General features: G+C 65.1%; 42 protein-coding genes and 1 riboswitch (2 of these 43 running past the window's edge). Of the genes, 34 read left to right on the top strand and 8 right to left on the bottom strand.

The annotated features are described in order from the left end of the window. Together LKE06_RS30535 and LKE06_RS30530 are read left to right on the top strand one after the other, a co-directional pair. Positions 1–258, top strand: partial view of a type VII secretion target gene (locus LKE06_RS30535; RefSeq protein ID WP_228002913.1) — the end only. The gene continues 1650 nt to the left of window position 1, outside the view; 258 of the gene's 1908 nt are visible here — the last part of the coding sequence; its start codon lies off the left edge, out of view; the stop codon is at positions 256–258. Between the two features lie 91 nt (positions 259–349). Further along, entirely contained in the window at positions 350–2647 is a 2298-nt protein-coding gene (locus tag LKE06_RS30530; RefSeq protein WP_228002912.1) for an ELKS/Rab6-interacting/CAST family protein, read from the top strand. 67 nt (positions 2648–2714) lie between these two features. Here LKE06_RS30530 and LKE06_RS30525 read toward each other — a convergent pair whose 3' ends face one another. Beyond that, entirely contained in the window at positions 2715–3722 is a 1008-nt protein-coding gene (locus tag LKE06_RS30525) for a hypothetical protein (protein WP_228002911.1), read from the bottom strand. A 155-nt stretch (positions 3723–3877) separates the two neighbouring features. On the opposite strand from LKE06_RS30525, the gene LKE06_RS30520 reads away from it, so the two are divergent. Then, positions 3878–4819: a C40 family peptidase gene (locus LKE06_RS30520; protein WP_228002910.1), complete on the top strand. Its 942-nt coding sequence runs from the start codon at positions 3878–3880 to the stop codon at positions 4817–4819. Positions 4820–4844: 25 nt separating this feature from the next. Next, positions 4845–6605 (top strand): WXG100-like domain-containing protein, encoded by a 1761-nt coding sequence (locus tag LKE06_RS30515; RefSeq protein WP_228002909.1) that lies wholly within the window; start codon positions 4845–4847, stop codon positions 6603–6605. A 35-nt stretch (positions 6606–6640) separates the two neighbouring features. Here LKE06_RS30515 and LKE06_RS30510 read toward each other — a convergent pair whose 3' ends face one another. Then, a complete protein-coding gene (locus tag LKE06_RS30510; RefSeq protein ID WP_228002908.1) occupies positions 6641–6817 on the bottom strand; it encodes a hypothetical protein in 177 nt (58 codons plus the stop codon). Between the two features lie 621 nt (positions 6818–7438). On the opposite strand from LKE06_RS30510, the gene eccA reads away from it, so the two are divergent. From eccA to LKE06_RS30430, 16 genes are all read left to right on the top strand, one after another. Further along, positions 7439–9157 carry a type VII secretion AAA-ATPase EccA gene (gene eccA / locus LKE06_RS30505; protein ID WP_228002907.1) on the top strand — a complete coding sequence of 573 codons (1719 nt, stop codon included), beginning with the start codon at positions 7439–7441 and terminating at the stop codon, positions 9155–9157. Positions 9158–9835: 678 nt separating this feature from the next. Continuing rightward, positions 9836–11389, top strand: a complete 1554-nt coding sequence (gene eccB, locus LKE06_RS30500; RefSeq protein ID WP_228002906.1) for a type VII secretion protein EccB — start codon at positions 9836–9838, stop codon at positions 11387–11389. Next, positions 11386–15402 carry a type VII secretion protein EccCa gene (eccCa, locus tag LKE06_RS30495; protein ID WP_228002905.1) on the top strand — a complete coding sequence of 1339 codons (4017 nt, stop codon included), beginning with the start codon at positions 11386–11388 and terminating at the stop codon, positions 15400–15402. Before eccB ends, eccCa begins: the two co-directional genes overlap by 4 nt. Positions 15403–15512: 110 nt before the next feature. Then, positions 15513–15827: a PE domain-containing protein gene (locus tag LKE06_RS30490; protein WP_228002904.1), complete on the top strand. Its 315-nt coding sequence runs from the start codon at positions 15513–15515 to the stop codon at positions 15825–15827. Between the two features lie 33 nt (positions 15828–15860). Next, positions 15861–17153 carry a PPE domain-containing protein gene (locus LKE06_RS30485; protein ID WP_228002903.1) on the top strand — a complete coding sequence of 431 codons (1293 nt, stop codon included), beginning with the start codon at positions 15861–15863 and terminating at the stop codon, positions 17151–17153. A gap of 108 nt (positions 17154–17261) precedes the next feature. Continuing rightward, the gene (locus LKE06_RS30480) at positions 17262–17636 is read left to right on the top strand and encodes a WXG100 family type VII secretion target (RefSeq protein ID WP_228002902.1); all 375 of its coding nucleotides are present in this window, start codon (positions 17262–17264) and stop codon (positions 17634–17636) included. A 46-nt stretch (positions 17637–17682) separates the two neighbouring features. After that, on the top strand, positions 17683–17967 hold the full coding sequence (locus LKE06_RS30475) for a WXG100 family type VII secretion target (protein ID WP_228002901.1): 285 nt from the start codon (positions 17683–17685) through the stop codon (positions 17965–17967). Positions 17968–18049: 82 nt separating this feature from the next. Continuing rightward, a complete protein-coding gene (locus LKE06_RS30470; RefSeq protein ID WP_228002900.1) occupies positions 18050–18880 on the top strand; it encodes an ESX secretion-associated protein EspG in 831 nt (276 codons plus the stop codon). 34 nt (positions 18881–18914) lie between these two features. Next, complete coding sequence (locus tag LKE06_RS30465; protein WP_228002899.1) at positions 18915–20537, top strand: MinD/ParA family ATP-binding protein; 1623 nt, start codon at positions 18915–18917, stop codon at positions 20535–20537. Continuing rightward, the gene (gene eccD, locus LKE06_RS30460) at positions 20534–22057 is read left to right on the top strand and encodes a type VII secretion integral membrane protein EccD (RefSeq protein ID WP_228002898.1); all 1524 of its coding nucleotides are present in this window, start codon (positions 20534–20536) and stop codon (positions 22055–22057) included. Before LKE06_RS30465 ends, eccD begins: the two co-directional genes overlap by 4 nt. Further along, positions 22057–23412 (top strand): type VII secretion-associated serine protease mycosin, encoded by a 1356-nt coding sequence (mycP, locus tag LKE06_RS30455; RefSeq protein WP_228002897.1) that lies wholly within the window; start codon positions 22057–22059, stop codon positions 23410–23412. Before eccD ends, mycP begins: the two co-directional genes overlap by 1 nt. After that, positions 23409–25142 (top strand): type VII secretion protein EccE, encoded by a 1734-nt coding sequence (eccE, locus tag LKE06_RS30450; protein ID WP_228002896.1) that lies wholly within the window; start codon positions 23409–23411, stop codon positions 25140–25142. Before mycP ends, eccE begins: the two co-directional genes overlap by 4 nt. Before the next feature lie 153 nt (positions 25143–25295). Continuing rightward, positions 25296–25508 carry a helix-turn-helix domain-containing protein gene (locus LKE06_RS33015; RefSeq protein WP_228002895.1) on the top strand — a complete coding sequence of 71 codons (213 nt, stop codon included), beginning with the start codon at positions 25296–25298 and terminating at the stop codon, positions 25506–25508. 77 nt (positions 25509–25585) lie between these two features. Then, positions 25586–26611: a discoidin/SUN/FTP domain-containing protein gene (locus LKE06_RS30440; protein ID WP_228002894.1), complete on the top strand. Its 1026-nt coding sequence runs from the start codon at positions 25586–25588 to the stop codon at positions 26609–26611. After that, positions 26608–27318 carry a hypothetical protein gene (locus LKE06_RS30435; protein WP_228002893.1) on the top strand — a complete coding sequence of 237 codons (711 nt, stop codon included), beginning with the start codon at positions 26608–26610 and terminating at the stop codon, positions 27316–27318. The genes LKE06_RS30440 and LKE06_RS30435 overlap by 4 nt, the downstream gene beginning before the upstream one ends. Before the next feature lie 137 nt (positions 27319–27455). After that, the gene (locus LKE06_RS30430; RefSeq protein WP_228002892.1) at positions 27456–32402 is read left to right on the top strand and encodes an NAD-glutamate dehydrogenase; all 4947 of its coding nucleotides are present in this window, start codon (positions 27456–27458) and stop codon (positions 32400–32402) included. A 38-nt stretch (positions 32403–32440) separates the two neighbouring features. Here LKE06_RS30430 and LKE06_RS30425 read toward each other — a convergent pair whose 3' ends face one another. Further along, positions 32441–33511 (bottom strand): SPFH domain-containing protein, encoded by a 1071-nt coding sequence (locus tag LKE06_RS30425; RefSeq protein WP_228002891.1) that lies wholly within the window; start codon positions 33509–33511, stop codon positions 32441–32443. A gap of 208 nt (positions 33512–33719) precedes the next feature. Here LKE06_RS30425 and LKE06_RS30420 point away from each other — a divergent pair, with 208 nt between their 5' ends. Further along, positions 33720–35252, top strand: coding sequence for an amino acid permease (locus LKE06_RS30420; protein ID WP_228002890.1), 1533 nt, complete (start codon positions 33720–33722; stop codon positions 35250–35252). Positions 35253–35442: 190 nt separating this feature from the next. Next, positions 35443–37836, top strand: a complete 2394-nt coding sequence (locus LKE06_RS30415; protein WP_228002889.1) for a serine/threonine-protein kinase — start codon at positions 35443–35445, stop codon at positions 37834–37836. Here the strand turns inward: LKE06_RS30415 and LKE06_RS30410 are convergent. Then, on the bottom strand, positions 37833–38243 hold the full coding sequence (locus tag LKE06_RS30410; RefSeq protein WP_228002888.1) for a DUF1707 SHOCT-like domain-containing protein: 411 nt from the start codon (positions 38241–38243) through the stop codon (positions 37833–37835). The genes LKE06_RS30415 and LKE06_RS30410 overlap by 4 nt on opposite strands. A gap of 191 nt (positions 38244–38434) precedes the next feature. On the opposite strand from LKE06_RS30410, the gene LKE06_RS30405 reads away from it, so the two are divergent. The 4 genes from LKE06_RS30405 (at position 38435) to LKE06_RS30390 (ending at position 44311) form a co-directional block, all read left to right on the top strand. Then, entirely contained in the window at positions 38435–39181 is a 747-nt protein-coding gene (locus LKE06_RS30405; protein ID WP_228002887.1) for a MerR family transcriptional regulator, read from the top strand. A 212-nt stretch (positions 39182–39393) separates the two neighbouring features. After that, entirely contained in the window at positions 39394–39975 is a 582-nt protein-coding gene (locus LKE06_RS30400) for a dihydrofolate reductase family protein (protein WP_228002886.1), read from the top strand. A 59-nt stretch (positions 39976–40034) separates the two neighbouring features. Then, positions 40035–41654: a helix-turn-helix transcriptional regulator gene (locus LKE06_RS30395; protein WP_228002885.1), complete on the top strand. Its 1620-nt coding sequence runs from the start codon at positions 40035–40037 to the stop codon at positions 41652–41654. An 80-nt stretch (positions 41655–41734) separates the two neighbouring features. Continuing rightward, positions 41735–44311: an ATP-binding protein gene (locus LKE06_RS30390; RefSeq protein ID WP_228002884.1), complete on the top strand. Its 2577-nt coding sequence runs from the start codon at positions 41735–41737 to the stop codon at positions 44309–44311. Here LKE06_RS30390 and LKE06_RS30385 read toward each other — a convergent pair. From LKE06_RS30385 to metE, 3 genes are all read right to left on the bottom strand, one after another. Then, the gene (locus LKE06_RS30385) at positions 44290–44769 is read right to left on the bottom strand and encodes a hypothetical protein (RefSeq protein ID WP_228002883.1); all 480 of its coding nucleotides are present in this window, start codon (positions 44767–44769) and stop codon (positions 44290–44292) included. The genes LKE06_RS30390 and LKE06_RS30385 overlap by 22 nt on opposite strands. A 282-nt stretch (positions 44770–45051) precedes the next feature. Continuing rightward, positions 45052–45435 (bottom strand): hypothetical protein, encoded by a 384-nt coding sequence (locus LKE06_RS30380; protein WP_228002882.1) that lies wholly within the window; start codon positions 45433–45435, stop codon positions 45052–45054. Positions 45436–46094: 659 nt separating this feature from the next. Beyond that, positions 46095–48353 carry a 5-methyltetrahydropteroyltriglutamate--homocysteine S-methyltransferase gene (gene metE, locus LKE06_RS30375; protein WP_228002881.1) on the bottom strand — a complete coding sequence of 753 codons (2259 nt, stop codon included), beginning with the start codon at positions 48351–48353 and terminating at the stop codon, positions 46095–46097. Positions 48354–48503: 150 nt separating this feature from the next. Next, positions 48504–48744, bottom strand: a riboswitch (cobalamin riboswitch). A 199-nt stretch (positions 48745–48943) separates the two neighbouring features. On the opposite strand from metE, the gene LKE06_RS30370 reads away from it, so the two are divergent. Genes LKE06_RS30370 through coaD form a run of 3 tightly spaced genes read left to right on the top strand, consistent with a single transcriptional unit; the run spans position 48944 to position 53445 of the window. After that, positions 48944–52348, top strand: a complete 3405-nt coding sequence (locus LKE06_RS30370) for a pyruvate carboxylase (RefSeq protein ID WP_228002880.1) — start codon at positions 48944–48946, stop codon at positions 52346–52348. Next, on the top strand, positions 52345–52908 hold the full coding sequence (gene rsmD, locus LKE06_RS30365; RefSeq protein ID WP_228002879.1) for a 16S rRNA (guanine(966)-N(2))-methyltransferase RsmD: 564 nt from the start codon (positions 52345–52347) through the stop codon (positions 52906–52908). The genes LKE06_RS30370 and rsmD overlap by 4 nt, the downstream gene beginning before the upstream one ends. A 51-nt stretch (positions 52909–52959) precedes the next feature. Then, positions 52960–53445 carry a pantetheine-phosphate adenylyltransferase gene (gene coaD, locus LKE06_RS30360; RefSeq protein WP_228002878.1) on the top strand — a complete coding sequence of 162 codons (486 nt, stop codon included), beginning with the start codon at positions 52960–52962 and terminating at the stop codon, positions 53443–53445. A 67-nt stretch (positions 53446–53512) separates the two neighbouring features. Here coaD and LKE06_RS30355 read toward each other — a convergent pair whose 3' ends face one another. After that, complete coding sequence (locus LKE06_RS30355) at positions 53513–54022, bottom strand: GtrA family protein (RefSeq protein WP_228002877.1); 510 nt, start codon at positions 54020–54022, stop codon at positions 53513–53515. A 361-nt stretch (positions 54023–54383) separates the two neighbouring features. Between LKE06_RS30355 and LKE06_RS30350 the strand changes: the two genes are divergently transcribed. The 5 genes from LKE06_RS30350 to mutM form a co-directional block, all read left to right on the top strand. Next, positions 54384–55130: a DivIVA domain-containing protein gene (locus LKE06_RS30350; RefSeq protein ID WP_228002876.1), complete on the top strand. Its 747-nt coding sequence runs from the start codon at positions 54384–54386 to the stop codon at positions 55128–55130. Positions 55131–55249: 119 nt separating this feature from the next. Beyond that, a complete protein-coding gene (locus LKE06_RS30345; protein WP_228003275.1) occupies positions 55250–55879 on the top strand; it encodes a YceD family protein in 630 nt (209 codons plus the stop codon). A 63-nt stretch (positions 55880–55942) separates the two neighbouring features. Continuing rightward, a complete protein-coding gene (gene rpmF / locus LKE06_RS30340; protein ID WP_014987105.1) occupies positions 55943–56125 on the top strand; it encodes a 50S ribosomal protein L32 in 183 nt (60 codons plus the stop codon). A 22-nt stretch (positions 56126–56147) separates the two neighbouring features. Then, positions 56148–56870, top strand: coding sequence for a ribonuclease III (gene rnc, locus LKE06_RS30335; protein WP_228002875.1), 723 nt, complete (start codon positions 56148–56150; stop codon positions 56868–56870). A gap of 1 nt (position 56871) precedes the next feature. Then, positions 56872–57671, top strand: the 5' portion of a protein-coding gene (gene mutM / locus LKE06_RS30330; RefSeq protein ID WP_228002874.1) for a bifunctional DNA-formamidopyrimidine glycosylase/DNA-(apurinic or apyrimidinic site) lyase. It continues 67 nt past the right edge of the window; 800 of the gene's 867 nt are visible here — the first part of the coding sequence; its start codon is at positions 56872–56874; its stop codon lies off the right edge, out of view.

Raw genomic sequence — 57671 nt, 5'->3', positions numbered from 1 at the left:
GAACTGGTGTTGCTGCTGGCGCAGGAATCGGATCGGCAAAGCCTGCGTGACGCGGTGTACGCCCATGAGCAGATCGTGGAGCACCCGCAGTTCGTCGCGGCACCGTCGGCAGTGACAACCGCCGCGCCCGAGCGCGTCGATCGTCCGGCGGTATCCACGGTCTCGGCCCCGGATATTGCCGGGCCGCCCGCGGGTGCGATGGTCGCGCCGACCTCGCCACCAGGTGCAGGGCCCGATGTGACGCCGAACCGTTCGTGAAGCTCTACTACGAAATGCGAGGTCAGACGATGCGCGGTGGCAGCCGTCTGCGGACTGACGGGGATTTGGTAGCTGGCGAGGCGGTGAACTGATGGCGGACCCGGACGCGAACGGCGGCGGGACGCCACCGAATTTGCTGGCGCCCCCCAACGGCATACTCCCACCTGGTCAGAAACAGCAATTCCATTTCCTGGATCAGGATAAGGGAAAGCCGTCGCCTCTTCTGAACGATGCCGCGGAGGCGGCCAAGCCGAAGGATTACGGCTACCATTTCGAGACCAATAAGGACGGCAAACTCACATACGTTCCTGATAAAGACAAGTACGCCGACAAATCGCCGAACGGCACGGATATGATCCACGCCGGTCAAGTTCTACGACCGGGGGAGGGGATTCATAAAGGTGACTATGATCTGCTGGTCGAAAAAGACAAACTGATATTCACCGGTCCGGACGGCGAGGAATGGACTCGCAATGTAGACGGCATAGATAGTGTCCGAGTCGGCGAAAATGGTCTGGAGATAATGGTCCCCGCGCCACATGCGGGGAACTCCGACATTATGGCGGGATGGTCGACCGACGGCCTGAAATTGTCCGATGTCAAAGGGCTCAAGATCATCGACGGCCGACTGGTCTTCGTGGATGCTAAAGGTAAAGAACTTGCGGTCTTAGCCAAAGATGACAAGAAGAAGCATTTCTTACTCGCTGAACTCCATCCGGTACGTGGCGAGTCGCGCAAGCTGACGATTTACCGCGAAGCAATGTCGAAATTATTGCAGAACTCGATCGATCTCATGGGGGCCGGGCAGACGTCGAAAATCACGGATCTTTCGGGATTCCTTAACGATAACGACATTCCCGATGACATGACTTCCAACGGCAAGAAAGCGGAGGGGGCGATGGTAGACCGCTACCTTGAAAATATCTCCGCTTTCAAGCATTTGAAAAATGAGTTGAACGCCGTCGATAGTGATGTGAAATACATACCGGCGAAGCCACTGAAAGAGACTCTGCAAAAAGCGAAATCGGATATAGCGAAGCATATCGACGAGCTCAACGAAAAGTTGGATGCCGCTTTGATCGTGCCCATTGAAAAAGATGATGGGAAGGTCGATAAATCCACGACGAAGGATTTCCAGGAGCGGCCCCTGTTCGCCGCGATCAGGCACACGGTTGTGGACGTCGAGAGGAAAATCGACCAGGTATCGAAAGCCGTGGAAGATTGGGAAAACCAGATCAAACGTAAGCGGCCGAAAGACGGCGGTGGAGGCAAGAAGACCGGCGGCGGCGGGGGTGGCGGTGCTCGCAGGGGTGGCGGCGGCGATGGCGGTGGCCGTCGTGGTGGGGGTGGTGGTGGCGGAGGTGGCGGCGGCGGAACGCCGAGTGGCGGCGGCGGGACGCCGCCCAACACCAATCCCGCACCGGCTGAGACCGACTATAAGAACCTATATAAAGACCTGATCACCGGTGACCCCAAGGACGCAGCCGCGGCCGCAGCGGCCGGCGCGGCCGCCAGTGGCGCCAATCCCAATGCCGCTGCCTTGGACAAGATCAATAAGAAGTTCGATGAGATTGTGGCCGACCCGAAATCCAGGTCCGGTGCGAATGGCTCCGTTGGGCAGGCCGCCGGCGCTGCGGGTGCTGCCGGCGCGAGTGCGGCGAACCCGATGGCGCAGATGGCGCTCCCGATGATCCTGTCGAGCATAATGCAGAACGCGAACGGCAATGGTGGTGACCAGTCGCGGGTCAACGAGCTGGAGCGCAAGCTCGACGACGAAAAGCGACGGGTGCGCGAACTCGAACGGGGTGGTGCGGGCCAGCCCGCCGACGCGAACGCGGTGCCCGCGGCCTATTCTCAGCCCGCGGAGTCCGCAGCACCGGGTGCGGCGGTCGCCGCCACTCCGACCACCCTGCCGCCGCCGGCGAATACCTCGCAGTCGATGGTGGATTTGAAGATCAAAGACCTGCCGTCGCAGCAGGTTTCCTCGGCCGTGGCGGAGGCCGTGCAGCGAGAGCTCAACAATCCGAATGGTAGCGATGGGCGTGCCGCCTATACGGGGACGCTGGGACAGTCGACGCCGGGCAACCCGTGGACGCAGGTCTATTCCGCCGGCGGCGATTTGTCGGCCGTGCATACCGGCGACGTCGCGCAGTGGGATGATCGCACGGCACTGGTCGTCCGCCCCGGCGACGGTAGTGTCCAGATCATCGTCAATGGACAGCTGGAGACGATGGATCCAAACCTGATGCCGCCCATTTACCATCCCAGCGGCGTCGATCTCGCTGGTTCTTCGCAAATGACGACCCCGGCCCCGCCGCCACCCGTCGCGGTCGTCGCGCCACCGAAACTTCCCGCACCCCCGGAGGTCGAAGCTCCGCGGCCGGTGTAATAAGAATCATGTGCCAGAGTCGACTGCCTATCGGATATGCGCGAACGGCAGTCGTTTCTCGGCGTGACTAGCCCTGTGCTTCAGGCGTATTCGACTCGGGCTTATCCGATTCCGGCCGGTCGGGCTCGGCGTTGTTGTTCGCTGGGGGTGCCGGCTGGCCTTGGTCGGGCGCGGTCGCACCTGCCGGTGGTGCATTCGGATCGGCGGGCGCGGGAGTAGCGCCGGCATGCGCCTTTTTATCGTCGGCCTTCTCGTCGTCGTGCTCTTTGTCCGCTGCGTCATCGTGCTTCAGTAGCTCAGGTAGTTGCTGCACGAGGGGCATCGCCATAGCGGGCAACATCGCCGCAAGCATCGGAAGGGACTGCATTATGGACGATAGGCCGTCCCCACCGCCACCACCGGCATTGCCGCCTCCAGCATTGCCGCCGCCTGAACTACCGCCCCCGGATTTGTCGCCGCCGGATTTGTCTTTACCGCCATCGTTTTTGCCACCGCCGTCTTTGCCGCCGCCATTGGCCAGATCATCGTTGTTCTTCGCAACTATGGTGACCTTGTGGTACACCACTTCGATGGCGGATGCGAGGAGGTCCATCACCGCCGTATCCTCGTGGGGCTTCAGTTTGGCCGTCCCGAAAGCTTTCAATTTGCGCTGAACGTCTTCCACGATACCGATGATGAATCGTAGTGCCCGATTCTGCTCATCGGCCACGACACCGGAGGTCTCGAGTACCTTCTTGTCCATTTCCTGTAATGAAGTCTGCTTGGCTTCGACCTTGTCGACGGCTTCCTTGTATTTTTCGGCTGTCGCACCTGCGCCGAGGTTTTTGTAGAAGGATGGTTTCAGCAGGGCGTCGACTGCGGGCGGCGGTTGCGTCGTGCCGCGGCCGAGGAGGTCGACCGCGTTTTGTATCGCGATCTCCGCGAGTTCGACGAAGAGTTTGGGACCGGCGGACGCGCCGGGCGGTGCAACCAATTTGACGGGGTAGTAGTGTTTTCCGACGGGGACGGCAGGCGTGGAGGTGGCCGCGATCGGCAGCACTTTCCGGGCATCGTTGCTCGCCGTTTTCGCTACCATGCCGTGGCACCCGCCTCTCCGAAGTCCGTCTCATTGTCCTGGGTTCCCATGCTTGGGGAGTGCCGCATAGTTGAATGACAAACCTCCCCACCGGGTGTGAGGACGCCAGCAGGTTAGGAAAGGCGGTTGGTGATGCGCGACGGTGAGCCAGACGAATGGTGCAGGCACTGACGGACGACCTGCATGGTGTGCTGCAGTCACTGCTCGGGCTCTACGGCGAGGGGCAGCCCGACCCAGGCCATGCAGCGGGCGTCCATACACTTACCGCTGATCTGCGCGCACACACGGGAGCGGGTGCGGCCGGGTACACCGATGCGCGTGGCGTGCATATGTCGGTCGCCGAATCACACGCGAGCAAAGACGGTAACGTGCGCACGGCCGTCGCGGAATCGGGCGAGGGAACGCTCAACGGCCGCAGCCGTTTGACCGATCAGATCGCGGATTTCCAAGCGCGGGCGCGCGCGATCGCCTCGGTGGCCGATACCAGGTTCAGCGGGTCGGCGATGCTCGATGCCGCGCAGTCCACAATCGCCAACGCCACCAAGAGGGTTCACGCCGACATGGCCGAAGCGCAGCGCACAGCGTCGCGAATCGCGCCCCCCACCACACCGGTTCGCCGGGCCAGCCGGCGCTCGGTGCCCGCCCGCCGGCGTCGGCGCACCCGATCGGGTTCACCGTCGCGATTACAGCGCCGCACCATGAAACCCTCGGACGGCACCACCGGGGGCAATGCGGTCAGTGCCGCGAGTCAGTGGCTCGGCACCCCCTACATCTGGGGTGGCGGCGGCGCGGGCGGTCCGAGTGGCGGCGGCTTCGACTGTTCCGGCCTGACCCAGTACGCGATCGCGCAGGCATCGCACGGTGAGGTGGTGCTGCCGCGCACGACCTACGAGCAGATCTACAGCGGAGTCCGGGTGCATTCCAGTGACGTTCGGCCCGGTGATCTGGTGTTCCCCGGCGGCTCGTTCAGCGCTCGTGGACCTGAGCACGTTCAGCTCGCCGCGGGCAACGGCATGGTCATCGAGGCGCCCTACTCGGGCTCGACGGTCAAATGGTCGCGAATGCCCAGTGACGCGATCGTTGTCCGGGTGCTCTGAGTAGCAGCGGGGAAGGAGGTCAACCGTGGCGATAGAACTACCGCACGAGGTCGCGTTCTTCCTCAACATGGTCGGCATTCCGTACCCGGATATCAACGAGGACGACGTGCGAGCCCTCGGCGAACATGTCAGCACGTTCGCGACGAATATCCAGAACACACACGAGTCCGCGACCGGTGCGATCAACGATATGAGCTCGGTCTACTCCGGGTATTCCTACAGTGCGCTGGTCTCGTCGTGGGCGCAGATGAGTGCCACTCATATGGCCGCACTCGACAATGCCTGCAAAATGGTGGCGAAGGCACTGGATATCGCGGCCGAGGTGATTGCCGTGGTGAAGGTGGCGGTGCTGGCCGAGCTCGCCGCACTGGCGGCGGCCTACGCGATGGTGCTGGTGACGCCCGCACTCGCTCCGATGCTGCCAACGGTTAGCCAGGCCGCGCGCTACATCTTGAATCAAATGGCGCAGATGCTGGTGGGCTATATCGTGGCGGAGGTGATCGGTAAGGCGATCGAACCGCTCGAAACCACTATCGACGACATGATCAAAGGTGTTGTCTACAACGCGGCACAGCATGCGCTCGGGGTGCCCGATCCCAGTAGTTCAGCGGAGACGTTGCACATCGAACCCGATGAGGTGCTGCGCTACGCCAGGCTCCTCGACCAGCACGCCGACGACATTATGAAACACGCCGCGACCTTCGCCGAAAATGTCGCGCCGTTGGATTTCACCACCACGAACCGCTTCGACGAGACCCAAAGCCCCGGCGGCCTGTTCCCCGAATCGGGGACGTCGCCGGATCCGCGACAGCTGCTCGGCCCGTCCGGTGCGATCGGACCGTACCCGACCGACGGACCGAACACCGGTGTGGATGGTCCGCGAACCGCCGCCGCCGCCGCCGACGACGACGACGGCGGCCAAGGACCACACTCCGGCAATTCGGGACATTCGCTCGATGAGTCGGGCCGATCCGACCCCCGCCCGGCGCACGCGACTCCCGGGCAGGGTGAATCCGGCGGCGTACCGGCCCAATCCGGTGGCGGGCCAGGTCAACCGGCTGGTGGGATGGGACGGCCCGGCGGTATGCCGGGCGAGTTCACCGGCGCGCCAGGCCAATCCGATATCGCGCCGGGGCAACGCGATGACGCCCGTAGGTTCACCGGGGGTGAAATGGATCCGGCCGCCCGTTCGAACGGCGCCGGGCAAAATCCGGTGACCAGCAACGACAACGGCCCAATAGCCGCACCGCACCCGACCGTTTCCGCCGTGCCCGAAAGTTACGCGGGGTCGAGTCCATCGGGTGTCGCCGAACCTGTGGGCTCCGGTCTCGGTGACCGTGCCCAGTCACTCATCGGTCCCGATGCCTCCCGACCGGTATTGCCGTCCGACCCGTCCACTCCGGCTGCCATGCCACCGGCCGGGCGTGGCGGGTCGGCGGGTCCGGCCACGCCGTGGGCGCGCGCAAAGCCCTCGAAATCGACGAAACCCAAGTCGTCGAAATCCTCCAGGCCGTCGAAATCTTCCGCTGCCAAGGCTATTTCACCCTCGGGCAGTCACGCGGCCAATGACCGAGCGCCCGGCGAAACACCATGGTCCAGAGCTTCTCGCTCCCCGGAGGTCGCAGCCTCGGTCTTCGCGCCTGCCGATACGCGCCCGGGTCCGCAGCCCGCGCCCGAGCAGGTCGCCGATCGCCCGCGCCCCGAAGCCGCCGCCGATCCACCGCGGGTGATCGCGCCCGCGACGGCGGACCCGGCTGCCGATGATTCGCACCGCAAGCCCGGCTGAGTTCGAGCGCCCTTGTGACAGCGGCGAACTCGCCGCTACATGTAGTAGGGGATCGAGCGGGCCAGCTGCAAATCCGTCAGCCGCCTGAGGGTCAGGTCTGTTGCCGAAACCCAATCCGCTCGCGCCCGGGCGAACCTATCGGCCGCCTCGGCGGTACGTCGCGCCGCGTGTTCGGCGGCACGCCACGCATCGTCGGCAAAGTATGCGGCCATCAGTGTTGTCGACCATCCCGATCATTGTCTCCGTGATGGTTCGTACGGATCGAAGATCACTCACGACCGAGCGCCTGGCGCACATTTCTCATGAACCGGGAGCGTCGATACTCAGCTAGCTCGGATCAGAGAAGATTCGCAGTGACCGGTGGCGTGCCGGCGCAACCGGTCACTGCTTATCTAGGTCAGATCGCCGGGATGAGGGACCGTCGATCTGTTCATTACAGTACCCAACTCTGTTGAGACGTTCAATAGCGTGCACTCAATTAGTGGCAAGAATTTTAGCGATGTCGATGGGGCCTGTGGGTGTCGAGTGCCGGCCCGGCGATCCGGATCGCGGCCGCCAGCCGCTGCTGGCCTGCGTCGATATCGTAGGGCTTTCCAGCTGTTGAGTCGCGATCGCACCGTCATGTGACGGCACGTTAATTGCTGGCGTATCGCTCTGGGGGTGACCCGGTCTCACTCGGGAGCCCGACGAGCCGCAAACTTCCCGGCACTGGGAATGATTTCCGGGGGAGTGGTGGCGGTGGCGGCCACTATCGTTGCGGCAAGCGAGATCGGCGGAAGGGAAGCCCGAAATTGTCAGCGGCCGAGGACGCGTTCTACACAGGGGTTCAAAGTTTGGCGTTGGTCGTTGGCGGTGTGCGCAACGACCAGCAAGCAGTGGCGGCGTTCCGGGCGGCCACCGACCTCGATCCCGATATGTGCGATGCCTGGCTCGGGCGCGCGATGGCGGGCGAGGTTACCGAAGAGGTGATCTACGGCGCCTACCGGTCGGTGCACAATCTTTATCGTGACCAGCAACGAGCCGGTCTTGTCGATCGCGCGCTGTGGTGCCAGGTCGAGATCGGGATGTATGGGTTGCGCATCGCCATGGCCGACCGTGACCAGATCTCGGTCGCGCAGGCTTGCGCCTATGCCCAGGGTGGTGAATGGCAGGAAGCCATCAACATCCTCCAGGAAGTACCGAGCGACGATGTCTCCGACTTCGTACGCATGTCGCTGTACTTCCGCACCAAGCGCTGGCCGGATGTGCTGGCTGCCAGAAACAAGCGGGCGACGCTCGAAGACGGCCTGCTCGATATCGCGGCCGAGTTGATGACGGCGCAATCGCTGGCGCATCTGGGACGTCTGGGTGAGGCGCTGCCCCGTGCGCAGCGCATCGTCGAGGACAGCGCATCAGGCAGTCTGTCCTACATCTGGGCCGATGCGCACTTCCTACTCGGAATGTTGTTGCGGCACAACGGGGATCACGATGCCGCCGAGAAGATCCTCAACGGCCTCCAGGGCTCGGGGCTGTGGCAGGACCGCCCGGAATGGCAGCGCGCGGTCAAGGACAAGTCCTTCCGGCTCGAGGTCGCCTCGGCGGAACTCATCGCCTCCCGCACCAACCAGTGGGATCCGAAGTCCGGCGACGATCCGGCCGAGGCGGCTGCGTCGGCGGCCAAGCAGGAGCGCGATTCCCGGCTCACGGAGGCATCCGACCTGTTGCGGGCGCAGATCGGAATGGACTCGGTCAAAGAGCAGGTCGACCGGCTCAAGTCCGGTGTGCTGATGGATCAGGTGCGCGCCAAACGCGGGCTGGCCGTGGAGTCGCGGTCGCAGCACCTGATCTTCTCCGGCCCCCCCGGTACCGGTAAAACCACCATTGCCCGCGTGATCGCCAAAATCTTCGCCGGGCTCGGTGTCGTCGAGAATGCCGACGTGATCGAGGTGTCGCGAAACGATATGGTCGGCACCCATCTCGGGCATACCGCGCCGAAGACCAACGCGCTCATTGATTCCGCGCTCGGCGGGGTGCTGTTCATCGACGAGGCGTACACGCTTGTGCAAGAAGGTTTGTCCGGTGGCGACGCGTTCGGCAAGGAAGCGGTCGACACCTTGCTGGCGCGCATGGAGAACGATCGCGACAAGCTGGTCGTGATCATCGCCGGCTACGAGGACCAGATCGACCGATTCCTCGCATCCAATGACGGTCTCGCCTCCCGCTTCACCAAGCGGATCCGGTTCTCCAGCTACGAGGCCGACGAACTGGTGCAAATCGCCGAACATATTGCGCGCAACAAGGATTCGATTCTCTCCGAGGACGCGCGTGAGGTGCTCCAGGCCCGCTGCGCCGAATTGGCCGGGCAAACCCGCAACGGCAGGCGGTTGATCGATCTGGCCGGTAATGGGCGTTTCGTGCGCAATGTCGTCGAGGCGGCCGAGGCCGAGCGCGACTACCGCTTCACGCGCGACAATGTGGACATCATGTCGATGACCGATCAGGAACTGATGATGATCGACGCCCTCGACATCGCCGCCGCACTGGATAGTTTGGCGCCCTCCGCCCGGGTGTGACGGAAACGAGCGGCCGGCTCCCGCTGGGCCATCAGGTCCTGTGGGAGTCGGCCGAGTCGCCAACCTTCCCCAGAACTCGTCCGCCTTATACATCAGACGACCGCCCACTGCGGTGCCTTGCCATACCGGCATCACATGCAGCACATCCAGATAGCCGGTTCCACTCTGGAGTGTTGGGTGGGCGAATCCGACGACGTTGCCATCCGCGGCGCGGGCCACGTGGAGGCTGTGGTTTTCCTCCTGCATGACCTTGCGTCAGTCCGGCGGCTTGCGGGTGCCGAGGTCGAGGGCGAACTCGGAGAGCGGTTCGGCGCCTGGTGGCTTTTGTATGACTGCATCGCAGCCAGTACATGCACCCTCGCGACTTCCGCCGTGCCCCTCCCGATGGTTACCGCCGCAAGATCGTATGTGTTGTCACCATGCTGGGGTCGGGCGAAGTCCAGCGCGTAATGGCCGGTGCCGCGGTTAGGCGCGACCGGGATCAGTCGCTCGCCGAGCTCGGTGTCGGGAATCCTGAACTCGTGATCGAGTACTACTGCGCCGTTGGTTGTTTCCGTTCATACGCCGATGTCTACTCCGACCGACCGGCTTGATTCCCAGTGGTGGGAAGTCTTCGTGTGGCCGGTCGATGACCCGCCAGTAGGGTTTGGCGGCAGGTCGGCGGAAGGATGAGAACCGGTGGCACGCTTCCGGGTGGTGACCAAACACCAGATATCTGGTTGGCGGTTCCTGCTGCGCCGAATCGAGCATGCCCTGGTGCGCCGGGACGCGTCGATGATCGACGATCCACAACGCGGCCGTTCCACCGCGCTATCGATAGGTATCGCGATCGTCTGTGTGGTCATCGCCGGCTCGGCGGTGCTGGCGTTCTTCAAACCCGCCAAGAAAGTCTCCGACGCGAAGATCGTCTCGGAGAAGGACAGTGGTGCGCTGTTCGTGCATCTGGGTCCACGGTTGTACCCGGCCTTGAATCTCACCTCCGCGCGGCTGATCATCGGGGCCGCCGAAAAGCCGGTGCCGGTCTCGCGCGAGGAACTGTCGAAGTATCCGCGCGGGCCGCTGGTCGGCATTCCGGGTGCGCCCGGAACCATTTTCGATAACGCCGAGAAGGATTCGTCGTGGACGGTGTGTGACACCGCGAAGTCGGGTGCTTCCGCGCCGGTGGACCGGGCGACCGGCCTGCCTACCCTCAATCAATCGGCGGTGCGTTCCACCGTTATCGGCGGTCCACTGTCGGTCGACGGTGACGCCGCACGCCCGTTGACCGATAACGAGGCACGATTGATGCGCGACGACAACACCACCTGGTTGGTGTACGTCGACGGTGATAGAGGCGTCGTGCGCGCGGCCATCGATCTCACCAATTCCGCGGTGGCACTCGCCCTCGGCATCGATGCGACAGCGCCGGTCCTGGCGGCCACCAAGGGTTTGATCGACGCGATCCCGGAGGTGCCGCCACTGCGGGTGCCCGAGGTGCCCGGCGCGGGTGAGTCGATGACCTTCAGCAACGGGCTGAGTGTGTTGGTCGGCTCGGTGCTGACAGTGAACACCCCGGATCAGCCCCCGGCTTACTACCTGGTGTCGCAGAACGGTGTCGTACGCGTCACCGGGGTGCTGGCATCGATGATCCGCAATGCCGATTCACACGGCGCGGCGTCCACCAGAATGGTCGGCCCGGACGTGATCGCCGCCAACCTGCGCCCCGGCTCGTGGCCGGGAACCGCTACCTACCCGACGCGGCCGATCGAGATCATCGATCCGCAACGCTCGGAGGTGACCTGCTATCACTGGTCGCGTACCGGCACCGATCCGAATGCCGTCAGTGAGCTGCTGGTGGGAAGGCAACTACCGCTGGCGGCCGAAGAGCAAAGCAGGACAGTCGATTTGGTGACCGCCGCGCCCTCGGGAGGCCGCACCGCCGATGCCGCGTACATGCCGCGCGACACCGGTCGCTTCGTGCAGGTGACCGGTGCGGAACCGGCATCGCCGCTGCGTGAATCGCTCTACTGGATTTCCGACAGCGGCGTGCGCTATGGCATCGACGCTCCGCAAATCGCGAGCGGCTCCGATCCGACCCTCACCGCGCTGGCGCTGCGCACACCGGTGCAGGCGCCGTGGTCGATCGTCACCTTGTTCGCGGTAGGCCCGACGCTGTCGCAGGCCGATGCCAAGCTTGCCCACGACGGCATCGCGCCCGACCAGGTCGTCGCCGGGTTGGGAGGTCCGTCGTGACCAGTACGCGTCGATTCGTGCGCCCGGCCCGCACGGTCCGTGGTCCCAAAGCGCCCGCCGTGACCGAACTGCGGCTCCAGCCCCCTACCGAACTGCCGAAACCGGTACCGCCGTCACGCCTCAAAATGATCATGCCCGTCGTCATGGTCGCGGCCATGGGCGGCATGATGGTGATGATGTTCCGCGGCGGCGGTTTACAGACCATGTCGCCGATGATGATGATGTTCCCGGTCATGATGCTGGTGTCGATGTTCGGCATGATGGGCGGTTCGGCCGCGGGTGGTGGCGGCGGTGGTTCCGCCGGCCTCAACGAGGAACGCAAGGACTACCTGCGCAGCATCACCGACAACCGCAAGACGGTGCACGCGGCCGAAATCGAGCTCTATGGCTTTCTGCGCTACACCCATCCCGGTCCAGAGGAGATCACCCGGCTGGTCGGTGGCAAGCGCATGTGGGAGGTGCAGGTCGCGAGCCCGCAGTTCCTGCGGGTACGAGTCGGCCGTGGCCGGATCGCCAACCAGGTACGCGTGATCGTGCCGGAGGCCGCGCCGACCACCGACCTGGATCCGGTCGGCGTCGTCGAACTCACCCGCTTCGCGAAGGCGTATTCCACCGTCGGTGGTATGCCGGTTGCCATCAACCTGCTCTCGGCGCCGCAGATCGGCATCGGCGGTGACGCCGAGGCGATGGGGGATCTGGTGCGCGCGATGGTCGCCGAGGTGGTGGTTCTGCACGGTCCGGACCAGGTAGCGGTGGCCGCGGTGCTGTCGAATCCCGATGCGCCGGAATGGGCCTGGCTGAAGTGGCTGCCCCATACTCAGCATCCCGAGGAGACCGACGCGATCGGTTCGAGCCGCATGGTGTACCGCACGGTCGCGGAGATGCGGGCCAAGGTGCTGGCGGGTCTCAATCGAGGCCCGTTTTCCGCGAACTCCCAGCCGACGCTGGATCGCAAACATTATCTGCTGATCGTCGATGTCGGCGGGTCTTCGAACGAACGCGATATCTCGGGCATCGACGGCTGCACCTGGCTGCGGCTGGGTACCTCGGAGCAGAGTCTGCCGCGAGCGATGGCTTTCACGGTCAACGAGGATCGTTCGCTCAACGAGGTCACCGTCCGCGGATTGCGGCGTGTCGGTGTGGCCGACGCGCTTTCGTCGCCCGCGATGACGGCATTGGCGCGCAACATTTCGCCCTACCGGTTGTCCACGGTCGTAGAAGCGGTGGCCGCCGAGCAGGCCAGTGGCGGCACCTCATGGGAAGAACTGGTCGCCATCACCGACCCCGGCGACATCCGGGTGCAACGACAGTGGCCGACGCGTCGCGACAGCGACCGGGCGCGCCTGAATATCCCGTTCGGTTACGACCCGGCCGGTGGCGCCGTTTACGTCGATATCAAGGAATCCGCCGAGGAGGGTATGGGCCCGCACGGAATGTGCATCGGCGCGACCGGCTCGGGAAAGTCGGAATTCCTTCGCACCCTTGTGCTCTCGGCGGTCGCCACGCATTCCTCGGATGTCTTGAACCTGCTGCTCGTCGACTTCAAGGGCGGCGCCACCTTCCTCGGCTTCGATCGGTTGTCGCATGTGACAGCGGTGGTGACCAATATGGAAGAAGAGGCCGATCTGGTCACCCGTATGGAAGACGTCATCAACGGCGAAATGAGCAGGCGGCAACGGATTCTGCGTGATGCGGGCAATTTCGCGAATGTCGCGGACTATGAACGGGCGCGCGAGCAAGGCGCGGAGCTGGCTCCGCTGCCGACGCTACTGATCATCCTCGACGAGTTCGCCGAGCTACTCGAACAGCACCCGAGTTTCACGAAACTGTTCGTCGCCATCGGTCGCCTCGGTCGCTCGCTACGCATTCACCTGCTGCTCGCCTCGCAGAAGGTTCCCGCCAGCCGGATGGGTGAACTCGAAGCGCACCTGTCCTATCGAATTGCCCTGCGTACCAACCAGACCAGCGACTCCCGTGACGCGATCGGCACCGCCGACGCCTATCACCTGCCGAAGAAGCCCGGCGCCGGCTATCTGCGGGTCGGTTCGGGCGACCTACAGCGATTCCAGGCCGCCTATGTCGGCTCACCATATGTGCCGCCGGTGCAGACCGCGGCGGCCTCCGCGCACCGTGCGCGCCGGGCGGGCGGAAGTTACCGGCCGCCGCAACGGTTTACCGCCGCGCAGGTCATCGACGTGCGGCCCGCGCCGCCCGTGGAGGTGGAAGCCGTTCCCGTGGAACCGGATATCGCCGAGGGCGATCCGGTGACCGTGATGGAGACGGTGCTACAGCAGTTCGCGGGCCATGGCCGTCAGGCGCACGCGATGTGGCTGCCGCCGCTGACCGTGTCACCCACCCTTGACCAGCTCACCCGCGGTGCGACCGCGGGAATGTTGCGGCTGCCGCTGGCGATTGTGGACAAGCCGCGTCAGCAGAGCCAGGACGTCTGGACGGTGGATCTGTCCGGTGCCGGTGGACACGCGGCCGTCGTCGGTGGCCCACAGTCCGGTAAATCAACCGCACTACAGACACTGATCCTGTCGGCGGCACTGACCCACACCCCGGAACAGGTGCAGTTCTACTGCCTCGACTTCTCCGGTGGCCTATCGGGGCTGCGTGACCTACCGCATGTCGGCTCGGTCGCGACGGCTCGCGATGTCGACCGTGTCCGGCGTACGTTCGCGTTGATCGCCAACCTCATCGCGAGCAGGCAGACACTATTCAGTGACCTCGGCATCGATGGCATGCAGGAGTTCCGGCGGCGTCGAACCGTGCCGGGCGAATCGGCCGAACTGACCGCCCGTGGTGATATTCACGGAGACGTCTTCGTTGTCATCGACGGCTGGGATATCGGCTTCTCAGTCTCCGGCCCATACAACGACGAGTATCTGTCGTCGGTGGAAGCGATTGCGCTGCAAGGTCTCAACTACGGCATCCACCTGGTGATCAGTAGTTCGCGGTGGGCGGCGATCCGTCCCGCCATCAAGGATCTGATGCAGACCCGATGGGAAATGCGCCTCGGCGATCTCACAGACACGGTGTTTTCCGCACATCGCAATATCGTCAATGCGATTCCGCCCAACCGTCCGGGACGTTGCATCTCCACCGAGGCATTGCATATGTTGACCGCGCTGCCGCGCGTCGATGGTGTGGGCGAATCCGACTCGGCGCGTGCGGGACTCACGGCGGCTGTCGAGCAATTGAACCGTCTCTACGCCGGTCGTAAGGCGCCGGAGGTCAAACTGCTGCCTGCCCAGGTCCGGCTGGACGAGCTGCACGCGCAGCTGCCGGCGCCGATGAATATGGCGCAACGGCTGGTTGTGCCGATCGGGGTGCGTGAGTCCGATTTGGGCCCTGCCAGTATCGATTTCGGTGTGACGAGCCACTTCATCGTGCTCGGCTCATCGGGGTCGGGGAAATCCACGGTGCTCAAGGCGCTGCTGGAATCAATTCGGCGGCAATTCAATCGAGACCAGGCCCGAGTGCTCCTGGTCGACTATCGCCGCCAGCACATGGACGCCATCCCGAAGGAGCAGCAGGTCGGCTATCTGACCAGCGAGCGGGATCTGATCGAGGGTCTGCCCGGATTCGCCGCGAAGATGCGTACGCGTCGCGCTCCCGACGACGTCACTTCACAGCAGCTCAAAGAGCGTTCCTGGTGGAGCGGGCCGGAGATATTCGTCGTCGTCGATGACTATCACATGGTCGCGCAGCGTGGTGCGTTGAATCCGCTCGAGACGTTGAAAGACCTTATTGTCGATGGCCGGGACACGGGGCTGCATCTCGTGGTCGCACGAGCCATCGCGCAGGCCGATTCGGCGATGTACGACAACGTGCTCGGGCAAATGCGAAACCTGAACTCTTCGGGCATCGTGCTGGATGGTTCGAAACTTGATGGCGTTCTTATCGGCGATGTGAAGGCCACGAAGCAACCGGTGGGTCGCGGAATTCTTGTCGAACCACTGCTCTCGCGGAGGGAACTCGTCCAGACCGCGTGGCTGCCGGAGGAATGAAGCGCCAGGTCGTAGGGCCTGTGCAATGCGTCATTCCCAAGGGTGGGGATGCCTTAGCGTTCTAGGTGTATCGCGTGAGACGCGAAACCCCCCTCGTTAGGAGTTTTCCTATGGCTCTCAACATTTCACCAGAGCAACTGTCGGTCGTCAGCGCGCAGCTATTCCAAACCGGTGCCGTACTTGCCTCGGCTGTCGGTTCTTGGGCCCCGGCTGCCGTCCCGATGCCTGCGGCGATCGACGATGTCAGCGTGTGGGCGGCCACCCAAAGGGCCGAGAAGTCCATTCGGTTCGCGGACTTGTCGGTGCCGGGGTTCGAGGAGGTCACGAATGCGGCCACAGCGCTCCCGAAGGTTGCCGCTACCTACCTGGGTACCGACGGCGCCGGTGGGGCGAGTGTCGATGCCCAAGCCGCGAATTTCGTGTAGCGGGCCCAGCGGGACTACCAGGAGTTTGCTGCCATGCCGCTGCCCTTCACGTTCATCGCATTACCGCCAGAGATAAACCTCATGCGACTGACAACAGGTGGTTCAGGCCCGGCCGGGATGGCCGCGGCCGCGGCCGCCGATGTGCAGTTTGCCGCCGCGATGAATGCGGCGGCGGCCGCAGACCACGGGTCCACCGGCGTGCTGGCGGCGGGCTGGCAGGGCTCGTCCTCCGATATCGCGCAGACGGCCTTCGCCAAGCATACGGCCTGGCTGGCCGATCAGGCTGCCGTGGCAAGTGCGACCGCCGCAGCGACGGCCGCGATCGCGAACGCGTATGCCGGTGCGGTGGTCGCCATGCCATCGGCGGTCGAGCTCGCCGCGGTGCACATCAATCGAGTCACTTTCTCCATGACGCACAACGCGCCGGCGCTGGCGGCGAATGAGGCGTATTACCAAGTGCTTTGGGGCCGGGCCGCCGCGACGATGGGCGTGTATGCGGGGTTGGCGGCTACCGCGGTCGCGAGTATGCCACCGCCATTGACGCCGCCGATGATCGTCACGGGTGGCCAGCTCGGTGGTGACATCGGAGGTGGCGGCCCGCAGCACCCGGTGGTGTCATCGATGATCGACAAACATGACCAGATAACGGCGCAGGGGAAATCCGCACCCGGCGGCGGTACCGCGCTACACGACACTCATTCAAGTCCTGGGCCGACTTCACCGACGAACACTTCCCACGGCACCGGTGGCGACCCCACCCCCCACACCGGTACCGATCCGGCGCACGCCACACCGAACCCGGCCGACACAACGCCGACCGCACCCAACGCCGAGCAGGCTTTGCCGGATATGAGCCAGGCCGCGCCATCGCTGACCGACACACCGGCGGACGGCACTACTTCGATGGAGCAGCCCGGGTTTTCCGGCACATCGCCGTATTCACCGACCTTGGCCGGACTGAACGGTGGTGCCGGGAGTCTGGTCAGCTTGGGAATGTTCCGTGGCGGACTCGGAACGATGCCGGGCGCATCGACAGGTTTCCGGATGCCGTCGAACTGGTCGCTGGGCCAGGGTACGGCTTTCGGCGCGACGCCCAACACCACGCCCACCGCCGGACCCGCATCGCGCAGCACCCCGCCGCGCGGCGCGACGGCACCCAAGGCTCAGTTGCGGCGGCGTCGGGACGAGGACCGTGGCACCTCGACGGTGTTCGTACCCGGTGAACCCCAGGATGTGCCCGTTCTGGAGCAACCTCCGGCTATCGGCGTTATCGAGTACGACGATAACGACGGTCCGGGCGATCAGGCCGACGATGACGCGGCCTGATCGGTGCGATCGAGCGTGCCGATGATGATTCGGCATTACTCCTCGCGGAACGTCCTCGGTTATGTACGCCGCGGCAGATGTCAATACCCCACGTGAAAGGAACACAATATGGCGATCACAGGATTGAACGCGGATTCGGCCAATTTGAAATCGGTGTCGGGCAGTATGGCAGACAACCACGGTACACTCGAATATCAACTCGCGAGCTTGGCGTCAATGAGTGACGAGTTGAAAGCCGCGCTCGAGGGGCAGGCTGGTATGGCTGCTCAGAGTGTATTCGCTGACGCCCACGCCAGGGGTAAGAAGCTTAACGTAACCTTGAACCACCTTATTGAACTTTTGACTCAGGCCGGTGTCAAGATTGATGCCGACGACTTGGATGGCAAGCAGCGGCTTCTTCGCCTTGCGGGCACCGACGGGGTAAACGAAGATGGAGCTAAATACTCCTCCGACATACATTCCAAGGTCGACAACAGTTTCTGATCGGAATATTCTCGGACGATTAATCGGAGCGAAAGGCTAAAAACTCATGAAATACGATTACACTCGGATCTACGAGCACGGAACTAATTTGGGGAGTCTGCTCTCGAAGATGTCGACAAATCTCGAGGAATTGGAAAATTTGCGACTGAAATTACTGGCTGAGTTCACGGGCCAGGGTGCTGCGGGATATAAAGAAACCACAGACCAGCTGAAGATCGATCTGGACAGTTTCCGGGCAGGTTTGCAGAAGACAAACTCTGTTGTTCAGGAGAATACTGATTTGATGAACACCACCGACCGCGGGCTTGGTAACGGGTTCAAGCTCGTCTAGCGGTGTTGTGGCGTTATCCGCCACAACAATTCCGCAGTGGCGCGGCTTGACCGCACTCGATGACTACGTGTTTGGTGAAGGTGTGGAAACTGACCCGATAGTGGTCGACCTGAATGTCGATGCCGCCCTCTTGTTGAAAGACATGGTCGGCATCGACTCATATCCCCTGGTGCTGGCCTTGATGCCCAACGTCTATCGGGTCGAGGATCAGGAACGGGTACATGCGGTCGTCGCGAAACAGCTCGCCGACGCGGGCATTATCGACGACGGCAACGTGCACCCGACGGTCGAACACTGGCTGCAATGTCTATACCGGCCCGATATGGAATTAGTCGCCCGGATCGTGGACGTCGGTCCCGGGGGCGAATTCGAAGCCGTGCTGCGACTGTCGCTCGTGCGTTCCGGCGAGACGCATGTTCTCGCCGTGCGCTGTGATGACAATGTCGTGATCCAGTCGGTATTCCAAGAACAACGAGATCTGGAGAATATGGCCGCGGCGTTGATCGCGGCGTTGGGCGAGAATCAGATACTGCGCTTCAAGCCGATGACCGCGACACTCGAGGACCTCTCCGAGGTGCCGTCGGATCAGAGTGAACGGCGCAGGGCGCTTTTGGAACTCGGCGCGAATCCGCACACCGCCGGAGTGCTCAGCAGAGTGCTCGACGAGGTGCGGCGCAGCGCCGAGGTGGTGATGATCGAGCATCGCGACGGCGGCTCGACACAGACGGAAGTCTGTGTGAGCGTGCTGGATACGTTGTCGGGGCGGATTGTCGTTACACCGAGTAAGGCCGCAGACGGTACGGTCTGGTCGACGTACGCACCGGGTGATGACTCCGCTGTCGCGGCGGGCATCGGCGCACTCCTCGAGTTGCTACCCGGTCGAAGTTGGTTCGATACCAGCCGAATTGGCTGACTATCGTGCCATTGTTGTCGAGAGGACTACGGAAATGAGCCGAGCACCGAGCACCAACGGTCATTCGACGGAGTCCGCCCGCGCCCGCGGCGGCTACGACGCTTTCTTCGCGCCGACCGGCGAACCCGGCGAGGCATCGGTCGCGCCGACGCCGACCCCGGTAGCACCGGAGATCGGCGCGCGCGCGGATCTGTCGCCGAACCGCACCGCCGGTGACCCGGTGATCGGTGCACCACCGCCGCAGCCGCAGGAGACAGCCGCGCAGGCATCCGCCGATCGCTCCGTGCCCCAGGGGGCGGCTACCGCGCCATCGGGTGCGACTCCGCAGACCGGCACGGCTACGCCGCCCTCCAACACGGGTGCACCGCAGCCGGGTGCGAGCGGGCCGCAGCCGCAGCCGATCCCGCACGCCGCGTCGCAACACACCCCCCACGCCGCGTCGCAACCGACCACGTCGGCCCACCCCACGTCGCAGGCGTGGGGTGACGGTGCGGTGGCGTCGCAGCCGCCGCAGTCCGGAACCTATTCGGAGGCGGCACCATTGGGCACGACGTCGCCGGGCTGGGCGTCGCACGGTTCGCCGCCCGTCGCCGGAAGTCCCACGGCCGAACGGCAATACGCCGTTCCGGCGACGCAGTGGGTTCCCGATCGCGTCGACCACTCGGCCTATGAGCAGACACCTCGAATCGAGGTGCTGCCCGCCACCCTCACCTCCATCGACCTGCTTGCCGATATCGCGGCGGCTCGACGCGCCCAGCTGCGCTCCAACTCGGGTATGCGCGGTGCCCTGAACAAGGTTGGTTTCAACCTCGGGTTGTCCCCGGCCGAACAGCGTGCCGAAGATCGGCGTTCGCGTATCCGCAGACAACTCACCTCGACCTACCAGATCGCGGTGGTGAGCGTGAAGGGCGGCGTCGGCCGCACCACCACCGCCGCCACGCTCGGTTCGACCTTCGCCAGCCTGCGACCGGATCGGGTGGTCGCCATCGACGCCAACCCGGATTTCGGCGATCTCGCGACTCGAACCAACCGTCACCCCTATGGCCTCACCCTGCGCGATCTCGCACAGGCGACGAATCTCGACGCGTTCTCCGCGGTGCAGTCGTTCACCTCGATCAACACCGCGGACCTCGCCGTCATCGCCTCCCCGTGGACGACGGAGGCCAATGAGGCGCTCTCGGGACGGGAGTACGCCACCGCCGTCGAGGTGCTGCGCCGGCACTACAACCTGTTGCTCGTCGATTGCGGCACCGGCGTTCTCGACTCCGCGACCGCCACTGTGTTGCAGACCAGTGACGCCGTCGTGGTCGTCACCCCGGCCACCGTCGGCGGTGTCACCGGTGCGGTGGCGACCCTCAATTGGTTTGCCTCGCACGGACTGCATCACCTGATCGCCAAGTCGATCGTGTCGATCGTGCACCACCAGCCCGCCAAGCCGACGGTCGATGTCGAGGCCATCGAGAAGCTGTTCGCGACCGCGCAGCGGCCGACGTGTGTGGTGCCCTACGACGAGCACCTTGCCGAGGGTGGCGAGATCGATCTGCGGCTGCTCGACAAGGACACCGGTGTGGCTTTCGAGGAGCTCGCGGCGCATCTCTCCGATAGCTTTCCCGGCTATGCGACCGGCGACACCGGCAACAATGGAGGGATGCGATGAGCACTGCGATCGCGCCCGCGCCTGCCGCGGCGCAGCCGACTGCCGAGGTCGCGCGCGCCAGGATCGCGGTAATGGTGTCCACCTATCAGGTCGATGTGGTGGTGCCGACCAAGTTCACCATCGAAACGTTCATCGACGATCTACTGGTCGTGCTCGCCAGTGCCATCGACGACGAGAGCGTCGATTTCACTCCGCCACAAGGCCAATGGAGCCTGGGCCGGCCGGGGGAGCCGCCGATACCGCGCTGGCGCAGCCTCGGTGACCACGAGATAACCGACGGTGCCGTGCTGATGCTCTCGGTGGTCGAATCGGCCGAGGAATTCACGCCGGTCGTCGAGGACATCACCGACGCTCTCGCCCTGATCAACCAGCGTGAGTTCGCCGAATTCGATGGGGGCACCGCGGCGATTGTCGGTTTGGCCGCTTTGGGCGCCGGGACCACCTCGATCGCCGCGATGTTGGCGTGGTCGTGGACCGAGACCGGTTCGGCCGGGTGGTGTGCGCTGCCCGCGCTGCTGATCGGTGTGTGTTGCTGGATCGCGGCCATGATGGCGCGGCGGCGCGGCGCGGCACCCGCTGTCTGCCTCGGGCTGGCCTTGTCGGCGACGCCGTTGCTGTTCGCCGGCAGCGCGATGCTGGTCCCGCCCGCATACGACCAGCCTGGACCGTTCACCGCAGCCAACCTCGCCGCGGGATCGGTGGTCGCCGCGGTCGCCGCCGCCACCATGATGCGGCTGACCGGTATGGGCATCGCGACGCTGATGGCGGTGACGGCACTCGGCGCGACGGTAACTCTGGTCGCCCTGCCGTTGACGTATATGGACCTCTCTGTCGGACAGGCGTCCGCGGGCGCGGTCTTCGTCGGCCTCGTCCTGCTCACCGCCGCACCACGAATCGCTGTGGTGATCGCGCGGATCCGGCCGCCGGACCTACCCGACCCGGGCAATGAGGTATCGCCGACCACCCTCACCGATATCTTCGATGCCGAGACCGCGCGCGAGGGCGACGAGCATACCGAGAGCAGCGAACAACAACGTCACAATTCCGCCATCGGTATCGAGAGCCGGGCCCGGTTGGCCGTGACCAGCCTGCGCGGCCTCATCGCGGCGGTATCGGTGCTGTTGTCGATCGGCACGGTTGTCACCTCGGTGGTCAGCCCCGGCGGTATTCGGGAGATCGTGATGGCCGCGGCGGTGGCCGGTGTGCTGGCGATGCGGGCACGCTGGTACCCGGACCGGGTCCAGGCGATCGCGCTGATCGCGGCGTCCGCGGTCACGGTGGCCGGGGTCGGTTTCGGTTTGGTCGTTGCGTACGAGACGCCGGCGCCGCGCGTGGCGGTCGTGTTTATTGTCGCGCTGATCGCGGCTGCCGGATGCGTCGCGGCGTTGCGGTTGCCTGGTAAGCGGCTGTCGCCGGTGACTCGCCGGGTGATCGACCTGATCGAGTACCTGCTCATCCTCGTGGTCCCGGTGATCGCCTTCTGGATCATGGGTGTCTATACCGCCATGCGAGCTATCTGATGAAACTCGGCAAGGCCGCTGCCGCGGTACTGGCCGCAGTGGTGCTCGCCATCACGGCGGCGCCGGCGACGGCGATACAGCCGCCGCAGGTGCTGGTAGGGGCACCGCCGCCCGATGACACGCCAGGACCCGAGCTGCCGACCAAACAGGACAAGGGGTGTTTGGCGACCGGTGTCCTGCGCGATAGCGATCTATCCCGCACGCCCGCACCGGAACTGGCGCTCGACCTGAGCCGGGCCCGCTCGCTCAGCCAGGGTGAAGGTGTCACGGTCGCCGTCATCGACACGGGGGTCAGTCCTCATCCGCGCCTGCCGAATCTGGTCGGTGGCGGCGACTACATGACAGCCGGCGGCGACGGCCTATCCGATTGCGATGCCCACGGCACCCTTATCGCCGGGATCATCGGCGCGGCGTCCGATCCCGCCGACGGTTTCACCGGTGTCGCGCCGGGCGCCAGAATCATCTCGATCCGCAACCAGTCCGGCGCTATTTCCTTCGAACACCAGAATTCCGATATGGTGCAGCAACTTTCGGTCCAGATCCGTACCCTGGCCCGAGCTATCACCCATGCGGCGAACCAGGGGGCCGGAGTTATCACGGTCTCGCTGCCGATCTGTCTGTCGACCGAGCTGCGCGTGGACCAGTCGGTACTGTCGGCGGCCATCGGTTACGCCGTGCATGTCAGGGGTGCGCTGATCGTCGCGGGCGCCGGGAATACCAGCGGGACGGGCTGTTCGGAGAATCCCGGGATTGACCCGACCCGACCCGGCGACCCGAGGAATTGGCGGGACGTCAAAACGATCTCAACCCCGGGCTGGTTCGCGCCCGATGTGCTGACCGTTGGATTTACCGCTCCGACCGGTGCGCCCATGTCGGAATCGCTGACCGGGCCCTGGGTTTCGGTCGCTGCGCCCGGTGCGGGTATCGAATCGCTCGGTCCCGGCGGTGGCGGCCTGATCAACGGCGTAGGTGAACCCGACAAGTTGGTGCCGGTCGGCGGATCGTCGTTCGCCGCCGCCTATGTCAGCGGGGTAGCCGCGCTGCTGCGGTCGCGATTCCCCAACGAGACACCGGGTGAGATCGGTGCGCGCCTGCAAGCGAGCGCGCACGCGCCGGCGCGCGGTATCGACAACACCGTCGGTGCCGGCGTGATCGACCCGCTCGTCGCGCTCGGCTATCGCACGCCGCCGAAGCCGCCCGCCGGGCTGTTCGGGTCGGCACCGCTGGCCATCCCATCGCCGCCCCGTGCCAAGGATGCGCGGCCCGCGATCACCGCGACCGTCGTCATCGTCGCGGCGGCCGTGCTCGGTGTGGCCGTCACCTATGCGAATTCGGCAAGCCGGAGGCGGCGGTGAGCTTTCCGAGTGTTCGGGGCGGCAGCGTCGAGCGCGGTCCCTTCGCCGCGTTCGTGATCGTCGGCAGTCCGCCGCTGGTCGCCATGTCCGCCCACACGCCATGGTGGGTCGGTGCTTCGGTGGTGACCGTGCTGTTCGTGACGGTCACGGTTCGGGTCAACAACCGCACGACGGTCAGATGGCTGCTCGACTGGGCCGCATACCGGGTCGGCCGTTCGGCGCGAGCGCGAGAGCGGGCCGAGCCGGGCCGGATTCGTGACGTGGAGGTCGCGTCCGGGGTGTGCGGTATCTCGGAGGCGGACACGACACTGGTCGCGATGATCCAGCTCGCACCCAATCTGGATCTGCCCACTGTCATCGCCGAACGGTCCCTCTACACCGAGGACACGATGGCGGTCGAGGTGCTGTTGCCGATGCTCGAGCAATTCGGCATCTCCGTCGACATCGATATCGTGACGACCGGCCAGCGGGTCCGGTCGACCGGCAGCTACAGCATGCTCTACGACCAGCTCATCGGCTCCCACCCGGTGGTGGGTGATCGCCTGACCTGGCTGGTCGTTCGGTTGGATCAGGAACGCAATCTGGCCGCGCTGGCACGGCGTGGTCCGTGCGCGGTCGCGGCACCGAAAGCGCTGGCAGGCGCGGTACATCGCATTGCGGGTCGGTTGCGTGAGCGAGGTATCGAAGCCAGGCCGCTGCCCGCATCGGCATTGCGGGACGCGACCCGCCTGCTGCACGGCGGAGTCGAGTTGAACGATCTCAGGGAAACCTGGAGTTGCCTCGAATCCTCGGCGCCGGGCCGCTGTGTGACGAGCTACCTGATCGACTGGACCCGGCTCGACGGCGCCGGATTGGGCGATTGCTGGTCGTGGAACCGGGGTCGCACCACCCTGGTCGTCAGCCTGACCGAGGACGTGGCGGCGCCCCGTGCGCTGGTGCGGTTCGTCGGTCCGGCCGTGACCAACAAGCCGCCGGACTACCTGAGGTTGCTTACCGGTCGCCAGTCGGTGGCGCTGATGGCGTCACTACCCACCGCCACCTCGGTGCGTGCCGTGCCAACCGACGAATCCGGCGCCGATGTCGCCCCCGAGGAGATCGCCGCCGAACTCGCGATCCCGATCGGTCCCAACGGCCAGATCCTCGGGTCGCTCAGCGGGCAACCGCGTCATACCCTCGCGCTGCCACTGTTCGATCCGGCCCGCTACAACCCGCGTCGCCGCACCATCGACGTGCACGCGAAGTTGCCGGTCGCGCAGCAGATCGTCTTGCGGGCCATGGTCGTCGGCGCGGATGTGGAGGTGCACTCGGCCCGGCCGCAGAGTTGGCAACAACTCGTCGCCGCGGTTGGAGACTCCCGTTCGTTGCGTCTGGTCGAGGCACAGGGCGGGACCGGAGGGAGTACAGGGACGGATTCCGACACGAATGCTCCAGCAACAATCGCCGTATTCGATCAGCTGTCGCCGAGAGCGTCGACGGCACAAACCACTGTCACCATCAACGAGCCCGGCGCTCCCCGTAGGCGGGCCGTCGATCTCACCATTAATCAGGTCGGTGCGACCACGGTGGATGTCAGTATTCCGATGCGCACTGTGCGCGTCGATTTGATCGAACCGAGAGGGGAGACCCGTTATTTCGATTCCGCCGAGGGGCCGGCCGCGATCAGTGCCGCGCCGCACGGATCCGAAGTTCCTGCGACCGCGCAGCAACCCGGTGGTCGTCGCGTCAGCTGAGCGAGGTCGGTAATGTCTATCACCGTGGTAGTGGATTCTCCTTCCGATGGCGGCGACCTTCCTCATCAGGACGGTGGAGACTCGCTATCTCCCAGACAGGCGGCGGCGGCCATTTTCTCGAGCCGATTGTCGGGACTCATCGCTGAGTCGGTGGTGTCGACCGAGGACGGCTCCACGCGGTCGCTGACGCTGTATTCGCTTGCGCAGCATCTGGAGTTGGCCTATCCGGACGTGCCGGTGTCGCAGTCGGGTCTGTACCGCCTGATCCACGGTGACGCCATCCCGCGACTGGATCTGGTCATTGCCCTGGCCAGGGTGTTCGATGTGCCGCCGGAGTATTTCGTGACCGAGGACCAGCGGCGCTGAACGCACCTGGCGGCTGTTCTCGCCAGCGGGAATAGCCTCGATCCGGATGTGATGCTGCGGCCGATACGATCCGCACCATGCCCGACGAGGATCCGGGAGATATTTTTCTCCGTCATCGAGGTGCGGTTCTCGACACACTTCTGTCGGATCCGTCGTTCGGGCCCGCCGGGATTGATTCCTATGAGCGCGCGAGCGCGGGCGCCGCATCGGTCGGCCTTTTGGAGGCCGAATCAAATTGGTCGGAGCCCGTCGATCGGCCACGTGCGAGTGGTGGACCCAAGGCGAGTGAGCGGATTCTCGCGCTGCTCAATGGCCAAGCGGAGCCGGATTCGACCGCGGCCTACACGCAGGAGTTCCGCCAGCCCGCCGCGGTGATGCCCGCGGAGGCGGAGGCCGAAGATCCGCCTCGCACTCCGGCGGCCGAACCGGCCGCGGCGTCGTCGTCGAACCGGTTCGGGCCTGCCGACCAGGTCGCACGCGACACGCTCACGCAGTTGCGAAAGCCGAAGGTGGCGCTCGCGATCGGCGCGGTCGTCGCGGTACTCGTAGTGCTGCTGCTCGTGACGACAGGCGGAAAGAAGCAGGAGTCCGATCAGGTACTCGTGGTTACCGCGCCGCCGACAACTGCCGCGCCGTCAACCACTGGTCCGCCCGCCGTGGCCAGCGGGGTTATCCCGATCAAATCGGCTCAGGCGAAGTGTCCGCCCGGAAGTACCTCGGCAATGGATGCGTTCGGCGGCGAGACCGGTAAGGCGTGGGCGTGTGTGCGTGCCTACAAGGTGGACGGTCAGGTAATGACCATCGACTTGGGGAAGAGCTATCAGATCGATTCGATCGGCGTTATCCCCGGCTGGGACCATGTCAGTGCCGACGGCACCGACCAGTGGGACAAGTACCGCACGGCCAGCCGTATCCACTACGAGTTGGATAACGCCGACGCGAGTGGCTACACCCAGGCGACGCTGGACCAGCGCACCCTCGTCGTCACAAAAATTGAGCCCCCGGTGAGCGCGACCCGTATTACCTTGACGATTCTGGAATCGAAGGGTGATCGCTCGATCAACACAACCGCCATCTCCTCGATTGTGATCACCGGACATTGAACGCCGTATCCGAACTGATCTGCCAGTACTGTTCGCACCGCCATGTCGGCCAGGCGCTCTCCAGCTGTGCGCACTGCGGTGCGCCGTTGCGCGCTGCCGTCCGCACGGTCACGGCAACCGCGGGGGCCGGGGTGTCCGGGGTGGCCGCGGTGGGGGCCGGTGTCGCCGAGAAGGTCACCGGGAAGACGGGAGACGTTGCCCGGAAGGAGCTTCCGCGCTGGCTGCGGATGGCCGCCGGTGCCGTCATCGCTGCTATTGCGCTGGTCGGTGTGCTGGCGGTGCGCTCGTGTGGGCCGGGTCTGCCGGAGATGCCGAAACTGAACGGTGCCGACCAATCGAATGCCGTCAGTGCTTTGCCCGCACTGATCCGTTCCGGTTCGTCGTGTGAACGACTCGATGCCGGCGAAGTGACCGATAAATGTGTCATGAGTGCAGGCCATCTGTTGCTGTCCGGCGGTATTGCCGGTGGCAAGGACCTGACCTTCTATGCGGAGCTGGCGTCGTCCGAACGGCTGAAGGAAACAGTCAGCCGATGGCGGGCGGCCGGCGCGACAGTCGTGGCCGACGGCCCCGTATTCGCGGCGATCGGGCCTTCGGCAACCGTGTGGTACGCCGACACGCGGACCGGTCTGCGTCTGGAGACCGGCACGTTCACCGGCCGTGCGGCCGCACAGACTTTCCTCAACCGGGCCGGCTTGACCCGTTGAACTGAACCATTCAACAGGTAACTACCTGATCAGCGTTATGCCGTTAGTCAATGTGCCGCTATGCAGCGGTACGTTATTCAGGTAACGTGTGGGAAGCGCACGTTACGAAATTCAGCCCACTGGAAGGCAACAGGTCGATGGTGGCAACCACACAGCAGACGATCACTACGAAGCGGTTCCGCGATGATCCGACCGACCTGGAGGCGGCGTACTTCCGCTGGATCCAACCGGACCCGTCGGCCTCCGCGATCACCGATCGCGCGCAGCGAATCTTCCGGCAGCACCTCGAGCTGGCCGCAGTCCGTCAGCCCGGCTCGGCGACAACCCGGGTGTACCGGCCCGACGACAGCACCGGACTCGGCGCCGCGGTTCAGATCGTCAACGACGACATGCCGCTGCTCGTCGATTCGGTGACCGCCGCGCTGCGCAGGCTCGGCGCTACCGCGACCGAGGTCATCCATCCCGTCTTCGATGTCACCCGCGACACCGAGGGCAGGCTCCAGGGCATCGTGGCGCACGACGGCGAGACCGATCTCGGGTCGGCGGGCGATGGCCGCACGCTGCCCGAATCGTGGATCCACGTGCAGTTCGCCACCGGACTCTCCGACGCGCTTGTCGACCGAATCGAACAGGCGCTCGAGTCGCTGCTGAACGATCTGCGTGGCGTGGCCGACGACACCGCGACCATGGTCGATTCGATGAACTCCCTCGCCGACAGCCTCGACGTTGCCGCGCAGTGGGCGGGCGATCCTGAAATCCCCGAGTGCGCGGAGCTTTTGCGCTGGCTGGCCGACGGCCACTTCACCGCGCTCGGCTACGGCTACTACCACTTCCGGCGCAGCGCGCCGCTGCCCGACGCCCCCTTCGAGCCGTGGCAGCTGCCCGGCACCGGCCTCGGTGTGCTGCGTGGCGGTTCCGTCGCCGACGTCAGTGTTCCGGTGCACGGGGCGAAGCGGCCGGTGTTGCGGCTGGCCAATGGCTCGGTCGATTCGCTGCTGCCGGGCTCCCGCGATCTCTATTTCGTCAGCGTCGCCGACTACGGCACCGGTGATCCGAGCGGAAGCGGACCCACCGGTGACACCGTCGCGATGGTGAAGGGCGAGCACGTATTCGTCGGGACGTTCACCGTGACCGGTCTGCACGAGAACATCCTCGACATTCCGGTCATCTCGCGTCGCGTGCTACAGGTGATCGACTGGTCCGGATTCGAGCTGAATTCGTTCTCCGGCCAGGCGATGCTGGAGATGCTCCAGTCCTTCCCGCGCGTCGAGTTGTTCTCCACCGATGCGCGTCGCCTGTTCGAAACCGTCTCCAGCGTCATGGATTTGGGTCTGCGACGGCAGGTTCGGCTGTTCATCCGCCGCGACGCGCGCAGCGGTGCGGTCTACTGCCTGGTCTACATGCCTCGTGACCGATATTCGACCGAGGTCCGGCTGCGCATGGGGGAGATACTGCGCACCGAGTTCGACGCCGAGCAGATCGCGTATTCGGCCCGTGCCACCGAATCCGAGCTGGCCGTCGTCTATTTCACGGTGCACCGCAAGCCCGACGCGCAGCCCGCCGATATCACCGAATCCAATCGGGAGCGCATTCAGGAACTGTTGCTGAGCACCACCTGGACCTGGGCCGACGGGCTGGCGGCCGAGGCGGCCGGCGCGTCGGACGTATCGCTGGCGCTCGCCCAGGATTACGCGGCGGCCTTCCCCTCCAGTTACCAGCAGGAGCACGGGCCGGTCCGCGCACTGGCCGATCTGCGGCGGCTGGAACGCCTGTCCGATGGCGAGATCGATACCAATCTGTACCGCAACGCCGAATTGCCGTCGGGGGAATGGCGATTCACCCTCTACGTCGCCGGTGCGGGTGTATCGCTGAGCCGGGTGCTGCCGGTGGTGCACAGTCTCGGTGTGGAGGTCCTCGACGAGCAGCCCTACCGCATTACGCTGCGCGACGGTTCGCAGCGCTGGATCTACGATTTCGGGCTGCGAGTTCCCGCCGCATTGCTGCGCGGCGCACTCGACAGCGATATCGAAGCCGATCTGGCGGCCTCGGTCGACGTCGACTCCCTGCCGGAAACCAGTGTGCGCAAACGCTTCCCGGCTGCGGTCGCCGCGATGTGGTTCGGTCACGCCGAGGTCGACGGGCTCAATGAACTGGTACTGCGGGCCGGGCTGCACTGGCGGCAGGTCGCGATGCTGCGGGCCTATGCGAAATACCTACAGCAGGCCGGTTTCGCCTACACGCTCGGCAATATCACGCGAGTGCTGCTGACCCATCCCGCGACCGCGCGGTCGTGCACCGAATTGTTCGGCGCCTACTTCGATCCGGACGTTGTGGGCCCGGAGGCCGAGTCCAGGGCGGCCGATATCGCGCAGCGGGTGCAGTCGGAGATCGAGGCCGTGCTCAGCTTGGACACCGACCGGATTCTGCGGGCCGTACTCGGCTTGATCTCGGCGACCCTGCGTACCAACTACTTCCGCCGCGACGCCGAGGGCAACCCGCTGGAGTACCTGTCGTTCAAACTGAATCCGCACGCTATCGCCGAATTGCCGCAACCACGGCCGCAGTTCGAGATTTTCGTGTACTCGCCCCGGGTCGAGGGCGTGCACCTGCGCTTCGGTGCGGTGGCGCGTGGTGGATTGCGCTGGTCGGATCGTCTGGAGGATTTCCGCACCGAAGTTCTGGGGCTGGTCAAGGCCCAGGCCGTGAAGAACGCGGTCATCGTTCCGGTCGGCGCCAAGGGCGGTTTCGTAGTGAAGCAGCCGCCCGCGTCGACCGGGGATGCCGGGGTGGACCGGCAGGCGTTCGGGGCGGAGGGTGTGGCGTGCTACCGAACGTTCATTTCCGGCCTGCTGGATGTCACCGACAATGTCGACCACGCCACCGGTGTCGTGCTCGCGCCGGAGCGGGTGGTGCGCCGTGACGAGGACGACACCTATTTGGTGGTTGCCGCGGACAAGGGCACCGCGGCGTTCTCCGATATCGCCAATGATGTTGCCAAGCAGTATGGTTTCTGGCTCGGTGACGCCTTCGCTTCGGGCGGGTCCGCGGGATATGACCACAAGGCCATGGGTATTACCGCGAGGGGCGCGTGGGAAAGCGTCAAGCGTCATTTCGCCGAGATGGATATCGACACGCAGACAGACGATTTCACCGTCGTCGGTGTCGGTGACATGAGTGGTGATGTGTTCGGCAACGGCATGTTGCTCTCGGAGCACATTCGCCTGGTCGCGGCGTTCGACCATCGGCACATCTTCCTCGACCCGATTCCGGACGCGGCCCGCTCGTTCGTCGAGCGGCGGCGGATGTTCGCGCTGCCGCGCTCGTCCTGGGCCGAGTACGACCCCTCGGTGATCAGCGCCGGTGGCGGCGTATACGACCGTTCCGCCAAGGCCGTCCCCGTCACTCCCGAGGTCAGGGCGGCACTCGATCTGGGCCCGGATGTGACCACGCTGTCACCGCCGGAGATGATCAAGGCCATCCTCCAGGCCCCGGTCGACCTGCTGTGGAACGGTGGTATCGGCACCTACATCAAGGCAAGTACCGAAACCAATGCCGAGGTCGGCGATAAGTCGAATGACGCGGTGCGGGTCAGCGCGAATCAGCTGCGCACCAAGGTGATCGGTGAGGGCGGCAATCTCGGTGCCACTGCGCTCGGCCGCATCGAGTTCTGCCGCAACGGCGGCCGGATGAACACCGACGCACTGGACAATTCGGCGGGCGTGGACTGCTCCGACCACGAGGTCAATATCAAGGTCTTGCTCGACGCGGTCGTCTCCGGCGGCGATCTCACGGTGGCAGATCGCAATCCGCTGCTCGCGTCCATGACCGACGAGGTCTCCGAACTCGTGCTGCGCGACAATATCTCGCAGAACTTTCGCATGGGGATGTCGCGCGCGGACGCGGTGGCGATGTCGGGTGTGCACCGGCGTCTGCTTGCCGATCTCGAGACCCGCCGTGGTCTGGACCGGCGGCTGGAGGCGTTGCCGACCGACGCCGAGCTCGAGCAGCGCGCCGCCGAGGGGCGGGGTCTGACCTCGCCGGAGCTGGCGAATCTCATGGCGCACGTGAAGCTTTCGCTCAAGGCCGATCTGCTGGCAGGCGAGCTTCCCGACAGCGCGGCCTTCGCCGACGTGCTCCCCGCCTACTTCCCGGCACCGCTGCGGGAACGTTTCGCCACCGCCATTCACCGGCATCCGCTGCGCCGCGAGATCGTGGCGACCGTGGTGATCAATGACGTGGTCGACTACGGCGGGATCACCTATGCGTTCCGGCTCGCCGAGGAGGCCGGTGCCACCACCGACGACGCGGTTCGCGCCTTCAGCGCCGCGGTCGAGATATTCGACATGCACACGCTCTGGCGGCGGATTCGGACCGCGCCGGTGACCACCGCGGTGCGCAACGAACTCGAGCTCGAGACCAAGCGCACCCTCGATCGGGTATCGCGGTGGCTGCTGGCCAACCGGCCCCAGCCGATCGCGATCGGCGCGGACATCGCCAGGTATCGCGACGGTGTGCATGCCCTCGCCGGACAGGTTTCCGGCTGGCTCACCGGATACCTCGCTGAGGACCTCGAGGCGCGTTCGCGTGGTGCGATCGAGCGTGGCGCACCACGAGAATTGGCGGAGGAGGCATTTGGGCTCATTCACCTGTTCCCGCTGCTGGATGTCATCGACATCGCCGATATCGCCGAACGTGACTCCGTGGAGGTCGGGGAGCTGCACATAGCGCTCAACGACCACTTCGATATCGAACGGTTGCTGACCGAGGTGGGCAAGCTCGAGCGCGGTGACCGCTGGCGCACGCTGGCCCGGCTCGCGGTCCGCGATGATCTCTACGATTCGCTGCGCTCGCTGACCCTCGACGTCCTCAGTGCGACCGATTCCGACGAGAACGCGGCCGAGAAGATCGCGTACTGGGAATCGACCAACAAATCGCGGCTGGCCAGGGCCGGTGTGTCGCTCGGGCAGATCTTCGCCGCAGGCAGCTACGACCTGGCCACGCTTTCAGTGGCGGCGCGACAGGTGCGCAGCATGGTCAGCAGTGGTGGTGAGTCCAGCGCCGTCGTTTCGACGGTGACAGGCTGAGGTTGCACGGTCTCAGCGGGGCCCGGAGGCCGACGTGGTCAGCCTCCGGGCACCGGTGTGCCGCAGCTGCCGCAGAACTTCGCCGCGGCAGGTGTTTGCGTACCGCATCCGGGGCAGTGCCTCGCCGCCGGTGGTGCGAGCCGGGTGCCGCAGTTCGTGCAGAATCGCGCCCCCGCCGGATTAGCGGTATGACAGTCCGCGCATACCGGCTGACTCGCGGTGGTGTCGGCGGCGGGTAGCTGCGGTGGACCGGCCGGCTTGGTGGCCTGTTGCTGGATGGCGTTCAAACCCAGTGCGGCGCCGAGGAAGCCACCCTCTGAGCCGTGCCCGGTGGCGCCGGTGGCGAAGCCCTGGCTCGCGCCGAGCGCGAGTTCACCTGCGGCGTAACGCTGAAAGTCGCCGGCCAGCCGAATATATTTGACGTCCTTGGCGAGTCGTTTGAGCCGCTCGGCATCCTCGGGCGCCAGGGTGATATCGAAGTTGCCCATGCGCGGTATGCGCAGCCCGTACTCATACAGCGCGATATTGGTCTGCCGCAGCACGGCGGCCTCGATGGGCTCCAACTGCGCCGACAAGCCGAGTACCTGCCAGTCGCCCTGTGAAATACCCTGGGTGACAGCGACTTTCATGGATTTGAGCAGCAGATCGCCGCTCCAGCTCTGAACCCGCGCCGGGTCCGCGAGGTCCGCGGTGCCGGTCAGGGCGGTGAGCAACTCGGCGGGATCGCGTACCGAGAGCGCGAACTCGCCGAAGGCGCGCAGGGTCACCACCTGCTCGCTGACCGGGTCGACGATATCGGCCAGCCGCCCGCCGAACCTGATGCCGGGAAACTCCCGCGACGAGATGAAATACAGCTCGGCGCGATAGAAGTTCCCGCCGGTGACCGTATCGACCAGGGCGCCGAGCACCGGCAGTTCATCCGCGTCGATGCGGTGGCGTCCCGGCCCGAGCGCGGCTACCACCCGCCCCGACTTGACGAACAGGGCGATCTCGTCGGTATTGACGATCGCGCGGCTGTAGCGCCGGATGCTGACATCCGGCCACTTGTAGACCAATTGGTTCTTGCGGTCGTCGGGGACCGCGATGAACTCCCGTTCGAACCACGCCATATCCGCTCCATCAGCCGTTTCTCATGTTGAGCGTACCGATATACAGCGGCACGCTCAACGATCTTGAGTCTATTTCCGCTGCATATGCGGGGTTTTCGCCAAAATATCGATCGCCATCAAAATAAGTTGGAGGTTCGCTATTGAACGTGCCGCTACTTAACGGTACATTGATCGCAGATATGATCGCCGTCACTGAAAGGCCGTCACCATGACCACAGTTCGACCTCCTACGGAGGCGCCCGCGCCGGCGGCTTCGTTGCACAACGAGGACGAGGGGTATCACAAGGCGCTGCGCCCCCGTCAGTTGCAGATGATCGCTATCGGCGGCGCTATCGGCACCGGGCTGTTCCTCGGCGCCGGCGGCCGGCTGGCCAGCGCGGGCCCCGGGCTGTTCCTGGTGTATGCCGTCTGCGGTGTGTTCGTATTCTTTATCTTGCGCGCGCTCGGCGAGTTGGTGCTGCATCGTCCGTCCTCGGGCTCCTTCGTCTCCTACGCCCGTGAATTCTTCGGTGAGAAGCTGGCTTTCGCCGTCGGCTGGATGTACTTCTTCCACTGGTGTATGACCGGCATCGTAGACATCACCGCGATCGCCACGTATGTCCACTTTTGGGGAGCCTTCGAGGCGATTCCGCAGTGGGTCATCGCGCTGGTCGCGCTGGCGCTGGTAGTCAGCATCAATATGGTGTCGGTGCGCTGGTTCGGCGAGCTGGAGTTCTGGGCCGCGATGATCAAGGTCGTCGCTCTGGTTACCTTCCTGATCGTTGGCGTGGTCTTCCTCGGCGGCCGGTTCCGCATCAAGGATCAGCCCACCGGGTTCAGTGTGATCAGTGAAAACGGCGGGTTGTTCCCGAGCGGCGTCCTGCCGCTGGTGCTCGTCACCACCGGTGTCGTTTTCGCCTACGCGGCAGTCGAACTGGTTGGCACCGCGGCGGGTGAGGCGGAGAATCCGGAAAAGATCATGCCCCGCGCGATCAACTCTGTTATCGCTCGGATCGCGCTGTTCTACGTCGGATCGCTGGTGTTGCTCGGGTTGCTGCTGCCTTACACCGCGTTCAAGTCCGGCGAGAGCCCGTTTGTCACCTTCTTCTCGAGCATCGGCGTCAACGGTGCCGGATCGATCATGAACATGGTGGTGTTGACCGCGGCCTTCTCCAGCCTGAATGCCGGCCTGTACTCGACCGGTCGAATCCTGCGGTCGATGTCGATGAACGGCAGCGCGCCGACGATCGCCTCGCGCATGTCCAGCGGCGGTGTGCCCTATGTCGGCATCCTCGCAACCGGCGCGATCGCGCTGTTCGGCGTCGGGCTCAACGCGGTGGTGCCGGGCAAGGCGTTCGAGATCGTACTGAACATGTCGGCGTTGGGCACCATCATCGCCTGGGCGGCGATCCTGGTCTGCCAACTCCAGCTGTGGCGTTGGTCGAAGGCGGGGAAGGTGCAGCGACCGTCCTTCCGGCTGATGGGTGCGCCGTACACAAGCATCGCGACGCTGATCTTCTTGGTCGTGGTGGTCGGACTCATGGCATTCAGCGATGACGAACTACAGCGCGGCGCGGTGATCGCCATGTTCGCGGTGGTGGTCCCGGCGATGTTCGGCGGCTGGTTCCTGGCGCGCAAACGGGTGCTGCGCATCGCGGAAATCCGGCAGGGCATCACCGGTCAGTTCCCGGTGGTGGCCGAGCGGCCGGCGAGCCGCGCGGGTGAGGCCGTCGTGGTTCTCGATAAGCCCGACGAAGAGTGACTCAGTATCCGCCCCGGGCGACACGCCCGGGGCGGATCTATTCCCAATGGTGGGAACAAATGCTTGCGCGCAATGATAGGTGGCGGACCAGAATGGAACCCCGTTTGAACGGTGGGTCTGAGAGGTTCGCATGCCGGAGCACCCCAGCGCATCCGACCGTCCGTTACCGCACCCGTGGTCGAATAGGCGCGTGCGGGGTACAGACGTGCCGCGACGGATGCCGAATCCCTGGACGACCAGGCGATCTCCGAATGCCGATGTGCCGTCACGGGTTTCACATCCATGGTCGAAACCTCGGATCAGCGAGGCGAAGCAGCCCCGACGGCGCACCCTCTCCGAGCCGATTTCGGGCGACTCTGCGCGCCGGGCCCTTTCGGCGAGCGCCGCGTCCGAGCGCACTATCGACCACGAGGCCGCGCTGCTGGCCGAACTCGAATCCGATCCCGGTTCAGGTCGCAGCGCCAGATCGCGTCCCAGCGTTCGACGCCTCGGCGACGGTTTGGTCGCGATGCCCCAGGTGAGCCCGCTCGATCCGCGCACGTCGATGCTGGAACGTCCGGAAGTGCCGGAGCACAAACGATTCTGTTGGAAGTGTCAGCAGCCGGTGGGGCGCACCATCGAGGACGAGCCCGGTGCGGTGGTCGGTGAATGCGACCGCTGCCGATCGCCGTTCAATTTCCGGCCCGCCCTGCAAGCGGGTGAAATGGTGTCCGGCCAGTACGAGGTGCAGGGCAGTCTCGCCCACGGTGGGCTCGGCTGGATATACCTCGCCATCGACCGCAATGTGAGCGACCGCTGGGTTGTGCTCAAGGGGCTGCAGAATCCGCTCGACTTCGAGGCGCACGTGGTCGCCCTCGCCGAACGTCAATTCCTTTCCGAGGTGGCCTATCCCGGCATCGTCAAGATCTACAACTTCGTCAAACATCGGTCGACCCGCGATGTCGCCGACGGCTATATCGTCATGGAGTACGTCGGTGGCCGATCGCTGAAGAAGATGCTCGATCTGTGTGCCCCGGAACGTCTTTCGGTGTCGGACGCGATCGCCTACATGATGGAGATCCTGCCCGCGCTCGACTATCTGCACTCGTTCGGGCTGGCCTACAACGATCTCAAACCCGACAACATCATGGTCAGCGAGGACGAGGTCAAACTTATCGACCTCGGCGCGGTCGCGGCGATGGAGTCCTACGGCAGTATCTACGGCACTCCCGGCTACCAGGCGCCGGAGATCACCGACACCGGCCCTACCGTGGCATCCGATGTCTATACCGTCGGCCGGACGCTGGCCGCGCTGATTCTCGAGTTGCCCAAGGATGGCGAAGGCCATTATCTGCCCGGTCTGCCGACACCCGAGCAGCAGCCGTTGTTCCGCCGCAATCCCGCCTTGTATCGCCTGCTGCGCCGGGCGACCGATCCGGATCCCAAACGCCGTTTTCCTTCCGCCTATTCGTTCTACTGTCAGCTCGCCGGCGTACTGCGCATGGTGCTCGCGGCCGATACGGGGCTCGAACATCCGCAGGCGTCAATCGAATTCGGTTCAATGCGTGGCGATTTCGGAATCGAGACCCTCATCGGGCAAACCGATGGCATGACCGACGGCAGGCACCGGCTACCCGCCCTCGATGCGCCGAGTGTGGTTGCGGCACTGTCGGTTCCGCTGATGGACGGTGACGACCCGAGTGCGGACCTGTTGTCCACGCTGTTGCACGGCGATCCCAGGAAGGCGCTCGACTCGTTGCGCCGCGCCGCCGATCGGATTGTCTCCGGAACGATTCCGGAACCGGAGACCTTCGAACTGGAGGGCACGCTGATCGCGGTGCGCGCGCATCTCGACCTCGGTGATGTGGTGCTGGGATGTGATCGGCTCGCGGATCTGCGACCGCGCTACAACGCCGACTGGCGTCTCGAGTGGTACACCGCCATCGCCGCGCTGCTCGACGGCCAGTACCAGCGCGCCTACGAATACTTCGACCTCGTGCACAGCATGCTGCCCGGTGAGCTGGCACCCGCGCAGGCGCTCGCGGCTACCGCGGAACTCGCACTGCAGCACCTGGATACGGCCGCCGACGCGCAACGGTGGCATCGACTCGCCACCGAGTATTACCGGACCGTGTGGCGAACCAACCATGGAGCGGTGAGTGCGGCGTTCGGGCTGGCGCGGCGTTTGGCCGCCGATGGTCAACTGCTCGAGGCCGTCGCGATCCTGGACCAGGTGCCCGAGGCGTCGCGCTACCACAGTGTGGCGCGGATGACCGGCTGCCTGCTGCTGGTATCGCGGCCCGTCGCCGACATCACCGAGGTGGATCTCACCGAGGCCGCGACCCGGCTGGACGCGGCGCCGGATGAACCACGGGCCCTGCAACTGCAGGTTATCGTCGTGGGAGCGGCGCTGGAATGGCTTCGCGCGGGCGGACAATCGACCGGGCCGGATACGACGATCCTCGGCTTTCCTGTCACGGAATTGGGACTGCAACTCGGATTGGAAACCAGCCTGCGCGGTCTGGCGCGCATCTCACCGCACCGCCTACACCGATATCGGCTCGTCGATCTCGCCAACTACGTCCGGCCGCACACCCGGTTCTAGGTGCGCTGCCTACTCGTGACGGCGAGGCGAACGAAAACTACCGGGGCGCAGCCGATCATAAGCAGCCACAGCCAGTTTCCGGTGGCGATCGCAACGACGACGGCGAGCACGACGATTACACCGGCCGCAGTGGCCAGTCGTGGCAGCGGGTTCGATACCGGCAGCCGTGGGGCCGGTGGTGTGCTGCCGGGCAGGTCGGCGAACAGCGCGGCCAGCTGACTTTTGGTGGTCGCCGCCGACACCACCGCGCTGCGATGTTCGAATTCGGATAGGTCCAGCCTGCCCGAGCCCAGGTGTTGTGACAGTTCGGCCAGCGCGCGCTCCCGCTCCGCGGCACCGACCCGGGCGCCCGCCGGATCGCCGATGGCCGCCGGATCGCTCGTGATCGGCTCACCGTGCTCGCTCATATCGGAAGAATATGCGTGGGTGCCGGGGGCGCGCCCGGGCTGTTTCCACCATGGGGAAGGCCGCGCGGCCCCGGTCGCCGTCGAAATACGCTGCCGCAGCGTTTGCTGGAATGTCGCTGATGGTCTATGGCGGTGAACACAGCGCAGCTGCGCTAGCGGTCGAAATGGGCCCGATGTGCCATCCTTGAAGAATGGCTGCCGGTGTGGAATACACGATCGACGAGCTGGCACGTCAGGCTGGCACGACCGTGCGGAGTCTGCGGGTCTATCACGAGCGCGGCGTGCTGCCCCCACCGCAGGTCAAGGGGCGGACCGGGTTCTATGGGCCGGAGCATCTCAATCGGGTGCGGACCATCAGCCGATTGTTGGACCGCGGGATCAAACTCAACGGCATCAAGGAACTCCTCAACGCCTGGGGTCGCGGTGACGATCTGGGCGATATCCTCGGCGTGGCCGATGCTGGGGAGGCGGAATCGTCAGTTGCCGTGCCGAGTGCGGAGCCGGGCGAAACGATTGCCGCGACAGAACTTGTCGAGCGCTACCGTGACGTTCCCAATGGCCTGGCCCGGGTGGTGGCGGCCGGTCTGTACGAGCCCGTCGACGCGGCAACCTACCGTATCTCCGACCGCCGCCTGATTCGCGTCATCGAAAAGCTGGCCGGCGCGGGCGTACCAATTCCCGAGATTCTCGACGAACTCGAAAGGCTCCGCGGCGACGCCGACCGCATCGCGCGTCGTTTCGTCGACCTGTTCCGCCGGACGGCCTTCGCGAGTTTCCAACAGTCCGAACGAGGTTCGGCGGAACAGGTGGAACTCGGTGACCGCCTGCGAACAGCCCGAAGTCTGCCCGGTGAGACAACTGCGGAGCTCGTAAATCTGTTTGTCGCACGGTACCTCGATCAAGACACCGAACTGGCCGAGGCGCTCACCGAGGATTGACCGCCACTGTGGGCGTGCTGTCGCTATTCCCACAGCTGAAGGTACTGGGCACGCAACGTGCCGTTAAACAGCGGTAGGTTAGGTGGACGCGCAGCGGCGCACTCTATACCTAGGTATGTTGTGCGCGGATCTACCGATGCGCGATCCCCGCTCCTACCTCGACAATCTTGACTCTGGCATGAGGGCAGCAGATGGGTTGTGTAATGGGAAGCGTGACACTGTGGATGCAGATGTCGCTTGACGGCTTTGCGGAGGGGCCGGATCAGGAAATCCACTGGCCGATGGTGGACGAGGAGCTGTGCGAGTCATTCCTCGATGAACTCCGCGCGGCCGACCTATTCCTGTACGGGCGCAAGACGTTCGAGATGATGGCATCGTTCTGGCCGACGGCGGATGGGGATCCGGCCATCTCGGAGTTCTATGTCGAGTTCGCGCGCTGCTGGAAGCAGACGCCGAAGCTCGTCTTCTCGCGCAGCATGCGCCGCGCGAACTGGAACTCCAGAGTTGTGCATGAGGGCATGGTCGAGGAGATATCAAGACTACGACAGCAGCCCGACTGCAATATGGTGCTGTTCGGTGGCGCCGAAACGGCTTCGGCCTTCATAAGACACGATCTGATCGACGAATACCGGCTGTTCGTTCATCCGCTGGTCCTGGGCAGTGGCGTTCCGCTGTTTCCGACACCAGCGGTGATGGCGGATCTGCAGCTGGTCGACGTGATGACCTTCGACAGCGCGGTCGTGCAGATGCACTACCAGCAGGCGACCCACACAACGTCGCGAATATCGGCGTAGCGCACCCGTAACCGAAAATTTCCAACGCGTCGGCGCTGCGTCGGCTAACTTTCGTTCGTATGTCCCTGGTACACACTCGCGGCGACGTGCTGGCGGCATCCACCAGCGAATTCGTTGGCCGCGAAAAGGAATTGGACCGGCTCGTGGCCATGCTGGCCGGGGGTGCCAGGCTGATCACCCTGGTCGGTCCCGGCGGAATCGGTAAGACACGACTGGCCGCGGAGGCGACCGGTCGGGTGCATCGCGCCCGGCAGCGTCGCGTCTATTGGACCTGCCTGACCGAATGGGACCCGGACCGCGCGGCCACCGAGCGGGATATGTTGCGCTCGGCGGTAGGTGACGCGGTCGCGCAGCGACCCGAGCGTGATGCGGCCGGTGGTGGCGGTGGCCGCTGCGACAATCGAGCAGTGTTGGTGCTGGACAACTGCGAGCACGTGCTCGAGGCCGCGGGTTCGCTGATCGTGGATCTACTCGAGGCCGCGCCGGATCTGACGATCGTTGCCACCAGCAGGGAACCGATCGGGTGGGTTGACGAGTACATCGTGGCGGTGCCGCCACTCTCGCCTCGCCAGTCACTCGAATTGTTCCAGCAGCGTGCCGAACTCGTCGGCCGGAGCATTCCGGACGATCCGCGCCAGACCACTCTCGCAGCCGGGATCTGCCGCCGTGTCGACCACAACCCGCTGTTCATCCGGTTGGCCGCGGCGCGGCTGCGGTATCAACCGCCCGCGATGGTTTTGCGCGAACTCACCGGCGGCGTCGACGATAAGCGTTTGCGGTGGGCGCATGGCGCCCAGGCCGGCATCGATGTGCGCCATCGCGGTGTGCGCGACGTGGTGGCCTGGTCCTTCGATTTGTGTAGTGAGCGCGAACAGTTGCTGCTCGAGCGGTTGTCCGTCTTCGCGGCGGGGTATGAGACCGACAACGAATCACCCCGTCCGGGAATAGCACTCGACGCCGTGATCGCGGTGTGCGCCGATGACGCGCTGCCGTCGGAAGACATCGAGCACCTGCTGGAGCGGCTCGCGGATCGGTCGTTGCTCTCGGTGCACTTCACCCTGACCAGCTTCAACTGGTACCTGACCGAAAGTGTGCAGGTCTTCGCTCGTGATCGGTTGCAGCACCGGGACGCCGGTGCGGCGGCTCGTCTGGCCACAACGCACCGTCGGTATTTCCGGAGCAGAGCCGTTGCGGGGCACGTCAAGTGGTATGGCCCACAGAACAGGGCATGGCTCGATGAGGCACGGGTCGCCTGGCACGACATCGTGTTCGGCATCGAGGGCGCCGATCGCGGCTTACCGGTCGGAAACCTGGTGGCAAGGGAGATTCGGCTCGCGGTCGAGGCAGCCCGCCGTGAACCGCGCTCACGCCCGTGGTCGGCTTCGCCCGCCACCGTGACCCGGTCGGCGCGTTCGTTGTCGCCATGGAACGAGCTGTCCCGAGCCGAGCGCGATGTCGCTGTGTTCGCCGCGGCCGGCTGGCCCAACAGCGCGATCGCGATTCGCCGGCGCAGTTCCATCCGGACTGTGGACGCGCAGGTCGCGACGATTCGCCAGAAATTGATGATCTCCTCGCGCAATGACATCGTTCGCTACATTCCCGAGGAACTCGCCGAGCGCGTCCGGGACGAATCCCAACGTCAGCCGCGCCGCGCCCGCAAGGACATGCGGCATCGATAAGGACTGACGGCATCGATAGGCGCCCGCCCGCCTACTACGCTGTGGGAACCGGTCGCTTCGGAATCGATAGATTGGCGAGCATGTCTGCAGTGAAACCCGGCGGTGATGTTCCGGACACAGTGCGTGAGTTCGTCGGCAGACATTGCGAGTTGCAGCGGATCGAAACGCTGCTTTCCTCGCCCAATGCTCGACTGATCACTCTGGTCGGCCCGGGCGGCATCGGCAAGACGACGCTCGCGGGCGAAGCGCTTCGGAGGTATCGGAAGACACCGCGCGACAAGGTCTTCTGGACGAGGCTGGCCCGATTGACGCCGGGCGTCGACACCACGATCGTGGCCGAGGAACTCGTGCAGTCGGTGGTGTCGTCCGATATCGCCATTCGATCCGCCCGCGACGGTCTGGTGGAGGCGTTCACCGGCGGCGATAATACCGGAAGCCACCGGACGATCCTGGTGCTCGACAATTGCGAGCACGTGCTCGAGGCCGTCGGTCCGCTGATCGTCGACATCTTGAGTGCCGCGCCGCTGCTGACCGTCATCGTGACCAGCCGGGAACCGGTGGGCTGGATCGACGAGCACATCGTGGGCGTGCCGCCACTGCAAGCCGGACACGCCGTCGAACTGTTCCGGCGGCGAGCCGAGCTCACCGGACGCCCGATACCCGAAGATCCCGAGCAACTCGCCGTCGCCGAACGGATCTGTGGACACGTCGACAACAATCCGCTGTTCATTCGACTCGCGGCGGCGCGGTTGTTGCACCGGCCACCGGTCATCGTGCTACGCGAACTCACCGGCGACACCGATGACCGGCGCATGCAATGGTCGCGCGGGGTCCGGGTGGGCGCTGAGGAACGCCACCGCAGCGTTCGCGATGTCATCGCCTGGTCGTATGGGCTGTGTACCCAGAGCGAACAGCTACTGCTGGACCGGATGTCGGTGTTCGCCGCCTGCGGCGACGCCGAGGGCGACGAAACGCGCAGCGGCGGGGCGGATTCCGACGCTATCGTGGCCGTCTGTACCGACGTCGCGCTGCCCGCGCCGATGATCGAGTCGCTGCTGGAGCGATTGGCGGCACGGTCGTTGGTGTCCGTGCGGGTCGGGGCGAGCACGGTGTCGTACTACCTGCTCGAGACCGTCCGGGTATTCGCGCGGGACCGGCTTGCCGAGCGCGATGACGGCATGCGTGCGGAGTCGCTGCTGGCTCGGCATCGGCGCTATTACCGGGACCGCGTCGTGGAGGGGGAGCAGGCATGGTACGGCCCGCACGAACAGGCTTGGCTCAACTGGGCGCGATCGGCCTGGTGCAATATCCTGACCGCCATCGAGACCAGTCTTGCCGAGCCGACCGAGGCTGTCATAGGACTGGAGACTGCGGTAACCCTGATGGCGCTGCGGATTCCGTTCATCACCGGCGCCAACCGTGCGGTGGGCGGGCTCACCGAACAGGCGCTGACAGCTACCAGATACGTCGACCCGCCACCGACTCAACTGCGGATCACGGCGACCGCCTTGGTCGGATGGGTCGCGCTGTGGCAGGGCCGCCGTGACTTCACCGCGCGACTGCTCGACGAGTGCGCCGACCGATGCCTGTCCGATCCGGCGGTGCGTGCGAACTGGCGCGAGAGCGCCAGCGAGGATATCGGTCTGCCCGCCCCGGTCGAGTTCACCCGAGGGCTGGAGCTGCTGCTCATCGAGTTGGATCCGCGGGCTGCCATCGTATTCGCGAGGGCGCAAAGGAAATTCGCCGAAGCCGGGGACGGCGGAGGTGCGCAACGCAGCGAGCTGTTCGAGGCGCTGGCCTGTGCGTATCTTGCCGACGCCGAACAAGCGCTACGGGTCTCGCGTCGGCATCTGGACCGGGCCGTTGCCGCCGACTCCTGGTGGGCGATCTCGTGGGCGGAGGTGGCGTGGCTGATCGCGATATCCCAGCATGGCGACCCGTACCGGGCACTCGAGATCGAGCAGGTCGCGGTGGCACGACATCTGGCCACGGGCGATACCTGGACGGCGAGCTGGATCATCCACTGCGCCATGCAGGCGCGAACCCACATCTTGTCCGACCGGATGGCTTCAGGGCAGGATGGTCCGGCGGCACTGAGGGCCGTGGCCACCGAAATCGCTTATATCCAAGGGGGTATCGCCACCCTGCATCGATGGATCGGCATCGCCGCCGATCGGGTGCCGGTGGTGGCTCGCGGTACCGATTACGCCATCGAGGTGGCGACGTCGGTCCTCGGTGAGCAGGCGTACGCGACGGCCGCGCGGCGTGGTGGTCGGCTGCGTCCGGAACTCGATGAGCTGCAACGGTTCATCCTGGGCAGGCTCGATGTCACCGACCTGCCGAACGGCGATCGCACCGACTGCGGCGCCGACTCACGCTGGCGGGAACTCTCGCCCGCGGAACGGGATGTCGCCGTGCTCGCTGCCGCGGGGTGGGCCAACAGCGCCATCGCCACGCGGCGCGGCAGTTCGATCCGTACGGTCGACGCCCAGGTCGCGTCCGTCCGCCGCAAGTTGATGGCGGCCTCGCGAACGGACATCGTGCGGTACGTGCCTGCCGAGCTCGACGAGCGCGTCCGGCGCGAATCCGCGCAGCGGCCCGCGCGTGCGGCGGCACGCCAGTTGCCGTCGCATGATCAGCTCAGCACGCCGTCATAGCAGAGACTCGAGGACCGCCACGACCGCTGCGGGCCGGTGCCGCCGTCGAAGGTCCACAGGTCGATCGACCCCGCTGCCTTCCAGTACATGGCGCCGTTTCGGTCCGCGACGGCCTGGTAGATGTCCTCGGCGCCCTCGATCAGCTGGCTACCGACGCAAAAGTCGTTGTAGGAGGTACCCGGCTGGCGTGCGCCCGGACTGAACAGACCCGCGGGGTTGGAGTTTGCGCCGGGGTTGTGGACGGTGCTGTGCCCGTTCACCGCATGGTCGACGGCCCAGTAAGGGCCACCGCCGGAATCGGTACGGCAGGTGAAATTCCAGCCGCCCGCGCTGATCGTCAGCCCTTGCCGGTAGCCATCGCCCGCCCACAGACAGGCGACGCCGGTATCGGCCTCGGCGATTCCCGCGCCGGTTCCGATACAACCCGCAGCGAACGCGGTGGCGGCGAGGACGGCCAACGTGCCGGCTTTCGACCTACCTACGTTCGAACGACCTGCGTCAGTAGATGTGGGCACTGCCGATTTGCGCCTGCTTAGTATGGTCATCGGCGTCTCTCTTTCATTTTGTGCCCTATCAGCCGATAGCGATCGGGCCATTCCGGAATACTTCACACGTCATGTAATGCGCCATTGAGTAGCGGCGCATAGGGGGGATGGATCTGGCTCGACTCAGTGCCGCGATCTGCGCAGCCGGTTATTCGGGCCCGAGTTGCTGGAGCTGTTTACGCCGGAATTCCCGGTCTATTTGCACCAGGTCGCCTGGGCCTTGCATACCTTCCAGCCGCCCTCGGAGTTCTGGACCTGATTCCAGGTCGAGTTGCGGGAGTTGCTGCTCGAGGTGTTCTGAGCTGCCTCGACCTGGTTCTGGCGCTCGTGGTACGCGCGCAGTGCGTCGTCGTGCTGGCTCTGCTCGAGCGGATCGGAATCGGTGTGCATGTAGCCACGTGGATCGATGTGGTGTGCGCCGGTCGTATCGCCGTCACTGTAGGAGCCACCACGACCGGAGGAATGGTCGTTGTGCGACTCCGCGAACGCCATTCCCGCCGATGCGGTGGTGATCGCGCCGACGATGGCGGCACAGGTGAGCAGGCGACGGGCGGCCAGTTGGTGGCTATTGGTGATCATCGAATTTCTCCGTTTCGGTGTCGAAATGTGGTTGGTTGCCGGCGAAGGCGCCGATATGGAGGAAGAAGTCCGTTTCTGTCGAGATCGGCGGATCGCCCGGGATAACTCGGCTAGCGAGTCACTGTCTATCGTGCCGCTATATAACGTCACATTAATCGATGGTTCGATTGGTGTCTAGAGTTTTGTTGGCATGCGTGGCGGGACGCCGACGTGGCCGGGTGCGAAAGGCATCCGTGGGGCGTCGTCGTCGCGCCATTGGCGGCACTGTGACGTGGCGGGGTGCGACTTCACGTGTGCCGGCACTCGATCGCGCCCGGCGGTGTCAGTGGAATTGCCCGTGAAAAAGGGGAACCGGCTCAGCTCTCAGTGCGTCGAAGACAAACAAATGGGGATTCGTTGTTTCGGTGGTGTGAGGAGGGGTTCGCATGGAGCGTTGTCCGGGGTGCCATACCGCTTGGCGGCGTGGTGTAAGTGCGAGGGCGCGGATTCGGCCGGTGACACGCACCGGCGACGTGTGCGAGCGATTTACACCGAGGCCGCGGCCTGAGCCGCTACCTGAGGTCGAAAACGACTGATAGAGAATTGGTTTCGTGATGCTGAATCGTCCGCGCCGGGCCACTGTGACCCGGCGCGGACGATTCACGCGTGATTACTCGAGGTCAGCGCACGGCGCGGGCCGCGGCCACCAGGTTTTGCAGCGACGCTTCTACCTCGTCGGGGCCGCGAGTCTTTAGGCCGCAGTCGGGGTTTACCCAAAGCCGGTGTGCTGGAATAGCTTTCAAAGCAGCACGCAACGCGTTGATGATTTCGTCGACGCTGGGCACCCTGGGGGAGTGGATGTCGTAGACACCGGGGCCGACACCGAGGTCGAAACCGGCCGCATTGAGATCGTCGAGAACCTCCATATGCGAGCGAGCCGCTTCGATCGACGTGACATCGGCGTCCAAGCCCGCGATCGCGTCGATCACCTCACCGAACTCCGAATAGCAGAGATGGGTATGGATTTGGGTGGCATCGGAGACGCCGGAAGTTGCCAGCCGGAAGGCATGGACCGACCACTCGAGGTAGGCGGGCTGGTCGGCGGCGCGCAGTGGGAGCAGTTCCCGCAATGCGGGTTCGTCGACCTGGATGATGCGAATACCCGCGGCCTGAAGATCGACCGTCTCGTCACGGATCGCCAGCGCCACCTGCCGCGCCGATTCGGCGAGCGGCTGATCGTCGCGGACGAACGACCAGGCCAGGATCGTCACCGGGCCGGTGAGCATGCCCTTGACCGGCTTGTCGGTGAGCGATTGGGCGAAGGCGATCCAGTCGACGGTCATCGCGGCGGGCCGTGCCACATCGCCGTACAGGATCGGTGGCCGCACGCAACGGGTGCCGTAGGACTGCACCCAGCCCGCCTCCGTGGCGGCGAAGCCATCGAGCTGTTCGGCAAAATACTGCACCATGTCGTTGCGCTCCGGCTCACCGTGCACCAGCACGTCCAGGCCCAGCTTCTCCTGTAGCGCGACAACATCCGTGATCTCCGCGCGCATCCTGCGGACATACTCCGACCGGTCGATCTCACCCTTGCGCAGTGCGGCACGGGCGAGCCGGATCGACGAGGTCTGCGGATAGGACCCGATTGTGGTCGTCGGCAGCGCGGGCAAGTGCAGACGTTCTGCCTGTATGGTCCGTCGTTGCTCGGCGGGTGCCCGCCGCGTGGCGTCGCGGCCGAGCCGCGCCAGTCGCGCTCGCACCTGCGGATCGTCCAGTCGCGGATCGGTATGCCTCGACACCGAAGCCGCACGGGCAGTGGCCATTTCGTCGGCTATCGCCGCCTGGCCGTCGCGTAACCCGGTCGCAAGCAGGCGCACTTCGGCGGCCTTCTCCGCGCCGAACGCCAGCCACGAGCGCAATTGCTCGTCTAGGTCCGTCTCGACGGCCAGGGTGTAGGGCACATGCAGCAACGAGCAGGAACTCGACACGGCGATGGACTCCGCGTCGCCCCGTAGGGTGGTGAGTGTCGCCAGGGCGCGATCCAGGTTGGCGCGCCACACATTTCGGCCGTCGACGACTCCGGCGACCAGCAGTTTGCCCGCGAGCGCGGGGATCGCGGCGATCTCGGTCGAGGCGGTGAAATCGAGTGCGATGCCGTCGATATCGGTGTCGGCCAATGCGGGAAGCGCGGCCCCCGCGGTACCGAAGTAGGTTGCCACGAGGATCGCGGGACGATCCGGTGTCGCGGATAATTCGGCGTACGCGCGTCGCAGTAGTGCTATCTCGTCATCGGACAGATCGGTGACGACAATGGGCTCGTCGAACTGCACCCACTCGGCGCCCGCCGTAGCGAGTAGCCGCAGCAGCTCTCGATACAGCGCGACGAGTTCGCCGAGCCGATCCAGCGCGGCCGCGCCGGTCGCCTTCGCCAACTTCAGGAACGTGACCGGGCCGAGCACCACCGGCCGGGCGGGCACACCGAGTGTGAGCGCCTCGCCCAATTCGTCGAGCAGCTTGTCCGGATGCAGCGAGAACACGGTGTCCGGGCCGATTTCCGGGACCAGATAGTGATAGTTCGTATCGAACCATTTGGTCATCTCCAGCGGTTCGACGGTGTCGGTGCCGCGTGCCGCCGCGAAATAGCGATCCAGCGGATCGGCGATATCCGCCACCCGAGGTGGCAGCGCGCCGAGCATGACGGCAGTGTCGAGTACCTGGTCGTAATAGGAGAAGGTGCCGACCGGAATCGAATCGAGCCCGGCGGCCTGTAGTTCGGCGAACTGGGCCGCGCGCAGGTCACGCGCGACGGCGTGCAGCGCGGCGGCGTCGACGCGTCCGGCCCAGTAGGATTCGGTGGCGCGCTTGAGCTCGCGGTTCGGCCCTACCCGTGGCAGACCGAGGACCGTTGCGGTGAATGGCGTCCGAAGTGAAACAGTCACGATGTTTCTCCAGTGCTGAGGTCGAAAGCCCTCGCCCCTACGAGCAGCACGGAACCGTATGACATGCCGGAAAATCCGACAACAAGAGCCCGACACGTCTACACCGGTGATCCGCACGCCCAATCCACGAGGCGGTGGCCGCCGGATACGGCGTATCCGGCACGGCTGGCAGGTCTTCGGACTTGCGGGCACGGGCCTTCTGGCCGACCCCGGTCGGTGCCGGGGCTCACCTACTGGCCGTCGCTTCCCAGGTCACGGGCAAGACTGCCCGGTATCCCAGTGCCTATGACGGCGGTCGTTCCTGCATACCGCTGCGGGACAGTCCCGGCATCTCACCGGGTTCCCTCTCACTCGACCGGCGAATACTACGACCGGCGAGTTCGACTCCGATACGCGACGTAGGGGCTCCATCTCGTCTGCGCTCGGCGAACCAGCTGCGCCATCCAGCATAGGCGAGGATGACCGAGGCGCGCAGCCGATATCACAACCGCACTAACGAAACTTCGCAAGCGTGCTAGGTCTGGTTGTGAAGATTCGTGCGAAGGACCTTCGCTGTCCGGGCCGAGTTGGGCGGCAGGTACGTTAGGCCAATGTTCTCGAAAGTCTTGGTTGCAAACCGCGGTGAAATCGCGATCCGGGCCTTCCGCGCGGCCTACGAACTCGGTATCGGGACGGTTGCGGTCTTCCCGTATGAGGATCGCAATTCCGTCCATCGGTTGAAGGCGGCCGAGTCTTATCAAATCGGCGAAGAGGGGCACCCGGTCCGGGCCTATCTGTCGATCGACGCCATCGTCGAGGCCGCGAAGTCGGCGGGCGCGGACGCGATCTACCCCGGCTACGGCTTCTTGTCGGAGAATCCTGATCTGGCCGCGGCCTGCGCCCGTGCGGGCATCACCTTCATCGGACCGTCCGCCGATGTGCTGGAGTTGGCGGGCAACAAGGCGCGCGCTATCGCCGCGGCCAAGGCCGCCGGGCTGCCGGTGCTGCGTTCCAGCGCGCCCACGGCCGATGTCGAGGAACTGCTCGCGGCATCCGAGGAACTCACGTACCCGATCTTCGTCAAAGCGGTCGCGGGTGGTGGTGGACGCGGTATGCGCCGCGTCGCCGAAGCCGCGCAGCTGCGCGAGTCCATCGAGGCGGCGTCCAGGGAGGCCGAGTCGGCGTTCGGCGATCCGACGGTGTTCCTGGAGCAGGCTGTGGTCAATCCGCGCCATATCGAGGTGCAGATCCTGGCCGATCAGCACGGCAACGTGATGCATCTGTTCGAACGGGACTGTTCACTACAGCGCCGCCACCAGAAGGTGATCGAGCTCGCGCCCGCACCGAACCTGGATCCCGCGCTGCGCGGGAGGATTTGCGCCGACGCGGTCGCCTTCGCACGCCAGATCGGTTACAGCTGCGCAGGCACCGTCGAGTTCCTGCTCGACGAGCGCGGCAATCACGTCTTCATCGAGATGAACCCGCGTATCCAGGTCGAGCACACGGTGACCGAGGAGATCACCGATGTCGATCTGGTCCAGGCGCAGCTGCGCATCGCGGCGGGTGAGACCCTCGAGCAGCTCGGCCTGAGCCAGGACACGGTGGCCATTCACGGCGCCGCACTGCAGTGCCGTATCACCACCGAGGACCCGGCCAACGGTTTCCGCCCCGATACCGGCCGGATCACCGCCTACCGCACTCCAGGTGGTGCCGGTATCCGCCTCGATGGTGGCGCCAACCTCGGTGCCGAGGTCGGCGCCTACTTCGACTCCATGCTGGTGAAGCTCACCTGCCGTGGAAGCGACTTCGAGACCGCGATCTCGCGAGCGCGCCGCGCGGTCGCGGAATTCCGGATCCGCGGTGTGGCGACCAATATTCCTTTCCTGCAGGCGGTGCTCGATGACCCCGACTTCCGCGCGGGCCGGGTCACGACATCATTCATCGAAGAGCGCCCCCAGTTGCTGACGCTGCGCGGGTCCGCCGATCGCGGTACCAAGATTCTCAACTACCTGGCCGACATCACCGTGAACAAGCCGCACGGCGAGCGACCGACCACGATTTACCCGCATGACAAACTGCCCGCTCTCGATCTCAGCGCCGCACCGCCCGCCGGTTCCAGACAGCGCCTGCTGCAGCTGGGGCCGGAGGGCTTCGCGCAGGCGCTGCGCGCCCAGAAGGCCCTCGGCGTCACCGATACCACCTTCCGCGACGCACACCAGTCGCTGCTCGCGACCAGGGTGCGTACCAACGGCCTGCTCGATGTCGCCGGGCACGTCGCGCGGCTGACCCCCGAGCTTTTATCCATCGAGGCCTGGGGTGGCGCGACTTATGATGTGGCGCTTCGCTTCTTGTACGAGGACCCGTGGGAGCGGCTGGCCGCATTGCGTGAGGCAGTACCCAATATCTGCCTGCAGATGCTGCTGCGTGGCCGCAACACCGTCGGTTACACGCCGTATCCGGAGCGGGTGACGCGCGCGTTCGTCGAGGAAGCGACAAGTACCGGCATCGATATCTTCCGCATCTTCGACGCGCTCAACAATGTCGACCAGATGCGTCCTGCCATCGACGCGGTGCGCGAAACCGGTACGGCCATAGCCGAAGTCGCGATGAGCTACACCGGCGATCTGTCCAACCCGGACGAAACCCTCTACACCCTCGACTATTACCTCAAGCTCGCCGAGCAGATCGTGGACGCTGGCGCGCACGTGCTCGCCATCAAGGATATGGCCGGACTGCTGCGCGCTCCGGCCGCCGCGACCCTGGTCACGGCGCTGCGCAGCAACTTCGACCTGCCGGTGCACGTGCACACCCACGACACACCGGGTGGTCAGCTGGCCACCTACCTCGCGGCATGGCAGGCGGGCGCGGACGCCGTCGACGGCGCCAGTGCGGCCATGGCGGGCACCACCAGCCAGCCCGCGCTGTCGGCGATCGTCGCCGCCGCCGCGCACAGTGAATTCGACACCGGCCTGAATCTGCAGAACGTCTGTGACTTGGAGCCGTACTGGGAGGCGCTGCGAAAGGTGTACGCGCCCTTCGAGTCCGGCCTGCCCGCCCCCACCGGCCGGGTATACACCCACGAGATCCCGGGCGGACAGTTGTCGAACCTGCGCCAGCAGGCCATCGCACTCGGGCTCGGCGACCGATTCGAAGAGGTCGAAGCGAAATACGCCGCGGCTGACCGCCTGCTCGGTCGCCTGGTGAAGGTGACGCCCTCGTCGAAGGTGGTCGGGGATCTGGCGCTTGCGCTCGTCGGCACCGGCGTCGAGATCGAGGATTTCGCCACCGATCCGGGTCGCTTCGACATCCCGGATTCGGTCATCGGTTTCCTGCGCGGGGAGCTCGGCACCCCGGCAGGCGGCTGGCCCGAACCGTTCCGCAGCCGCGCGCTGGCAGACCGTGGACCCGCGAAACCGGAAACCGCGCTGACGGCCGAAGACGAGGCCGGGCTCGCAGGTTCCGCGCAGCAGCGACGTGACACCCTCAACCGGCTGCTGTTCCCGGCCCCGACCGCGGAATTCCTCGCGCACCGCGAGAAGTACGGCGACACCACCGGCCTGTCGGCCAACCAGTTCTTCTACGGACTGCGCCGTGGCGACGAACATCGCGTGCAGTTGGAGAAGGGAGTAACGCTGCTCATCGGTCTCGAGGCCATCTCCGAGCCGGACGAGCGCGGCATGCGCACGGTGATGTGCATCCTCAACGGTCAGCTGCGCCCGGTCGCGGTACGCGACCGCGCCATCGCCAGCGAGATCCCGGCCGCGGAGAAGGCGGACAAGACCAATGCGGGCCATATCGCCGCGCCGTTCGCGGGTGTCGTGACATTGGCTGTGTCGGAAGGTGATTCGATCGCGGCGGGTGACACCGTAGGCACCATCGAGGCGATGAAGATGGAGGCCGCGATCACCGCGCCACGCGCGGGCATCGTCGGACGGGTCGCGATCGGCCCGGTGCAGCAGGTCGAGGGCGGCGATCTGCTGATCGAGCTGGCTGTGCGCGAGTCCTCGGCACAATGACGCGAATCGTCGCGGGAACGGCAGGCGGGCGGCGGCTGCGGGTGCCGCCCGCCGGGACCAGACCCACGTCCGATCGGGTGCGTGAAGCTCTTTTCAGCGCGCTGGACGCCCGGATCGATTTCGAGGGTGTCCGCGTGCTCGACCTTTACGCCGGATCGGGCGCACTAGGTCTGGAAGCGCTCTCGCGCGGCGCCGCACACGCGCTGTTGATCGAATCCGACCGCAAGGCCGCCGCGGTCGTGCGCGGCAATATCGATGATCTCGGGCTGCCCGGCGCGCAACTGCGCGTCGGTGCGGTGGCTTCGGTGCTCGATCGTGCGGCAGCGGGCGTATTCGATCTGGTGTTCTCCGATCCGCCATACGAGCTCGACACCGGTTCGGTGGTGGCCGACCTGGGTGCGTTGGCCGAGCACGGTTGGCTGACGCCGGCGGCCGTCGTTGTGGTGGAAAGGTCCATTCGCTCGGCCGAGATCGATTGGCCCGCAAGCTATGTCCCGGCCGAACCGAGGAAGTACGGCGAGACCAGGATCGAACTCGCGCAGTACGAGCCGGACAACTAGCGGCCCGCACCCGAGCCTGCGCCCCGATACCCGCCTGCTAGCGTTTGGCGTATGGCAGGAGCGTTGTGCCCGGGCTCGTTCGACCCGGTGACCAATGGGCATATCGATGTCTTCAACCGGGCAGCGGCCCAGTTCGACGAGGTCGTGGTGACCGTCATGATCAACAAAAACAAGCAGGGCATGTTCAGCGTCGAGGAGCGCATGGAGATGCTGCGTGACGCGACCAGCCACCTGCCGAATATTCGGGTGGAGTCGTGGTACGGCCTGCTGGTTGATTTCGCGCGTGAGCAGGGCATCAGCGCGATCGTGAAGGGGCTGCGCGATGCGGGCGACTTCGGCTACGAGCTGCAGATGGCCCAGATGAACAAGAAGCTCTCCGGTGTGGACACCTTCTTCATCGCCACCAACCCGGCCTTCAGCTTCCTGTCCAGCTCGCTGGTCAAAGAGGTCGCCAACTTCGGCGGTGACGTCACCGACATGCTCCCACCTCTCGTTCACAAACGCCTGCTGGCCCGCTTGGCCGAACGCCGCGCCTAGGAGCCGCACAGACGAAACCGCCCTGCTTCGGACGATCTTTGGAAGCAGGGCGGTTGTATGTCGCTGACTAGAAGACCAGACCGCGCAGGGCGAGGAACCGCGCGCCGCCAACGGCTGCGGTGATGGCGAGAATCGCGGACGCCTCGGCGATTCCGCCGATGCCCGGGGTCCACACATCCAGTGCGGCGAGTCCGGCGGTGGTCACGCCGAGACCGATCAGCGCCAGGCCGCCGCCCTCCCATTGCGCGGTGAACCAGCCGACTCGGCCGGAGGCGTGGAAGGTGAGCTGGCGATGTAGCTCATTGGCGATCACGGTGCTGACGATCGATCCGATGACATTGGCGACCAGCGGCCCGATGCCGTGCATGGCGAAGAACAGCAGAACGTAGGCGATATTGCTGGAACCGCCGACCAGCGCGAAGCGAATCAACTGCGGGAAGGCGCGGTCACCGCGCAGATACTGCACGACCCGTTCGAACGGCCGCGCAACCGTTACCGACCGCAGCACCGGGTATGGGCCCACCCATGGTGCGTAGATGGTGGCAGCCGCCGGTTGCGGGACTTCCAGAACAGTCATTGTCTTCCGATCGAACACGAGCCTTTGGTATGGACAACAGCGACGGTTATCGCTTTCCTTCCCGCCGGCTCACGACTATCGCTTCGAGACTCGTCGATCACCCGCTTCCGGATGTCCGCCCGTTGGCGTCCTCCTGTCCCACAGTCCCGGTGGGGGCCTGGGCTTCGCTTATGAAGATCTTGTTCCGACCTCCCGGACAAATGTATCACCAAACGGAGGGGGATCCTCCACTTGATTTTGTGGCGTTCGAGACACTGTGACGACACACCGGAGGATGACTCGGCGCCAGCCGTGACGGGAGGCACACTGGGCCTCGGTGGAGAGTTCGCCGTAAGTCCGCATGAGAGTGGGGTTAGTAAGCATGTATCGCGTATTCGAAGCACTCGACGAGCTGGTTGCCATCGTCGAGGAGGCGCGTGGCATCCCGCCGACCCGCAGCTGCATCGTGCCCAGAGGCGATGTCCTGGAACTGCTCGATGACGTGCGTGACGCGCTGCCCGGCGAACTCGACGACGCCCAGGACGTGCTCGATCACCGCGACAAGATTGTTTCCGATGCCCGCTCGGCCGCGGATTCGACGGTGACCGGCGCCAACGAGCAGGCCAGTCAGACCGTCGGATCCGCTCGCGATGAAGCCGACCGAATCCTGGCCGATGCCAAAGACCATGCCGACCGCATGGTGGCGGAGGCGAGCGCGCACGCCGATCATTTGGTCACGACCGCGCAAGCAGAGGCCGATCGTGTCGTGGCCGAAGGCAACGCCGAATTCGAGGCCGTCACCGGCCGGGCCCGCACCGAGTCGGAGCGGATGATCGAGGCGGGCAAGGCATCCTACGGCCGGTCCGTCGCCGAGGGGCAGGCCGAGCAGGCGCGTCTGGTGGCGCAGACCGAGGTGGTGCGCGCCGCGCACGCCGAATCGGCGCAGGTCATCGATGGGGCGCACGCCGACGCCGATCGCATGCGTGACGAATGCGACCAGTACGTCGATAACAAACTCGCAGAGTTCGAAGACACTCTGAACAACACTCTTCGAACCGTCAATCGGGGCCGCCACCAGCTGCGTTCCGGTGCGGGCTCACCCGACTACGCCACCGAGTACCGCCGCTAGCGGCCGCAGGTTCGTTCCGGCCGAGGCCGGGAAAGCGGCGGGCGTTTTGAGCTTCGGTCCACACCTCGAGTACTGTTGACTGGTTGCCCATTTTCCCCTTCGACGTAAGTGAGTTCGTGATGCCCGCCGGTTCCGGTTCCGCCTCGCGTTCCAATGCGGCTTCGCGCCGCATGCCGGACGCGTTTTTCGTGCTGGACACCCGAAGCCTGGGTCGTCGCCCCGGCACGATGCGGGAACTGCGTCGCACGGTCACCACGAAGGATCGGATCGGGCTGGATCTGATCGCCATTCCGGCAGGCTCCGAGGTCGAACTCGATCTGATGCTGCAGGCGGTGTCCGAGGGTGTGTTGGTGACCGGCACGGTCTCGGGTGAAACCGCCGGAGAGTGCACGCGCTGCCTCGAGCCGTTCACCGCGGAGATCGAGCTCAACCTCACCGAGCTGTTCGCGTATCCGGATAGCGCCACCGAACAGACCACCGAGGATGACGAGGTCCACCGTCTCGTCGACGACACGATCGACCTGGAACCGGTGATCATCGACGCCATCGGTCTGGAGCTTCCGCTGCAGCCGCTGTGTTCGCCGGACTGCCCCGGGCTGTGCTCGGAATGCGGTGTCCGGATGGCGATTGCGGGTTCCGATCATGGGCATGAGATACTTGACCCTCGCTGGGCCGGGTTGGCGAAGTTCGCCACCGAGTCGCCCGGCAGTGGCAGCCCCGATTCGGGCGCGGCCGACAAAGACGATTAAAACCATCAAGACCAAAACCGTTCTGCCTAACTGGCAAGCAGTACGACAAGAGGAGAAGTAGTCGTGGCCGTTCCCAAGCGCCGGATGTCCCGTTCCAACACCAGGTCGCGGCGCAGTCAGTGGAAGGCCACCGCGCCGACCCTGATCACGTGCCCGAACCGCGCCTGCGGCGAGAAGACCCTGCCGCACATCGCGTGCCCCTCCTGCGGCACCTACAAGGGCCGCCAGGTCACCGCTGCTGTCTGATCGTTCGACCTGTCGTAACGACGTGACCGTCAGTAAGGACGAAACAGGCCCGTCCGATGACCATGGTCGGCTGCTCGCCGCGCTCGGCGTGGACGTGCAGCCCGATTTGCTGCGCCTCGCGCTGACTCACCGGTCGTATGCCTACGAAAACGGTGGGCTGCCGACCAATGAGCGCCTGGAATTCCTAGGCGACTCGGTCCTCGGCCTCAGCATTACCGAGCGGCTCTATCGCGAGCACCCGGAGAAGTCCGAGGGTGAGCTGGCCAAGCTGCGCGCGAGTGTGGTCAACATGCACGCGCTGGCCGAGGTGGCACGCGGGCTCGGCGAGGGCGGGCTCGGACAATACCTGCTGCTGGGGAAGGGCGAAGAGCTCACCGGCGGCCGGGACAAGCCGAGCATCCTCGCCGACGGTATGGAGTCGCTGCTCGGTGCGGTGCATTTGGAGCATGGCATCGAGGTAGCGCGTGAAGTGGTGTTGCGGCTGTTCGCCGATCTGCTCGAGCGGGGTCCCCGGATGGGGGCCGGCCTCGATTGGAAGACCAGCCTGCAGGAGCTCACCGCCGAACGTGGACTAGGCGTGCCCAGCTACGAGATCACATCGACGGGTCCCGACCACGACAAGGAATTCACCGCGACCACGGTGGTTGGTGGCCGGTCCTACGGCACCGGAGTCGGCCGCTCCAAGAAGGAAGCCGAACAGAAGGCCGCGGGCGCCGCCTACCAGGTGCTGATCGCCGAAGGCTGACGTGCCCGAACTCCCCGAGGTAGAGGTGGTCCGTCGCGGACTCGCTGAACACGTGGTCGGTCGCGTGATCGAGTCGGTGACGGTGACCCATCCCCGCTCGGTGCGCCGCCATTTGGAAGGCGCCGCCGATCTGGCTGCTCGGATGACCGGACTACGAGTGGCCGCCGCGCAACGGCGCGGCAAGTATCTGTGGCTGACCTTCGATGATCCCGACGTGTCGCTCGTCGTGCATTTGGGGATGAGCGGCCAGATGCTGGTGCAACCGTTCGATGCCCCGGTCGAGAAGCATGCCCACATTCTCGCCACCCTCGACGATGACACCCAGCTGCGTTTTGTCGATCAGCGCACCTTCGGTGGCTGGGCCCTGGCGCCCCTGGTCGCAGTGGACGGTGCTTTGCTGCCCGAACCGGTGTCACATATCGCGCGCGACCCTATCGATCCACTCTTCGAGCCCGAATCCGTGGTGGCCGTATTGCGTGCCAAACAATCCGAGATCAAGCGGCTGTTGCTGGATCAGTCTGTGATCTCCGGAATCGGCAATATTTACGCCGACGAATCTCTGTGGCGTGCCGAGATCCATGGCAACAGGTCGGCGGCAGGGCTGACCAGGCCTGCCCTGCGAAGGCTGCTCGCCGAGGTCGGCGCGGTGATGGGCGAAGCGCTGGCCGCCGGTGGCACCTCGTTCGACGCGCTGTATGTGAACGTGAACGGTCAGTCCGGGTATTTCGAGCGTTCGCTGGCCGCCTACGGCCGTCAGGACGAGCCGTGCCGTCGCTGCGGTGCGCCGATCCGTCGCGAACG

It is taken from the genome of Nocardia australiensis, assembly GCF_020733705.1.
GTDB classification, from domain to species: domain Bacteria; phylum Actinomycetota; class Actinomycetes; order Mycobacteriales; family Mycobacteriaceae; genus Nocardia; species Nocardia australiensis.
This window is presented reverse-complemented; position numbering and strand designations above follow the sequence as displayed.

Excerpts from the sequence above, each read along its gene's own strand:
- LKE06_RS30530 (WP_228002912.1), top strand. The coding sequence starts at position 350 with ATGGCGGACCCGGACGCGAACGGCGGCGGGACGCCACCGAATTTGCTG.
- LKE06_RS30525 (WP_228002911.1), bottom strand. The coding sequence starts at position 3,722 with ATGGTAGCGAAAACGGCGAGCAACGATGCCCGGAAAGTGCTGCCGATC.
- LKE06_RS30520 (WP_228002910.1), top strand. The coding sequence starts at position 3,878 with ATGGTGCAGGCACTGACGGACGACCTGCATGGTGTGCTGCAGTCACTG.
- LKE06_RS30510 (WP_228002908.1), bottom strand. The coding sequence starts at position 6,817 with ATGGCCGCATACTTTGCCGACGATGCGTGGCGTGCCGCCGAACACGCG.
- LKE06_RS30490 (WP_228002904.1), top strand. The coding sequence starts at position 15,513 with ATGGCTCTCAACATTTCACCAGAGCAACTGTCGGTCGTCAGCGCGCAG.
- LKE06_RS30485 (WP_228002903.1), top strand. The coding sequence starts at position 15,861 with ATGCCGCTGCCCTTCACGTTCATCGCATTACCGCCAGAGATAAACCTC.
- LKE06_RS30480 (WP_228002902.1), top strand. The coding sequence starts at position 17,262 with ATGGCGATCACAGGATTGAACGCGGATTCGGCCAATTTGAAATCGGTG.
- LKE06_RS30475 (WP_228002901.1), top strand. The coding sequence starts at position 17,683 with ATGAAATACGATTACACTCGGATCTACGAGCACGGAACTAATTTGGGG.
- LKE06_RS30465 (WP_228002899.1), top strand. The coding sequence starts at position 18,915 with ATGAGCCGAGCACCGAGCACCAACGGTCATTCGACGGAGTCCGCCCGC.
- eccD (WP_228002898.1), top strand. The coding sequence starts at position 20,534 with ATGAGCACTGCGATCGCGCCCGCGCCTGCCGCGGCGCAGCCGACTGCC.
- mycP (WP_228002897.1), top strand. The coding sequence starts at position 22,057 with ATGAAACTCGGCAAGGCCGCTGCCGCGGTACTGGCCGCAGTGGTGCTC.
- LKE06_RS30440 (WP_228002894.1), top strand. The coding sequence starts at position 25,586 with ATGCCCGACGAGGATCCGGGAGATATTTTTCTCCGTCATCGAGGTGCG.
- LKE06_RS30430 (WP_228002892.1), top strand. The coding sequence starts at position 27,456 with ATGGTGGCAACCACACAGCAGACGATCACTACGAAGCGGTTCCGCGAT.
- LKE06_RS30425 (WP_228002891.1), bottom strand. The coding sequence starts at position 33,511 with ATGGCGTGGTTCGAACGGGAGTTCATCGCGGTCCCCGACGACCGCAAG.
- LKE06_RS30420 (WP_228002890.1), top strand. The coding sequence starts at position 33,720 with ATGACCACAGTTCGACCTCCTACGGAGGCGCCCGCGCCGGCGGCTTCG.
- LKE06_RS30410 (WP_228002888.1), bottom strand. The coding sequence starts at position 38,243 with ATGAGCGAGCACGGTGAGCCGATCACGAGCGATCCGGCGGCCATCGGC.
- LKE06_RS30405 (WP_228002887.1), top strand. The coding sequence starts at position 38,435 with ATGGCTGCCGGTGTGGAATACACGATCGACGAGCTGGCACGTCAGGCT.
- LKE06_RS30395 (WP_228002885.1), top strand. The coding sequence starts at position 40,035 with ATGTCCCTGGTACACACTCGCGGCGACGTGCTGGCGGCATCCACCAGC.
- LKE06_RS30390 (WP_228002884.1), top strand. The coding sequence starts at position 41,735 with ATGTCTGCAGTGAAACCCGGCGGTGATGTTCCGGACACAGTGCGTGAG.
- LKE06_RS30380 (WP_228002882.1), bottom strand. The coding sequence starts at position 45,435 with ATGATCACCAATAGCCACCAACTGGCCGCCCGTCGCCTGCTCACCTGT.
- LKE06_RS30370 (WP_228002880.1), top strand. The coding sequence starts at position 48,944 with ATGTTCTCGAAAGTCTTGGTTGCAAACCGCGGTGAAATCGCGATCCGG.
- rsmD (WP_228002879.1), top strand. The coding sequence starts at position 52,345 with ATGACGCGAATCGTCGCGGGAACGGCAGGCGGGCGGCGGCTGCGGGTG.
- coaD (WP_228002878.1), top strand. The coding sequence starts at position 52,960 with ATGGCAGGAGCGTTGTGCCCGGGCTCGTTCGACCCGGTGACCAATGGG.
- LKE06_RS30355 (WP_228002877.1), bottom strand. The coding sequence starts at position 54,022 with ATGACTGTTCTGGAAGTCCCGCAACCGGCGGCTGCCACCATCTACGCA.
- LKE06_RS30350 (WP_228002876.1), top strand. The coding sequence starts at position 54,384 with ATGTATCGCGTATTCGAAGCACTCGACGAGCTGGTTGCCATCGTCGAG.
- LKE06_RS30345 (WP_228003275.1), top strand. The coding sequence starts at position 55,250 with ATGCCCGCCGGTTCCGGTTCCGCCTCGCGTTCCAATGCGGCTTCGCGC.